Annotated in this window: 50 protein-coding genes (1 of these 50 only partly in view); 31 read left to right on the top strand and 19 right to left on the bottom strand. The window is 68.3% G+C overall.

What is annotated here, in order from left to right; genetic code table 11:
• From WT24_RS14640 to WT24_RS14610, 7 genes are all read left to right on the top strand, one after another.
• Positions 1-383: the 3' portion of a branched-chain amino acid ABC transporter permease gene (locus tag WT24_RS14640; protein WP_060034381.1), read on the top strand. Its footprint begins 553 nt before the window's first position; only the last 383 of its 936 coding nucleotides appear in the window; its start codon lies off the left edge, out of view; it ends in the stop codon at positions 381-383.
• Positions 376-1605 carry a branched-chain amino acid ABC transporter permease gene (locus tag WT24_RS14635; RefSeq protein WP_060034378.1) on the top strand — a complete coding sequence of 410 codons (1230 nt, stop codon included), beginning with the start codon at positions 376-378 and terminating at the stop codon, positions 1603-1605. Before WT24_RS14640 ends, WT24_RS14635 begins: the two co-directional genes overlap by 8 nt.
• Positions 1602-2354 (top strand): ABC transporter ATP-binding protein, encoded by a 753-nt coding sequence (locus WT24_RS14630; RefSeq protein WP_060034375.1) that lies wholly within the window; start codon positions 1602-1604, stop codon positions 2352-2354. The genes WT24_RS14635 and WT24_RS14630 overlap by 4 nt, the downstream gene beginning before the upstream one ends.
• Complete coding sequence (locus WT24_RS14625; protein WP_060034372.1) at positions 2351-3055, top strand: ABC transporter ATP-binding protein; 705 nt, start codon at positions 2351-2353, stop codon at positions 3053-3055. Before WT24_RS14630 ends, WT24_RS14625 begins: the two co-directional genes overlap by 4 nt.
• A 192-nt stretch (positions 3056-3247) precedes the next feature.
• Entirely contained in the window at positions 3248-3994 is a 747-nt protein-coding gene (locus WT24_RS14620) for an SDR family NAD(P)-dependent oxidoreductase (RefSeq protein ID WP_059505631.1), read from the top strand.
• A gap of 261 nt (positions 3995-4255) precedes the next feature.
• Positions 4256-5482, top strand: coding sequence for a beta-ketoacyl synthase N-terminal-like domain-containing protein (locus tag WT24_RS14615; protein WP_060034368.1), 1227 nt, complete (start codon positions 4256-4258; stop codon positions 5480-5482).
• A 53-nt stretch (positions 5483-5535) separates the two neighbouring features.
• A complete protein-coding gene (locus WT24_RS14610) occupies positions 5536-5943 on the top strand; it encodes a YbgC/FadM family acyl-CoA thioesterase (protein WP_059505634.1) in 408 nt (135 codons plus the stop codon).
• Positions 5944-6006: 63 nt separating this feature from the next.
• On the opposite strand, the gene WT24_RS14605 is transcribed toward WT24_RS14610, so the two are convergent.
• From WT24_RS14605 to iolC, 5 genes are all read right to left on the bottom strand, one after another.
• Complete coding sequence (locus tag WT24_RS14605; protein WP_060034362.1) at positions 6007-6501, bottom strand: heme-degrading domain-containing protein; 495 nt, start codon at positions 6499-6501, stop codon at positions 6007-6009.
• Positions 6502-6604: 103 nt separating this feature from the next.
• Entirely contained in the window at positions 6605-7423 is an 819-nt protein-coding gene (gene iolB, locus WT24_RS14600; protein ID WP_059505638.1) for a 5-deoxy-glucuronate isomerase, read from the bottom strand.
• A 56-nt stretch (positions 7424-7479) separates the two neighbouring features.
• A complete protein-coding gene (gene iolE, locus WT24_RS14595; protein WP_060034360.1) occupies positions 7480-8409 on the bottom strand; it encodes a myo-inosose-2 dehydratase in 930 nt (309 codons plus the stop codon).
• 66 nt (positions 8410-8475) lie between these two features.
• On the bottom strand, positions 8476-10359 hold the full coding sequence (gene iolD / locus WT24_RS14590; RefSeq protein ID WP_060034358.1) for a 3D-(3,5/4)-trihydroxycyclohexane-1,2-dione acylhydrolase (decyclizing): 1884 nt from the start codon (positions 10357-10359) through the stop codon (positions 8476-8478).
• A gap of 46 nt (positions 10360-10405) precedes the next feature.
• Complete coding sequence (gene iolC, locus WT24_RS14585; protein ID WP_060034354.1) at positions 10406-12364, bottom strand: 5-dehydro-2-deoxygluconokinase; 1959 nt, start codon at positions 12362-12364, stop codon at positions 10406-10408.
• 315 nt (positions 12365-12679) lie between these two features.
• Here iolC and WT24_RS14580 point away from each other — a divergent pair, with 315 nt between their 5' ends.
• From WT24_RS14580 to WT24_RS14545, 8 genes are all read left to right on the top strand, one after another.
• The gene (locus tag WT24_RS14580) at positions 12680-13606 is read left to right on the top strand and encodes a sugar ABC transporter substrate-binding protein (RefSeq protein ID WP_060034352.1); all 927 of its coding nucleotides are present in this window, start codon (positions 12680-12682) and stop codon (positions 13604-13606) included.
• A gap of 68 nt (positions 13607-13674) precedes the next feature.
• The gene (locus WT24_RS14575) at positions 13675-15249 is read left to right on the top strand and encodes a sugar ABC transporter ATP-binding protein (RefSeq protein ID WP_060034349.1); all 1575 of its coding nucleotides are present in this window, start codon (positions 13675-13677) and stop codon (positions 15247-15249) included.
• Between the two features lie 27 nt (positions 15250-15276).
• Entirely contained in the window at positions 15277-16302 is a 1026-nt protein-coding gene (locus WT24_RS14570) for an ABC transporter permease (RefSeq protein WP_034207066.1), read from the top strand.
• 44 nt (positions 16303-16346) lie between these two features.
• Positions 16347-17261, top strand: a complete 915-nt coding sequence (locus WT24_RS14565) for a sugar phosphate isomerase/epimerase family protein (RefSeq protein ID WP_060034346.1) — start codon at positions 16347-16349, stop codon at positions 17259-17261.
• 74 nt (positions 17262-17335) lie between these two features.
• Complete coding sequence (locus WT24_RS14560) at positions 17336-18349, top strand: Gfo/Idh/MocA family protein (RefSeq protein ID WP_059505647.1); 1014 nt, start codon at positions 17336-17338, stop codon at positions 18347-18349.
• A gap of 73 nt (positions 18350-18422) precedes the next feature.
• Positions 18423-19349 carry a TIM barrel protein gene (locus WT24_RS14555; protein ID WP_060034343.1) on the top strand — a complete coding sequence of 309 codons (927 nt, stop codon included), beginning with the start codon at positions 18423-18425 and terminating at the stop codon, positions 19347-19349.
• 65 nt (positions 19350-19414) lie between these two features.
• Positions 19415-20587, top strand: a complete 1173-nt coding sequence (locus tag WT24_RS14550; RefSeq protein ID WP_060034340.1) for a Gfo/Idh/MocA family protein — start codon at positions 19415-19417, stop codon at positions 20585-20587.
• Positions 20588-20871: 284 nt separating this feature from the next.
• Positions 20872-21756: a MurR/RpiR family transcriptional regulator gene (locus WT24_RS14545; RefSeq protein WP_059505653.1), complete on the top strand. Its 885-nt coding sequence runs from the start codon at positions 20872-20874 to the stop codon at positions 21754-21756.
• Positions 21757-21813: 57 nt separating this feature from the next.
• Here the strand turns inward: WT24_RS14545 and WT24_RS14540 are convergent, their stop codons facing one another.
• Complete coding sequence (locus WT24_RS14540; protein ID WP_060034338.1) at positions 21814-23334, bottom strand: CoA-acylating methylmalonate-semialdehyde dehydrogenase; 1521 nt, start codon at positions 23332-23334, stop codon at positions 21814-21816.
• A gap of 108 nt (positions 23335-23442) precedes the next feature.
• On the opposite strand from WT24_RS14540, the gene WT24_RS14535 reads away from it, so the two are divergent.
• The 7 genes from WT24_RS14535 to WT24_RS14505 all read left to right on the top strand — a co-directional run bounded on the left by WT24_RS14535 (position 23443) and on the right by WT24_RS14505 (position 30851).
• The gene (locus WT24_RS14535; protein WP_059505658.1) at positions 23443-24378 is read left to right on the top strand and encodes a LysR family transcriptional regulator; all 936 of its coding nucleotides are present in this window, start codon (positions 23443-23445) and stop codon (positions 24376-24378) included.
• A gap of 100 nt (positions 24379-24478) precedes the next feature.
• Positions 24479-24706, top strand: a complete 228-nt coding sequence (locus WT24_RS14530; RefSeq protein ID WP_059505660.1) for a sulfurtransferase TusA family protein — start codon at positions 24479-24481, stop codon at positions 24704-24706.
• Between the two features lie 319 nt (positions 24707-25025).
• Positions 25026-25460 carry a hypothetical protein gene (locus tag WT24_RS14525; protein ID WP_059505661.1) on the top strand — a complete coding sequence of 145 codons (435 nt, stop codon included), beginning with the start codon at positions 25026-25028 and terminating at the stop codon, positions 25458-25460.
• Between the two features lie 266 nt (positions 25461-25726).
• Positions 25727-26431, top strand: coding sequence for a response regulator transcription factor (locus tag WT24_RS14520; RefSeq protein WP_006490421.1), 705 nt, complete (start codon positions 25727-25729; stop codon positions 26429-26431).
• Positions 26428-27801: a FecR domain-containing protein gene (locus WT24_RS14515; RefSeq protein WP_060034336.1), complete on the top strand. Its 1374-nt coding sequence runs from the start codon at positions 26428-26430 to the stop codon at positions 27799-27801. The genes WT24_RS14520 and WT24_RS14515 overlap by 4 nt, the downstream gene beginning before the upstream one ends.
• Positions 27802-27811: 10 nt before the next feature.
• On the top strand, positions 27812-30199 hold the full coding sequence (locus WT24_RS14510) for a CHASE2 domain-containing protein (RefSeq protein ID WP_059792580.1): 2388 nt from the start codon (positions 27812-27814) through the stop codon (positions 30197-30199).
• Positions 30200-30236: 37 nt separating this feature from the next.
• The gene (locus WT24_RS14505) at positions 30237-30851 is read left to right on the top strand and encodes a DUF4136 domain-containing protein (RefSeq protein ID WP_060034333.1); all 615 of its coding nucleotides are present in this window, start codon (positions 30237-30239) and stop codon (positions 30849-30851) included.
• 51 nt (positions 30852-30902) lie between these two features.
• On the opposite strand, the gene galU is transcribed toward WT24_RS14505, so the two are convergent.
• Together galU and WT24_RS14495 are read right to left on the bottom strand one after the other, a co-directional pair.
• Positions 30903-31787, bottom strand: coding sequence for a UTP--glucose-1-phosphate uridylyltransferase GalU (gene galU, locus WT24_RS14500; RefSeq protein ID WP_059505665.1), 885 nt, complete (start codon positions 31785-31787; stop codon positions 30903-30905).
• Positions 31788-31874: 87 nt separating this feature from the next.
• A complete protein-coding gene (locus WT24_RS14495; RefSeq protein WP_060034330.1) occupies positions 31875-34742 on the bottom strand; it encodes a valine--tRNA ligase in 2868 nt (955 codons plus the stop codon).
• Between the two features lie 225 nt (positions 34743-34967).
• On the opposite strand from WT24_RS14495, the gene WT24_RS14490 reads away from it, so the two are divergent.
• Positions 34968-37331 (top strand): UvrD-helicase domain-containing protein, encoded by a 2364-nt coding sequence (locus tag WT24_RS14490; RefSeq protein WP_059505700.1) that lies wholly within the window; start codon positions 34968-34970, stop codon positions 37329-37331.
• Positions 37331-38125 (top strand): 5'-methylthioadenosine/adenosylhomocysteine nucleosidase, encoded by a 795-nt coding sequence (locus WT24_RS14485; protein WP_373557235.1) that lies wholly within the window; start codon positions 37331-37333, stop codon positions 38123-38125. The genes WT24_RS14490 and WT24_RS14485 overlap by 1 nt, the downstream gene beginning before the upstream one ends.
• Before the next feature lie 69 nt (positions 38126-38194).
• Here the strand turns inward: WT24_RS14485 and WT24_RS14480 are convergent, their stop codons facing one another.
• Entirely contained in the window at positions 38195-39433 is a 1239-nt protein-coding gene (locus WT24_RS14480) for an MFS transporter (RefSeq protein ID WP_059792585.1), read from the bottom strand.
• 401 nt (positions 39434-39834) lie between these two features.
• Here WT24_RS14480 and WT24_RS14475 point away from each other — a divergent pair, with 401 nt between their 5' ends.
• Positions 39835-41508 carry a methyl-accepting chemotaxis protein gene (locus WT24_RS14475; RefSeq protein WP_060034325.1) on the top strand — a complete coding sequence of 558 codons (1674 nt, stop codon included), beginning with the start codon at positions 39835-39837 and terminating at the stop codon, positions 41506-41508.
• Positions 41509-41529: 21 nt separating this feature from the next.
• Here WT24_RS14475 and WT24_RS14470 read toward each other — a convergent pair whose 3' ends face one another.
• The 4 genes from WT24_RS14470 to WT24_RS14455 are packed head-to-tail and all read right to left on the bottom strand — an operon-like array spanning position 41530 to position 46415.
• The gene (locus WT24_RS14470; RefSeq protein ID WP_059505673.1) at positions 41530-42405 is read right to left on the bottom strand and encodes an HlyD family secretion protein; all 876 of its coding nucleotides are present in this window, start codon (positions 42403-42405) and stop codon (positions 41530-41532) included.
• Between the two features lie 12 nt (positions 42406-42417).
• On the bottom strand, positions 42418-42621 hold the full coding sequence (locus tag WT24_RS14465; protein ID WP_034207084.1) for a DUF1656 domain-containing protein: 204 nt from the start codon (positions 42619-42621) through the stop codon (positions 42418-42420).
• Positions 42618-44822, bottom strand: a complete 2205-nt coding sequence (locus WT24_RS14460) for an FUSC family protein (protein WP_060034322.1) — start codon at positions 44820-44822, stop codon at positions 42618-42620. Before WT24_RS14460 ends, WT24_RS14465 begins: the two co-directional genes overlap by 4 nt.
• Positions 44823-44837: 15 nt before the next feature.
• A complete protein-coding gene (locus tag WT24_RS14455; protein WP_082742183.1) occupies positions 44838-46415 on the bottom strand; it encodes an efflux transporter outer membrane subunit in 1578 nt (525 codons plus the stop codon).
• Positions 46416-46572: 157 nt separating this feature from the next.
• Here WT24_RS14455 and WT24_RS14450 point away from each other — a divergent pair, with 157 nt between their 5' ends.
• Together WT24_RS14450 and WT24_RS34890 are read left to right on the top strand one after the other, a co-directional pair.
• A complete protein-coding gene (locus WT24_RS14450; RefSeq protein ID WP_060034316.1) occupies positions 46573-47514 on the top strand; it encodes a LysR family transcriptional regulator in 942 nt (313 codons plus the stop codon).
• 117 nt (positions 47515-47631) lie between these two features.
• Positions 47632-47784, top strand: coding sequence for a hypothetical protein (locus tag WT24_RS34890; RefSeq protein WP_174429583.1), 153 nt, complete (start codon positions 47632-47634; stop codon positions 47782-47784).
• 57 nt (positions 47785-47841) lie between these two features.
• Here WT24_RS34890 and WT24_RS14445 read toward each other — a convergent pair whose 3' ends face one another.
• The 4 genes from WT24_RS14445 to wrbA are packed head-to-tail and all read right to left on the bottom strand — an operon-like array spanning position 47842 to position 51147.
• On the bottom strand, positions 47842-48672 hold the full coding sequence (locus WT24_RS14445) for a metallophosphoesterase (RefSeq protein ID WP_060034313.1): 831 nt from the start codon (positions 48670-48672) through the stop codon (positions 47842-47844).
• Between the two features lie 25 nt (positions 48673-48697).
• A complete protein-coding gene (locus WT24_RS14440; protein WP_060034310.1) occupies positions 48698-50119 on the bottom strand; it encodes an FAD-binding oxidoreductase in 1422 nt (473 codons plus the stop codon).
• 18 nt (positions 50120-50137) lie between these two features.
• Positions 50138-50530, bottom strand: a complete 393-nt coding sequence (locus WT24_RS14435; RefSeq protein WP_059792597.1) for a DUF2069 domain-containing protein — start codon at positions 50528-50530, stop codon at positions 50138-50140.
• Complete coding sequence (gene wrbA / locus WT24_RS14430; RefSeq protein ID WP_059505686.1) at positions 50527-51147, bottom strand: NAD(P)H:quinone oxidoreductase; 621 nt, start codon at positions 51145-51147, stop codon at positions 50527-50529. Before wrbA ends, WT24_RS14435 begins: the two co-directional genes overlap by 4 nt.
• 142 nt (positions 51148-51289) lie before the next feature.
• Between wrbA and WT24_RS14425 the strand changes: the two genes are divergently transcribed.
• Positions 51290-52618 carry a YihY family inner membrane protein gene (locus WT24_RS14425; protein WP_060034308.1) on the top strand — a complete coding sequence of 443 codons (1329 nt, stop codon included), beginning with the start codon at positions 51290-51292 and terminating at the stop codon, positions 52616-52618.
• A 16-nt stretch (positions 52619-52634) separates the two neighbouring features.
• Here WT24_RS14425 and WT24_RS14420 read toward each other — a convergent pair whose 3' ends face one another.
• Positions 52635-52952 carry an Mpo1-like protein gene (locus WT24_RS14420; RefSeq protein ID WP_059505690.1) on the bottom strand — a complete coding sequence of 106 codons (318 nt, stop codon included), beginning with the start codon at positions 52950-52952 and terminating at the stop codon, positions 52635-52637.
• Between the two features lie 157 nt (positions 52953-53109).
• Here WT24_RS14420 and WT24_RS14415 point away from each other — a divergent pair, with 157 nt between their 5' ends.
• The 3 genes from WT24_RS14415 to aroC all read left to right on the top strand — a co-directional run bounded on the left by WT24_RS14415 (position 53110) and on the right by aroC (position 56985).
• A complete protein-coding gene (locus WT24_RS14415; RefSeq protein ID WP_034207093.1) occupies positions 53110-53565 on the top strand; it encodes a CBS domain-containing protein in 456 nt (151 codons plus the stop codon).
• A 142-nt stretch (positions 53566-53707) separates the two neighbouring features.
• Positions 53708-55642 (top strand): MFS transporter, encoded by a 1935-nt coding sequence (locus tag WT24_RS14410; protein WP_059505692.1) that lies wholly within the window; start codon positions 53708-53710, stop codon positions 55640-55642.
• A gap of 242 nt (positions 55643-55884) precedes the next feature.
• Positions 55885-56985, top strand: a complete 1101-nt coding sequence (gene aroC / locus WT24_RS14405; RefSeq protein WP_059505694.1) for a chorismate synthase — start codon at positions 55885-55887, stop codon at positions 56983-56985.
• A 149-nt stretch (positions 56986-57134) separates the two neighbouring features.
• On the opposite strand, the gene WT24_RS35780 is transcribed toward aroC, so the two are convergent.
• On the bottom strand, positions 57135-57204 hold a 70-nt coding region (locus WT24_RS35780; protein ID WP_146121210.1), incomplete at its 5' end, for a 4Fe-4S dicluster domain-containing protein.

Here is a 57204-nt window from a genome sequence, read left to right as displayed (position 1 = left end):
TGCCGCGTGTGATGACGGCGCTGTTCGGTGCGGGCACCGCGCTCGCGGCGCTGGCCGGCGTGATCGGCGCGCCGCTCGCGGTGATCGAGCCCGCGCTCGCCGAGACGGTCGGGTCGGTCGTGTTCGCGGTCGTCGTGATCGGCGGCCTGGGCTCGCTCGGCGGCGCGTTCGTCGCGTCGCTCGCGGTCGGCTTCGCGCAGACCTTCGCGGCCGCGAGCGACACGTCGCTGCGTGACCTCGCGCAATGGACGGGCATCGCGCTGCCCGACAGCGTGGCCACCGTGTCGATCGCGCAACTGGCGCCGTTGGTGCCGTACCTGCTGCTCGTCGCGGTCCTGGTCGCGCGGCCGCGCGGGCTGTTCGGCGAGCGTGCCGATGCCTAGCCGCGCACTGGCCGGATGCGTGCGCTGGACGCTGTTCGCCGCGTGCGTCGCGCTGCCCGCATGGCTGTGGCCGCATGGCGCGGTGCTCGGCTATCTCGCGCAGACGGCCGCGCTCGTCGTGCTCGCGCTGTCGTACAACCTGCAGCTCGGCACGACCGGGCTGCTGTCGTTCGGGCATGCGGCATTCGCAGGCCTCGGCGCGTTCGCGGCAGCCCACTGGTTCAACCATATCGGCGGTCCGCTGCCGCTGTTGCCGCTCGTCGGCGGCGTGGCCGGCGCGGGCTTCGGGTTCGTCGCCGGGCTGCTGGCGACGCGTCGTTCCGGCACCGCGTTCGCGATGATCACGCTCGGCCTCGGCGAATGCGTCGCGGCCGCCGCGTGGAGCGTGCCCGCGTGGTTCGGCGGTCTCGGCGGCGTGCCGATCGATCGCGCGAGCGGTGCGCCGTGGGGCAACGCGCATTTCGGCGCGCCGGCGCACGCGTATGCGTTGATCGCCGCGTGGTGCGTCGTGTCGGCGTGGGCGATGCATGCGTTGACGCGCACGCCGCTCGCGCGGCTCGCGAACGCAGTGCGCGACAACCCGGCGCGCGTCGCCGCGCTCGGCACCGATCCGCGCCGTGTACGGCTCGCGATGGTCACCTGCGCATCGTTCTTCGCCGGCATCGCCGGCACGCTGACGCTGATCGACGTCGAGATCGCGACGCCCGACAGCGTGTCGATGGCGCGCTCGGCGACCGTGCTGATCGCCGCGGTGATCGGCGGCACCGGCGCATTCTTCGGGCCGGCGGCCGGCGCGGCCGTGCTGACCGCGCTGAGTATCGTCGTCGCGGGTGTGTCGCGCGCGTGGGCGCTGTATCTCGGCGTGCTGTTCGTCGCGATCGTCGTGGCCGCGCCCGGCGGGATCGCGGGCATTGTGCGGGCGCTCGCGCATGCGCTGCGGCGCGGCGCGCCGGCCGTCGAGCGGTGGCGCGTGCTGTGCGCCGTCGGTGCGTGCGCGTTCTGGGGCGTCGCGATCGTCTGCGCGGCCGAGCTCGGCTATGCATGGCGCTTCGCGCAGGACGACGGCACGGGCCTCGCGTTCGGTGCATGGGGCATCGACGCCGATACGCCGGCCGGCTGGGCCGTCGCGTGCTCGGCGGCCGGCATCGGCACGCTGCTGTGGCGCTGGCGCGCGCGGCTCGCGCATGACACGGCGGTGGCCACGCAGGAGGACGCGCGATGAACGGCAACGCGATCGCGCTTCACGGCGTCGTGCAGCGCTTCGGCGCGCAGACCGTGCTCGACGGGGTCGACTTGAGCATCGCGGCCGGCGAGCGCCATGCGCTGATCGGGCCGAACGGCGCGGGCAAATCGACGCTGTTCGGCGTGATCGCCGGGGCGACGCGGCCGACGCGCGGGCGCGTCGTGCTGCACGGCGTCGAGCTGCGCGGGCGCGGGCCGGTCGTCGCGAGCCGCCTCGGCATCGGCCGCAGTTTTCAGCAGACGAGCGCGTTCGCGCGCCTGACGGTGTTCGACAATCTGCGCTGCGCGGCGCTGCATGCGCCGGCCGAACGGCGGCGCTGGTGGAACCGGCTGCGCGAATCGGCGTCGATCGATCGCGCGGCGGCACGCGTGCTGCACGACATCGGCCTCGACGCGCGGCGCGACACGCCGGCCGCCGAGTTGAGCTATGCGGAGCAGCGCGCGCTCGATCTCGGGATCGCGCTCGCGAGCGGCGCGCGTACGCTGCTGCTCGACGAGCCGACGGCCGGCATGAGCCGCGCGCAGGCGGCGCGGATGATCGCGCTGATCCGCGCGACGACGCAGGGCCGCACCGTGCTGATGATCGAGCACGACATGGACGCGGTGTTCGGTTTCGCCGAACGCATCACCGTGCTCGTGCGCGGCACGGTGGTCGCGACCGGCGCGCCCGACGCGATCCGCGCCGATTCGCGTGTGCGGGCCGCCTACCTGGGCGAGGGCGCGGCATGAGCGCCGTGCTCGATATTCGCGGGCTGCGTGCGTGGTACGGGTTGCAACCCGTGCTCGACGGCGTCGATCTCGCGCTCGCGCCGGGCGAGACGCTCGCGCTGCTCGGCCGCAACGGCTCGGGGCGCTCGACGCTCGCGAAGGCCGTGATGGGGCTCGTGCGCACGGCCGGCTCGGTGCGCATCGCCGGCGCCGAATGCGCGGGTGCGCGGACGTTCGAGATCGCGCGGCGCGGCGTCGCTTACGTGGCCGAAAGCCGCGACGTGTTTCCGCTGCTGACCGTGCGCGATAACCTGCGGCTCGGTTTGCGCGGCGCGAGCGGCGCAACCGAACGCGCGGCGCTCGACCGCCTGTTCGAGCGTTTTCCGCTGCTGGCAGCGCGCGCGAGCGTGAAAGCCGGGAGGCTGTCGGGCGGCGAGCAGCAGGTGCTCGCGCTGGTGCGCGCACTCGCCGGCCGGCCGCGCGTGCTGATCGTCGACGAACCGGCCGAAGGGCTCGCGCCGCTCGCGGTCGACGAAGTCGGTGCGTGCCTCGCCGCGCTGCAGGCCGACGGCGTGTCGATCGTGCTGATCGAGCAGCGGTTGCAGCTTGCGCCGCGGCTCGCGCGGCGCGCGGCGGTAATGGGGCGCGGACGGATCGTCTACGACGGCGGGCTCGACGGGCTGGGCGGCGAGGTTGCCCACGCGTGGCTGAGCGCCGGCTGACGGCATCCAGTCGATTGTTCGGCAAACTCCGCCAGTCAATTCGCTTTGGGCCGCTTTATCGCTGCGGTGCCGCACCGTACATTGCCTGTCAGGCCGGTCGTCGTCGCAACGCATCGATGCATCGACGCATCGATGCGTCGTCTCGGCAACCGGCGCCATCCATCGAACGTCTTCTGACTGAGGAATGAAATCATGAGCAAGCTGGCAGGCAAGGTAGCGATCGTCACGGGCGCATCGAAGGGCATCGGCGCGGCAATCGCGAAGGCACTGGCGGGCGAAGGTGCATCGGTCGTCGTCAACTACGCGAGCAGCAAGGCAGGCGCGGATGCGGTCGTGAGTGCGATCGCGGAAGCGGGCGGCCGCGCGGTCGCGGTCGGCGGCGACGTGTCGAAGGCCGCCGACGCGCAACGCATCGTCGATACCGCCATCGAAACGTATGGTCGTCTCGACGTGCTCGTCAACAACTCCGGCGTGTACGAATTCGCGCCGATCGAAGCGATCACCGAAGAACACTACCGCCGGCAGTTCGACACGAACGTGTTCGGCGTGCTGCTGACCACGCAGGCGGCGGTCAAGCATCTCGGCGAAGGCGCGAGCATCATCAACATCAGCTCGGTGGTGACCAGCATCACGCCGCCCGCCAGCGCCGTGTACAGCGGCACGAAGGGCGCGGTCGACGCGATCACCGGCGTGCTCGCGCTCGAACTCGGCCCGCGCAAGATCCGCGTGAACGCGATCAACCCGGGGATGATCGTGACCGAAGGCACGCACAGCGCGGGCATCATCGGTTCCGATCTCGAAGCGCAGGTGCTCGGCCAGACGCCGCTCGGCCGCCTCGGCGAGCCGAACGACATCGCGTCGGTCGCCGTGTTCCTCGCATCGGACGATGCACGCTGGATGACCGGCGAGCATCTCGTCGTGAGCGGCGGGTTGAACTGAGTCGACATTAGGGGGCCGTGCGCGCGGCAACGTGCCCCCGCGACTGCAGCGTCGCAGGCCCTGCTGCCCGCACCTCCGCTGCGCGGATTCGGTCGGGTTTGCGAAAACGCGAATTTCGATATTTAATTCCTCTGAACTGATCCGGCGGATTCGAATCCGGACGCAGACGGCACACATTGCTGGCCGGCCGGGTGCACATCGGCGGCGCGACCGTCGGCATGCTGCCGACGCCGACATGGTTCGTCTTTGGGGAAGCGGGGCATGAGACGTGCGGTCATCACGGGGATCGGCATTGCGTCCAGCATCGGCAGCGATGTCCCGACCGTGCGCGAAGCGTTGCGCACGGGTCGCAGCGGTGTCGTGTTTTCCGAATCGTTCAGGGACGCGGGATTGCGCAGCCACGTCTGGGCACCTGTCGAGGTGCCCGCTGCCGACCGCGTCGATCGCCGGCATCTCCGATGGATGACCCCTGCCGCGCTGCAGGCGTTCGCATGCATGCAACAGGCGATCGACGACGCGCGGCTGCCTCCGCGTCTGGTATCGAACGAGCGCACCGGCGTGATCGTCGGCAACGCGTGCGGGATGTCGCTCGGATACGTCCATGCGGTCGATGCCATGCGTACGCGCGGAGTGCGCGGCGTCGGCGCGTACGACATCGTGCATTCGATGCCGTCCGTGCATGCCGCGTGCCTTGCCGTCGCGTTCGGCGTACGCGGCGTGAGCTATGCGATCTGTGGCGCGTGCGCCGCATCCGCACAGTGCATAGGCCATGCCGTCGAATTGATCCGGGCGGGCACGCAGGACATCGTGTTCGCCGGCGGCGCTGAAGAACTGGGCTGGGAAATCGCATGCCAGTACGATGCGATCGGCGCACTGTCCACCCGCTTCAACGATACGCCGATGCGTGCGTCGCGCACCTATGATGCGGCTCGCGACGGCTTCGTGATCTCGGGCGGCGCAGGGATCGTCGTGGTCGAGGAAATGAATCATGCCATCGAGCGCGGCGCGCGCGTGCATGCGGAAGTGATCGGCTACGGCACGACGACCGACGGCATCGACATGGTCCTGCCGTCCGGCGAAGGCGCCGAGCGCAGCATGAGGCTCGCGTTGCTCGGTATCGATTTGCCGATCGACTATCTGAACACGCACGGCACGTCTACGCCCGTCGGCGACATCCGCGAACTCCGCGCGATTCGGAATGTGTTCGGCGAGGCCGCGCCGCCGTTGTCGTCGACCAAGTCGACGACCGGCCACGCGCAGGGTGCGGCCGGCGTGCACGAATTTATCTATGCACTGCTCATGATGAGCGGGGGATTCATTGCACCGAGCATGAACATCGAGCAGCTCGATGACGGCGCACGTGGCTTCGACATCGTCACTGCGACCACGCAGCGGAAACTGACGACCGTGATGACGAACAGTTTCGGTTTCGGCGGCGTCAATGCGACCCTCGTCATGACGAACGCCTACTGTGCGCAGACGCAATAGCGCGCTGCCGCATGCCTTTTTCCGAACTGCCGATTTCTCCTGGAGGTCTCGACATGGACGCTGCTCCCTGCCATCGCAGTCATCATCTTTCGCTGCGCGTGCCGTTCGCGGATGTCGATCTCGGCGGCGTCGTCTATCACGCGAACTACCTGCGCTGGTTCGATCAGGCCAGGATGGAATGGTATCGCGCCAACGGCATCGATCTCGCGCACATGATGGCCGAGCTGCGAACCGGACTTATCGTCTGCCGTATCGAGACGGAGTTCCTGTCGCCGGCACATCACGACGAACCGTTGACGATCCGCACGACACTCGCCGAGTTCACTCGCGTACGTCTCGCGTTCCAGCAGGAGGTCTATCGCGACGATACGCTGCTGGCAAAGGGGCGAACAGGGCTCGCCGGCGTGAATCTCGACACGCTGCGGCCCGTTCGGGTTCCGTTTGCGTTTCGCGTCGAATGAAAGAGGGATGCCGAGGGGCTGCGCGATCCGCTGCCCATCGGCCCCGCGAGCGGGGGCGACGCGCTACGCGCTCATCGCCAGCGCATTCGCGCCGACGTGCCACCGCAAGCATTCGACGACGAGCGCGTGATCGCGTTCGGAGCCGAGGCCCGCGATCGCCATTGCGCCGACGATGCCGGCGCCGGCGATCCGCAACGGCACGCCGCCGCCGTCGAGCGCGTAGTCGTCGTCCGACAGGCCCTGCGACCGCAGCGACCAGCCGGCACGCCGAAAGCGCGCGCCGACCGCGAGCGAACTCTGGCCGAAACGCAGGACCGTGTTTTGCCGTCGGCGGATCGCATCGCCGTCGTGCGCGCCGCTACCGTCGAGCGCGCAGTAGAACAGCAGCGCCTGCTCGCCGACGATGCCGACCGCAATCGGCAGCCCGCGTCGCGACGCGAGGTTGACCGCGATTTCTCCCACGCGGCGCGCGACGGCTGCATCGAAGTGCGGCAGCGCCGGAGTCGACGCATCGTCGTCGAAGGCGTGGGGTTCGAGGCGAAAGGGGGACGTCACCATGGCGGGCTCCGTGGCGTTGCCGGCTCGATACGCGGGCCGGGCGTCGCATCGTCACGGGCCGCGTGGGCCCGTCTTCCGTTCAGTGCTTCGGCGCTTCGGCACGTCAGCGTTTCGGCGCCGCGTCGAGCATCCACTCGTGCGCGGGGTCGTTCTTGAACGCCCACGCGCGGCTCGGCCCGGCCATCACGTTCAGGTAGTACAGGTTGTAGCCGTGAGGAGCCACGACCGGGTGGTAGCCGCGCGGCACCATCACGACGTCGTGGTTCTCGACCGCGCACGCCTCGTCGAGGCTGCGGTCGTCGGTGTACACGCGCTGGAACGCGAAACCCTGCGGCGGATCGATCCGGTGATAGTAGGTTTCCTCGAGCGAGGTTTCGTCGGGCGCCGCGTCGCGGTCGTGCTTGTGCGGCGGATAGCTGCTCGAATGGCTGGCCGGCGTGACGACTTCGACGACGAGGAGGCGCTCGGCGGCCGGGTTGTCGCCCATCAGGATGTCGCATACGTAGCGCGTGTTGGTGCCTTGCCCGCGCACCGAGCGGCGCATCCGTTCGCCGTCGAGGCGCCGCACGGGCTTGTCGCCGCTCGCGTACGGCGCGGTGCACAGCGCGACTTCCGCATCGCGCGTCGCGACCAGCGTGACGCGCTTGCCGCCCGGCACGTACAGCGCGTCAGGCGATACGTCTTCGAATACGCTGTCGCGCTTGCCGAGCGCGTCGTAGGTTTCGCCGTCGACGTCCGCGCGCACCGTGCCGGTCAGCACGACGACGCACAGTTCGCGCGTGCCCGTGTCGAGCGTCTCGGCGTCGCCGGCCTTCAGGCGCAGCGCGCGAAAGCCGACGTGCTTCCAGCCGGCCGATTCGGGCGTGACGTTGCAGATTTCGCGGTCGGCGGATGCCTTGACCAGCAGGGGAGAAATCGTCATGAAGTGGGTCTCCGCAATAGGGTAGGGCTCGAGCGCTCAGACGGTTGCGCGCGGGTTCACGCGCTCAACCGGTCGACGATCGCGCGCAGCGACTCGTAGCCCTTCTTCGCATATGCATAGCTCGGCGCGACGGCCGGATCCTGCTCGGCCTCGACGACGAGCCAGCCTTCGTAGCCGGCGTCCTTCAGCGTGCGCAGCGTCGCGTCGTAGTCGAGCGCGCCGTCGCCCGGCACCGTGAAGGTGCCGTTGATCACGCCGTTCAGGAAGCTCCAGCCGTCGTTGCGCGCCTGGTTGACGACCCGCGGGCGCACGTCCTTGCAATGCACGTGCGCCACGCGCGATACGTGTTTCCTCAGCAGCGCGACCGGGTCGGCCGCGCCGCCGAAATACGCGTGGCCGGTGTCGAACAGCAGGAACACCTTCGCGGGGTCGGTCAGCGCCATCAGCCGGTCGACGTCGTCCGGCGATTCGACGTACGCGCCCATGTGGTGATGGTAGGCGAGCCGGATCCCGTAGGTGTCGAGCAGATGCGCGCCGAACGCGTCGAGGCGCGCCGCGTAGCGCCGCCACGCTTCGTCGTCGACGAAACGCGGGCGCTTCGCGACCGGCGTGTCGATGCTGCCCTGGATCGTGCCCGCGCATTCGCCGTACACGACGACCGTCACGTCGTTGAATTGCAGCTTCGTCATGTGCGCGCGGCAGCGCTCGATTTCCGCCGCGACGGCATCGGCGTCGGTCATGCCCGGCGCGACTTCCGCGAGGAAGCCCGAATACCAGCCCGACACGCACACGAGCCCGAATTCGGCGAGCTTCGCCTTCAGTTCGGGGCCCGTCCTCGGAAACTTGTTGCCGAGCTCGAAGCCCGCATAGCCGATTTCGGCGCCTTCCTTCAGCGCCGTCTCGAGCGGCGTCTCGCCGCCGAGCGACGGCAGGTCGTCGTTCATCCACGACAGGGGATTGATGCCGATGCGGACGTTCCAGCTCATGTCTTGCTTCCTCGATTCGATTCGGATGATGGGGGGCGGGGCATGTTCGTGGCGCAGCGTGCGCGATCAGCGCCGCTGCCGGGTTTTCGCGTCGAGATACGCCTGGTGCGCGCGTTCGACACCGGCGCGTGCGGAGACCTGCGGCACCGCGACTTCCCACCACGCGCCGCCGTCGTCGGTGGTGCGACGGTGCGTGGTGTCGATCACGAGCACCTGGCTCTTCGTCGCCGCCCGCGCGCGTTTCATTTCGCGGCGCAACTCGCCGACGTCGCGCACGTGCACGGCGTCCGCACCCATCGCGCGCGCATGCATCGCGAAGTCGATCGTCGAGCGTTCGCCGCCTTCGGGCACGCAGTCGTCGAGCATGTTGTTGAAGCTGGCGCCGCCGCAGTTGAGCTGCAACCGCTCGATGCAGCCGTAGCCGCGGTTGTCGAGGATCACGACGATCAGCTTGCGGCCGAGCATCACGGAGGTCGCGAGTTCCGCGTTGAGCATCATGTACGAGCCGTCGCCGACGATCACGATCACTTCGCGCTCGGGTCGTGCAAGCTTCGCGCCGAGGCCGCCCGCGACCTCGTAGCCCATGCACGAATACGCATAGTCCATGTGGTAGTTGCCCGGCACGCCGCTGCGCCACAGCTTGTGCAGTTCGGCCGGCAGCGTGCCGGCCGCGCAGACGACGAGGTCGTCGCGCGCGCTGTCGCGCCCCGCGTCGGCCGCGGAATCGCGCACCGCGCCGATCACTTCCGCGTCGTACGGCAGCGTGTCGGTCGGAATCCGGGTGGTCAGCGCCGTCACGCGCGCGTTCCATGCGGCGGCCTGGTCGCGGTTCGCGGCCGTCCACGCCGCGTCGGCGCGCCAGCCGGCCAGCGCGGCCGACAGCTGGCCGAGGCCCGTACGCGCGTCGGCAACCAGTTGCCGGCCGCGTTTCTTGCCCGCGTCGAACGGCTGCACGTTCAGGCTCAACAACGTTGCGTCGCCGTAAAGCGCGTGCGAGCCGGTCGTGAAATCCTGCAGCCGCGTGCCGACCGCGAACACGACGTCGGCCTGCGCGGCCGCGCGATTGGCGGCGGGGGAGCCCGTCACGCCGATCGATCCGAGGTTCAGCGGGTGGTCCCACGCAAGGCTGCCCTTGCCGGCCTGCGATTCGGCCACCGGCACGCCATGCGTGTCGGCGAACGTGCGCAGCGCGTCCCACGCCTGGCTGTACAGCACGCCGCCGCCGGCGACGATCAGCGGCTTCTTCGCGGCCTTCAGCACGTCGAGCGCATCGGCGAGTTCGAGCGGGTCGGCCGGCGGCCGGCGCATCCGGATCACCGGCGGCGCGAAGAAATCCTCGGGCCAGTCGTACGCGAAGGTCTGTACGTCCTGCGGCAGCGCGAGGCACACGGGGCCGCACTGCGCGGGATCGGTCATCACCTGGATCGCGCGCGGCAGCGCGACGAGCAGTTGCTCGGGCGACGCGATGCGGTCGAAGTAGCGCGTCACCGGCCGGAAGCAGTCGTTCGCGCTGACGTCGCCCTGTTCGAAATCCTCGACCTGCTGCAGTACCGGGTCGGGCAGCCGCGACACGAACACGTCGCCGGGCAGCAGCAGCAGCGGCAAGCGGCCGACGTGCGCGAGCGCGGCGGACGTGAGCATGTTGGTCGCGCCGGGGCCGATGCTCGACGTCGCGGCCATCATCCGCTGGCGGAAATTCGCTTTCGCGAACGCGACGGCCGCGTTGGCCATCCCTTGCTCGTTGTGCGCGCGAAACGTCGGCAGCCGGTCCTTCTCGGCATGCAGCGCTTCGCCGAGCCCGGCCACGTTGCCGTGGCCGAAGATCGCGAACACGCCGCCGCAGTACGGCAGGATCTCGGTGCGGCCGTCGGGCTGGACGACTTCGGCGCGCAGGGCGGCCAGGTAGCGCACGAGCGCCTGGCTGACGGTCAGTCTTACGGTGGTGGTCATCGTCGGTCGATAGAGAGAAGTCGGGTGGTCGTCGCGAACACGGGCATCAGGCTGCGGCGGCGGCGCGCGCGGCGGCCCGGCGGCCCAGCCACGCGTCGACCAGTTGCGCGAAGTTGCCGGCCACTTCGTCGATCAGCGCCTGATCGTCGATCCGGCCCGCGAACCAGTTCAGCGATGCATCGGCCCACAGCGTGCGCCCGACCATGAAGCCCTTGACGATCGGGTTGGTCGCCGAGCGGAAGCTGTCGACGAGGTATTGCAGCGGCTGGTTCAGCCCGAGGATCACCGCGCCGCGGCAGTACGGGTCGCGCTCGGCGATCAGCGCGGCGAGCCGTGCCCAGCCGTCGGCGCTCAGCGGCGTGAGCTTCCACCATTCGGGCTTCACGCCGAGGTTGTAGAAGCGCGCGACCGTGCGCAGCACCGCGTCGTCCTCGGTGCCGGCCGGCGTGACCGCGCGCGGCGGAATCATTTCCAGCAGCAGCTCGTTGCCGCTCGCGCGCGTGGCTTCCCACAGTTCGAGCACGCGCTGCTCCTGCTCGACGCGCAGATCGACGGGGTCGTCGGGGTGATAGTGAACGAGGCACTTCACGACCTGTTCGGTCGGCCAGTGCGTGAGCGACGAGCCGACCGAACGCGTCTCGTCGAACCGCAGCGGCCGCGAGCCCGGCAGCTCGACCGGCCGGCCGACCCACCAGCCGCGCCCGGTGGCCGATGCGAGTGCGTCGCCGCCGTACGCGCCGCCGTCGATCAGCACGCCGACGTGGCCGGCGATGCCGCGATCGCGTTCGACCTGTTCGACCGCGCGCACGAGCAGGCGCTTCAACGTGCTGATCCGCGCCTCGTCCGCGCCGGCCTGCACCGCGAACTCGTAGAACTGGCTGCGATGGTCGAACGCCATCACGCACAGGTCGTTCCATTCGCGGCGCGGCACCGTCACGCGATGCAGGTGCGCGAGCGTACGGTCGGCATCGACCGCCGGATTGCGGCTGCCGCCGAACCAGTGCGCGAGCTCGGCCGGCGTCGGCATCGCGGCCGAGCACGCGTGGCGCGACACGACGATCGCGCCGCATGCGTTCGCGATGCGCGTCGATTCGGCCCAGTCGCGCCCGCGCAGCAGCCCCGACAGCAGGCCCGACAGGAACGCGTCGCCCGCGCCGAGCACGTTGAGCACCTCGACGCGTTCGCCGACGAAGGTCGGCGCGGCGTCGATGCGCGCGGGAACGTCGCCTTCGATCACGCAGCAGCCGAGCGCGCCGCGCTTGACGACCAGCGTCGCGTTCGTGATCGCGCGCACCGCCTGCAACGACGCGATCAGGTCGTGCGGCACGCCGCCCGCGATCAGGAATTCCTCTTCGGTGCCGACCAGCAGATCGAATTCGTCGAGCACCTGCTGCAGTTGCCGCGTTACCTGCGCGTCGGGTACGTAACGGTTCTCGCCGGCGCCGCGCGCGGTCAGCCCCCACAGCACCGGCCGGTAGTCGATGTCGAGGATGCGCACCGCGCCGTGGCGGCGCGCGTAACCGAGCGCGGTCAGCGATGCCTCGCGCGTGCCCGGCGTCGACAGATGCGTGCCGGTGATCGCCAGCGCGCGGCAACCGGCGATGAAGTTCTCGCTGATCTCGTCGGCGCGCACGGCCATGTCCGCGCAGTTCTCGCGCACGAACAGCAGCGGGAACGTATCGCGATCCTTCAGCCCGAGCAGCACGAGCGCGGTGAGGCGCTCGCGATCGGTCTGCAGCTGGCTCGTGTCGCAGCCTTCGCGCTCGAGCGTCTCGCGCAGGAAGCGGCCCATCTGCTCGTCGCCGACGCGCGAAATCATCGCGGTCTTCAGCCCGAGCCGCGCGACGCCGAACGCGACGTTGCCCGACGAGCCGCCGAGATACATCTGGAAGCTGCGCGCGTCTTCGAGGCGGCTGCCGTACTGCTGCGCGTAGAGATCCACGGCCACACGGCCGAGGCAGGCGAGATCGATGGGGCGGTCACTCGGAAAGTTCAGCAGGCTCATATCACGTGTCACGCTCGCGGCCGGCGTTCGGCGCTGCCGGCGGATTAGGGGACCGATCCGGCGGCGGCTGTCCGCGGCATGTGCCGCACGACGCGAGGCTACCTGCCGCCGGGATTCGGGCTACGGACGCAGTCTAGACTTTTTGGAAATCCAGTTCCCTAGGTGAAATCACGTAGAAATAAATTTCCAAATTCTCGAGGAAGTGATCTACAGTTTCATCCGGATGCTTCAGTCCCGATCGGACAGATCGGACTCGGCCCGGCGGCGCGCAATGCGCCGTCTTCCGCCCCCCGGAGATGAGGAGACAGATTGATCATGAAGACCAAGCTGATGGCCGTCGCGGCCGCCGCGATCCTGGCTGTGCCGCTCGCGCATGCGGAGAAGATCGGCGTGACGATGGCATCGTTCGACGACACGTTCCTGACCATCCTGCGCAACAGCATTGCCGATTCGGCGAAGAAGGACGGCGCGACGGTGCAGATCGAGGACGGCGGCAATGACGTCGGCAAGCAGTTGAGCCAGGTCCAGAACATGATCGCGCAGAAAGTCGACGCGATCATCGTGAACGCGGTCGATACCGACGCGACGCCGAAGATCACGAAGATGGTGACCGCGGCGAAGATCCCGCTCGTCTACGTGAACCGCAAGCCGGTCGATTTCGACAAGCTGCCGGCCGGCGTCGCCGTCGTCGCCTCCGACGAAAAGCAGTCGGGCACGCTGCAGGCGCGCCAGGTGTGCAAGCTGCTCGGCGGCAAGGGCGACATCCTCGTGCTGATGGGCGAGCTGTCCAACGAATCGGCGCGCGCCCGCACCAAGGACATCGAGGACGTGATCGCGACGAAGGATTGCGCGGGCATGAAGATCGTCGACAAGCGCGAAGGCAAGTGGAGCCGCACGCAGGGCCAGGACATCACGATGAACTGGCTGAGCTCCGGGACCAAGTTCGACGCGATCGTGTCGAACAACGACGAAATGGCGATCGGCGCGATCAACGCGCTGAAGGCTGCGCGCAAGCTGACGCCGAAAACGGTCGTCGCAGGCATCGACGCGACACCGGACGGCCTCGCGGCGATGAAGGCCGGCGAGTTGAAGGTGTCCGTGTACCAGAACGCGACCGGGCAGGGCGCGCAGGCCGTCGCCACCGCGCTGAAGCTCGCGAAGAAGCAGCCCGTCGATCGCTACGTGAACGTGCCTTTCGAGCTCGTGACGCCGGAGAACATGAACCAGTACGCGAAGCACTGACCGGTTTTTCCGCTGAACTGCGCGGGCCCGGCACGGCCGGGTTCGCGCGCGACTTTCGAGGAACGTCCATGTTTACAGCCAGGATCGCGCGCTCGATGGCCAGCGAAAGCGCGCCTGCCGCCTCGTCCGCCGCGCCCGGCTCGTCCGGTGCGGCCATGGTCGACTGCGTGCTCGAGGTGCGCGGCGTCGGCAAGTCCTTTCCCGGCGTCGTCGCGCTCGACGGCGTGCAGTTCCGCGTGCGGCGCGGCACCGTTCATGCGCTGATGGGCGAGAACGGCGCAGGCAAGTCCACGCTGATGAAGATCATCGCCGGCGTCTACACGCCCGACCAGGGCGAAATCCTGATCAACGGCGAGCCGGTCGTGCTGAACGGCCCGCTCGATGCGCTCGACCGCGGCATCGCGATGATCCATCAGGAGCTCAACCTGATGCCGTACATGACGGTCGCGGAGAACATCTGGATCCGCCGCGAACCGAAGAACCGCTTCGGCCTGATCGATCACGCCGAGTTGCGCCGCCGCACGGCCGCGCTGTTCGAGCGGCTGTCGATCGACATCGACCCGGAAACCGACGTGCGCACGCTGACGGTCGCGAGCCGCCAGATGGTCGAGATCGCGAAGGCCGTGTCGTTCGACTCGGACGTGCTGATCATGGACGAGCCGACCTCCGCGCTGACCGAGAAGGAAGTCACGCACCTGTTCCGGATCATTCGCCAGCTGCGCGAGCAGGGCAAGGGCATCGTCTACATCACGCACAAGATGAACGAGCTGTTCGAGATCGCCGACGAGTTCTCGGTGTTCCGCGACGGCAAGTACATCGGCACGCATGCGTCGAGCGACGTCACGCGCGACGACATCATCCGCATGATGGTCGGGCGCGAGATTACGCAGATGTTCCCGAAGGAAGAGGTGCCGATCGGCGACGTCGTGCTGTCGGTGAAGGATCTCTGCGTCGACGGCGTGTTCCGCGACGTGAGCTTCGAGCTGCGCGCGGGCGAGATCCTCGGCGTCGCGGGCCTCGTCGGCTCGGGGCGCTCGAACGTCGCGGAGGCGCTGTTCGGCGTCGTGCCGGCCACGTCGGGCGAGATCCGCATCGACGGCAAGCCGGTGCGGATCGCGACGCCCGCGCAGGCGATGAAGCACGGGATGGCGTTCCTCACCGAGGACCGCAAGGACTCCGGCTGCTTCCTGAATCTCGACCTGCTCGCGAACATGGAAGCGGCGGTGCTCAGCCGCCGCTACGTGAAGTTCAATTTCGTGCAGCAGGCGCAGTTGAAGCGCGACTGCGAGGAAATGAGCCGGATGCTGCGCGTGAAGTCGCCCGGGCTGCACGAGGAAATCCAGAACCTGTCGGGCGGCAACCAGCAGAAGGTGCTGATCGGTCGCTGGCTGCTCACGCAGCCGCGCATCCTGATCCTCGACGAACCGACGCGCGGCATCGACGTCGGCGCGAAGGCCGAGATCCACCGGCTCGTCAGCGCGCTTGCCGCCAAGGGCGTCGCGGTGCTGATGATCTCGTCGGAAATGCCGGAAGTGCTGGGGATGAGCGATCGCGTGATGGTGATGCACGAAGGGCGCATGACCGGCATCGTCGATCGCAAGGACGCCGACCAGGTCCGCATCATGGATCTCGCGTCGCGCTGAGCCGAAACAAGATTGGAGACAACTGAAATGGGCAACCTGAACCCGGTCGCGGATGCGCAGACCATGACACTCAAGTCGCGGCATACGAAGTGGCCGCCCGAACTGAGCATCTTCCTCGTGCTGGTCGGCATCAGCCTGTTCTTCGAGATCCTCGGCTGGATCGTCGTCGGCCAGAGCTTCCTGTTCAATGCCGAGCGGCTCGAAATCATCGTGCTGCAGATGGCCGTGATCGGCATCATCGCGGTCGGCGTGAACCTCGTGATCATCACCAGCGGGATCGATCTCTCGTCGGGGTCGGTGGTCGCGGCAGCCGCCGTCGTGTCGGCGAGCCTCGCGCAGGTGTCCGACTTCCCGCGCGCGGTGTTTCCGCACCTGACCGACTTGCCGGTGATCTGGCCGGTGCTCGCCGGCGTGTGCGTCGGGCTGCTGGTCGGCCTGCTGAACGGTACGCTGATCGCGATGACGGGCATCCCGCCGTTCATCGCGACGCTCGGCACGATGGTCGCCGCGCGCGGCTTCGCGAAGTGGTTCACCAACGGGATGCCGGTGTCGATGCTGACCGACTCGTTCGCGGCGATCGGCGCGGGCGCCAATCCGGTGATCGTCTTTCTCGTGATCGCCGCGATCTTCCACGTCGTACTGCGCTACACGCGCTTCGGCAAGTACACGTATGCGATCGGCGCGAACCGCCACGCGGCCGTCGTATCGGGCATCAACGTCACGCGACACCTGATCTTCGTCTATGCGATCGCGGGCCTCCTGAGCGGGATCGCCGGCACCGTGACGGCCGCGCGCGCGATTTCCGGCCAGTCGGGCATGGGCGTGATGTACGAGCTCGATGCGATCGCGGCCGTCGTGATCGGCGGCACGTCGCTGTCGGGCGGCCTCGGGCGCGTGACGGGCACCGTGATCGGCGTGCTGATCCTCGGCGTGATGACGTCGGGCTTCACGTTCATCCGCATCGACGCGTATTACCAGGAGATGGTGAAGGGCGCGATCATCGTCGCGGCCGTGATCGCCGACCAGTACCGCAACAAGAAGTCGCGTCGCTGACCGATTCCGACGCGGCCGACACCACGCAACTTTCCAGGAAGAAGATGAAGATCGCTCTGGATCCCTACATGATTCGCCACCTGCCGCTCGACCGGCTGCCGCACGCGGTCGCCGAGCTCGGCTACGACCAGATCGAGCTGTCGCCGCGCAGCGACTTTCTCGACTGGTGGGTGATGCCGCGCGCGACGCGCGAGCGCATGGCCGCGTTCCGCCAGGCGATGCGCGCGAGCGGCGTCGGTCTCGCGTCGCTGCAGCCGATGTACCGCTGGGCGAGCCCGTTCGAGGACGAGCGGCAATGGGCCGTGCGCTGCTGGCAGAAGGCGATCGAGGTCGCAGTGGAGATGGAGTGCCCGCTGATGGTGTCCGAATTCGGGCGCGGCGCGTCGCCGGAGCGCTCGGTCGGCGAGCGGCCGGGCGCGAACCCGAAGGAGCTGTGCGAAGCCGCGTGGTTCCGTTCGATGGACACGCTGCTGCCGATCCTCGAGCGCGAACGCATCGTGCTGTCGGTCGAGCCGCATCCGGAAGACTGGATCGAGCAGCTGCAGCCGGCGATCGACATCGTCACGAACATCGGCTCGCCGTCGCTGAAGCTGTCGTACATCGCGCCGCACACGTTCTACTACGGCGACGACATGGCCGCGATGATCGCGGCCGCCGCGCCGATTCTCGCGCACGTGCGCGTGGCCGACACCTTCGACCACCGCAAGAGCAGCCAATTGCGCTACATCGTGAACCCGCCGGGCTCGAATCAGATCCGCGTGCACCAGCATCTCGACATCGGGCAGGGCGAGATCGACTGGGACATGTTTTTCGGCGCGCTCGGCAGCGCCGGCTTCGACGGTGTGATGTCGTCGTGCGTGTTCGCGTGGGAGGACCGCGCGGAAGCGTCGTCGCGCTACATGCGCGACACGATCCAGCGCTACGTCGATCGCCATTTCGAGCGGGCGGCTGCGCGCTGAGCCGTTTGGGAACCATTGTTGACCGGCGCGGCACGGGCCGCGCCGCTGATGAACGAACGACTGGAGATATTCGGATGACGTTGCAAATCGGTGTGATCGGCTGCGGCGCGATCGGCCAGGACCATATCCGCAGGCTTACGCGTACGCTGTCCGGCGCACGCGTGGTAGCCGTCAACGACATCGACCCGCAGCAGGCGCGCGATGCGGTGACGAAGTACGGGCTCGACGCGGAAATCTACGGCGACGGTCACGACGTGGTCGCGGCCGTCGACGTGCAGGCCGTGCTCGTCACGTCGTGGGGGCCGACGCACGAAGCGTTCGTGCTCGACGCGATCGCGCACGGCAAGCCGGTGTTCTGCGAGAAGCCGCTGGCGGTCACCGCCGACGGCTGCATGCGCATCGTCGAGGCCGAGATCGCGCACGGCAAGCGGCTCGTGCAGGTCGGCTTCATGCGTCCGTACGACGAAGGCTATCGTGCGCTCAAGCGCGTGATCGACAGCGGCGAAATCGGCGCGCCGCTGATGCTGCATTGCGCGCACCGCAACCAGTCGGTCGGCGAGCGCTATACGACTGACATGGCGATCACCGACACGCTGATCCACGAGCTCGACGTGCTGCGCTGGCTGCTCGGCGAGGACTACACGAGCGCGCAGGTCGTCTACCCGAAGAAGACGCGCCATGCGAGCGCGCATCTCGCCGATCCGCAGATCGTGCTGCTCGAAACCGCGAGCGGCGTGCGTATCGACGTCGAGATCTTCGTGAACTGCCAGTACGGCTACGACATCCAGTGCGAGGTGGTCGGCGAGAACGGCATCGCGAAGCTGCCCGATCCGCCCGCGGTCGGGCTCAAGCATGCGGCACGGCAGTCGGTCGAGATCATGACCGACTGGAAGGAGCGCTTCATCGCGTCGTACGACGTCGAGCTGCAGGCGTTCGTCGACGGCGTGCGGCAGGGCGCGCTGACCGGCCCGTCCGCGTGGGACGGCTATGCGGCGGCGGTCGCGGCCGATGCGTGCGTGCGCGCGCAGAAGAGCGGGGCGGTCGAGCCGATCGCGATGGCCGAACGCCCGGCGTTCTATCGCGGCTGAACAGGCCGGACACGTTGACATCGGGCCGCGTGACCACGCGGCCACGCAACGCTTTCCTGATGGACTGACCGACATGACGATGAAGATTGGCTGCGCGCCGTGCTGCTGGGGCGTCGACGACGTGAAGAATCCGCACCTGCCGCCGTGGCGGCACGTGCTCGCCGAAGCCGCACAGGCCGGCTATTCGGGCATCGAGCTCGGCCCGTACGGCTATATCCCGCTCGAGCTCGACGTGGTGAGCGCGGAGCTCGAGCGTCAACGCTTGAGCATCACCGCCGGCACGATCTTCGACGACCTGGTGTCGCCGGAGAACCTGCCGAACCTGCTGCGCCAGACGCGCGACATCTGCGCGCTGATCACGCGCTTGCCGAAGCTGCCGACGCAGCCGGGCCAGCGCCATGCGGCGCCGTACCTGGTCGTGATGGACTGGGGCCACGAGGAGCGCGACTATGCGGCCGGTCACGGCGATCGCGCGCCGCGGCTGTCCGACGAGCGCTGGGCGCGGATGGTGGACCATATCCGGCAGATCGCGACGCTCGCGCGCGACGAGTTCGGCGTGCGCGCGGTGATCCATCCGCATGCGGGCGGCTACATCGAATTCGCGGACGAGATCGACCGGATCGTCGCCGACATTCCGGCCGAGACGGCGGGCCTGTGTCTCGACACCGGCCACCTGCATTATTCGAGCATGGACCCGCAAACGTGGCTGCGCCGCCATGCGGCGCGGCTCGACTACGTGCATTTCAAGGATATCGACGCGGCCGTGTACGACGCGGTGATGGGCGAGCACATCGCATTCTTCGCGGCCTGCGCGCGCGGCGTGATGTGTCCGATCGGCACCGGCGTGCTCGACTACCGCGCGATTCGCCACGCGCTCGACGAGATCGGCTACGCCGGCTACATCACGATCGAGCAGGAGCGCGACCCGCGCAATGCCGGCACGAGCCTGCGCGACGTTGCCGCGAGCCGCGCGTTTCTCGCATCGGCCGGGTTCGCGTGATCGGCCGTCGGCCCGACCCTTTGCACACACTCTGAACACTGAACACGGACAGGAACACGACAATCATGATCGACGGACAGATTCTGCTCGGACATTCGATTCGCTGGGGCATGGTCGGCGGCGGGCTCGGCAGCCAGATCGGCTACAGTCACCGGTCGGCCGCGTTGCGCGACGGCAGCTTCCAGCTCGTTGCCGGCGCGTTCGACATTGATGCCGAGCGCGGGCGGCAGTTCGGCGTGAAGCTCGGCGTCGCGGCGGACCGCTGCTATCCCGACTACCGGACGATGTTCGACGCCGAGGCGAAGCGTGCCGACGGCATCCGCGCGGTGTCGATCGCGACGCCGAACAACACGCACTTCGAGATCTGCCGCGCGGCGCTGAACGCGGGGCTGCACGTCGTGTGCGAGAAGCCGCTGTGCTTCACGACCGAGGAGGCCGAGGCGCTGCAGCGTCTGTCGGTCGAGAAGAACCGCATCGTCGGCGTCGCGTACGGCTATTCGGGACACCAGATGATCGAGCAGGCGCGCGAAATGATCGCGCGCGGCGATCTCGGCGAAATTCGCATCGTGCAGATGCAGTTCGCGCACGGCTTTCACAGCGACGGCGTCGAAGCCGCGAGCGCCGCCGCGCGCTGGCGCGTCGACCCGAAATTCGCGGGGCCGAGCTACGTGCTCGGCGATATCGGCACGCATCCGCTGTACATCTCCGAAGTGATGGCGCCGGACCTGAAGATCAAACGGCTGATGTGTTCGCGGCAGAGCTTCGTGAAGAGCCGCGCGCCGCTCGAGGACAACGCGTTCACGATCATGGAATACGACACGGGTGCGATCGGCTACGTGTGGTCGAGCGCGGTGAACGCCGGCTCGATGCACGGGCAGAAGGTGCGCGTGATCGGCTCGAAGGCGAGCGTCGAATGGTGGGACGAACATCCGAACCAGTTGCGCTACGAGATCCAGGGGCAGCCCGCGCAGGTGCTCGATCGCGGGATGCCGTACCTGCACCCGAACGCGACGCGCGAAGACCGCATCGGCGCCGGGCATCCGGAAGGGCTGTTCGAAGCGTGGTCGAACCTGTACGCGCGCTTCGCGCTCGCGATGGATGCGGCCGATCGCGGCGACGTGCAGACGTTGAAGCAGATCTGCTTTCCGGACGTCCATGCGGGCGTCGAAGGCGTGCGGTGGGTCGAGAACTGCGTGCGGTCCGCCGATGCGGGCGGCGTGTGGGTCGACTATCGTTGAGCGAGGGGGCGGGCCGGCTGCGCCGCGGATCGTCGCGCTCGGTCGCGACGGCCGGCTTGGTAGACACCCTGATCTTTACGACGCCGCGAGCGCGTTGGACAATCGCTCCCAGTCTTGCCGTGGAGCGTATGCAAGCGATGATCGAGCGCGTGGGAGCGAGCAGGCGGCGCGGGCCGCGCCGCAAACGTGATTAAATTCGCCCTTCATGCATGTATCCAGTCGAGCCCCGGGCCGCGTCCGCCAGCATCGCGCGCGCATCGGGGCCGTCAACTTCGCGCTATCCGATGAGTTCATCCGAGAAACCTCCCGCCACCGTCGAGCAGTTCCTGCAGCATTTGACGCAGGAGTACGACGGTCTCAGCAATCGCCTGAAGGTGATTGCGCGTCACGTGGAAACGCATCGGGACCAGCTTGGGCTGGAAGGCATCCAGTCGCTCGCGGAGGCTTGCGGCGTCCAGCCGTCGGCCGTCGTGCGCTTCGCGAAGCACTTCGGCTTCTCCGGGTTCTCCGAGATGCAGCGGCTGTTCCGCGAGGGGCTCGCGCAGCAGATCGCGCCGGGGCGCGCGTACAGCTTGCGGCTGCGCGACGTGATCGAAGCCGGCTCGTCGAGCCTGCAGCCCGAACAGATCGCCGACGAATTCATCAAGGGCAGCATTGCCGGGATGCAGCAGTTGCGGCAGACGCTCGATTCGCAGGCGCTCGCGCAGGCCGTGGATTTGCTCGCCGATACGCAGGCGATCTGGATCGCAGGATCGCGGCGCGCGTTTCCGATCGCCGCGTACCTCGACTATGCGCTGCAGCACACCGACAAGCGGATCGGCCTGTTCAGCGCGCTCGGCAGCATGCATCTCGGCCAGATCCGGTCGGTGCGCGCGGGCGACGTGATGATCGCGATCTCGTTCATGCCGTATGCGGACGAGACCGTGCAGGTCGCGCAGCAGGCCGCGCAGCGCGGCGCGCGGCTGATCGCGATCACCGACAGCCGGATGAGCCCGCTCGCGCGGGAGGCGGAAGTGACGCTGATGGTGCAGGAGAGCGCGACGTTCGGCTTTCGTGCGCTGACCGCCACGATGGGCCTCGCGCAGAGCCTGTTCGTCGCGCTCGCGTACCGGCTCGAGTTGTCCTATATGCCGACCGCCGACGGCGCGCACGGCACGAAAGCCGGTTGATGCCGACTGCCGGTGCGCCGCCCGCCGGACGGATCGGCGGATGGCGCACCGGCCGGCTTACTTCGCGGTCGGCATCGCGAATTCGGCGCCCTTGCCGATGCTCGACGACCAGCGCTGCATCACCGACTTCTGGCGCGTGTAGAAGCGCACGCCTTCCTCGCCGTACGCATGCATGTCGCCGAACAGGCTCTTCTTCCAGCCGCCGAAGCCGTGCCATGCCATCGGCACCGGGATCGGCACGTTGATCCCGACCATGCCGACCTGGATGCGCCGCGCGAATTCGCGCGCGATGCCGCCGTCGCTCGTGAAGCACGACACGCCGTTGCCGAACTCGTGCGCGTTGATCAGGTCGACCGCTTCGCCGAAATCCTTCACGCGCACGCAGCCGAGCACCGGCCCGAAGATCTCTTCCTTGTAGATCCGCATGTCGGGGCTCACGTGATCGAACAGCGTGCCGCCGGTGAAGAAGCCGGCTTCGCGGCCCGGCACGCGCAGACCGCGGCCGTCGACCACCAGTTGCGCGCCTTCGTTTACGCCTTGCTCGATATAGCCTTCGATGCGCTTGAGCGCTTCGCCGGTGACGATCGGCCCCATCTCGACTTCCGGCGACATCCCGTCGCCGATCACCAGCTTGCGTGCGCGTTCGGCGAGCGCCGGCACGATCTTGTCGGCCACGTCGCCGACCAGCACCGCGATGCTGATCGCCATGCAGCGCTCGCCGGCGGAACCGTATGCGGCGCCGATCAGCGCGTCGACGGCCTGCTCGATGTCCGCATCGGGCATCACGACGAGGTGGTTCTTCGCGCCGCCGAGCGCCTGTACGCGCTTGCCCGACTGCACCGCGCGCTGCTGCACGTAGGCTGCGATCGGCGTCGAGCCGACGAAGCTGACGGCCTGTACGTCCGGGTGGTCGAGGAGGGCATCGACCGCGCCCTTGTCGCCCTGGACGACGTTGAACACGCCGGCGGGCAGGCCAGCCTGCGTGAGCAGGTCGGCGATGAACAGCGCGGCCGACGGGTCGCGCTCGCTCGGCTTCAGCACGAACGTGTTGCCCGTCGCGATCGCCACCGGGAACATCCAGCACGGCACCATGCACGGGAAGTTGAACGGCGTGATGCCCGCGACGACGCCGAGCGGCTGGCGCATCGTCCAGTTGTCGATGCCGGTGCTGACCTGGTCGGTGAAGTCGCCCTTCAGCAGTTGCGGCACGCCGCACGCGAATTCGATGATGTCGATGCCGCGCGCGACTTCGCCCTGCGCGTCCGAGAACACCTTGCCGTGTTCGGCCGTGATGATCGCCGCCAGCGTGTCGCGGTGCTCGTTCATCAGTTGCAGGAAGCGGTGCAGCACGCGCGCACGGCGGATCGGCGGCGTCGCGGCCCAGGCCGGGAACGCGGCGTGGGCGGAGGCGACGGCCTGCCGCACTTCGCCGTCGTCGGCCAGCGCCACGCGGCGCACCGCGCGACCGAGCGCCGGATTGAGGACGTCCTGGAAACGGCCGCTGCGGCCGGCGACGGGCGCGCCGTCGACATAGTGGCCGACGTCTGCGTCGGACGTGTACGCGGGAACCGGATTCATCGTGTCTCCTGAGGATGAGGGGGAACAGCACCTAGTCTAGGGAAACCGGCACGGCCGGAGAAGGCCGCGAAACTTGATTCACTGTTCAGAATTCTGAATAATCAATGGATGAATCAGCAAAATGTCCAGGCGCTCTGGCCGCACATCCATTCGCTGACGGTGCTGGCCGCGGCGGGCAGTTTCACGGCCGCCGCGCAGCGGCTCGGCATCAGCAAGGCCGCGATGAGCCAGCGCATCGCCGATCTCGAAAAGGCGGCCGGCGTGCCGCTCGTGCGGCGCACCACGCGCAGCGTGCGGCTCACCGATGCGGGCCAGACGCTCGTCGACAGCACGCGCGACGCGTTCGAGTCGATCGGCCAGCATTTCGCACGGGTGAAGGATCTCGCCGGCGAGCCGCGCGGGCTGCTCCGCCTGACGGTGCCGGTCGCGCTCGGGCGCCAGCAGATCGTGCCGCATTTGCCCGATTTTCTGCGCCAGCATCCGGGCGTACAGATCGAGCTCGACCTGTCCGACCGCCTGCACTCGCTGACGCAGGAGGGCTTCGATCTCGCGATCCGCCATACGACCACCGCGCCGCAGACCCATGTCGCATGGAAGCTGTGCGACACGCGTTCGCTGCTGGTCGCGAGCCGCGACTATCTCGACGCGCGCGGCGCGCCGCGCCACCCGAGCGAACTCGTCGATCACAGCTGCCTGTGCTACCTGCGCGAGCACGAGCCGGCCGCGTGGAGCTTCGAGCCGGACGGCCGCCGGCGCCAGCGCGTGAGCGTGCCGGTGCGCGGCAGTTTCGCGGCGAACAACAGCGAGGCGATGCGCGAAGCCGCGCTCGGCGGGCTCGGCATCGCGCTGCTGCCCGATTTCAGCGCGCGGCGCGACCTCGACGCCGGCCGGCTCGTCACGCTGCTCGACGGCTGGCGGCCGTCGGGCGCGTTCGGCGACCACATTTTCGCGATCCGCCCGTACAGCCCGGTCGTGCCGAGCGCGGTGCGCGCGCTCGTGCGGCACCTGCGCGAGCGGCTCGCGGGCGGTTTCTCCGGCGCGTGAGCCGGGCCGCGGGCGGGCCGGGCAGGCGCGGCGGCGCTGCGGTAAAATCGCGGCTTCCATCCGCGCCGTGTGCGGCGCGTCATTCGAAGGTCGACAGCCGATGCAGATTCACAAGGAAGTGGACGCGCGCGGGCTCAATTGCCCGTTGCCGATCCTGCGTGCCAAGAAAGCGCTTGCCGATATGGAAAGCGGGCAGATCCTCAAGGTGCTCGCGACCGATCCGGGCTCGCAGCGCGATTTCGCCGCGTTCGCGAAGCAGACGGGCAACGAGATCGTCGAGTCGACGACCCAGGACAAGATCTTCGTGTTCCTGATGCGCCGCCGCTGAAGGCGCGCATCGCACGTTCCGCCGCGCCATGCTCCCGGCCGGCCGCGTCTGGCCGGCCCGGGCCGACAACGGGCTCATTTGCATTGGAAACGCGCCAAAAGCGCAACACCGGAGCCGGCGCGGGCCCTCGCTCAGGCTCCTGGTCCATTGGAAAGCGCTTGCCGCGCCTGTCTGACAATTCTTAAACCTCGTTGCGTGACCGGCTGCGTATACTGACGCGGCCGGTCGTCCGCTCCCAGCGGAGGCGCCGGCCACGGTACGTCGCACGGCGGGCTCGGGGGCCATGCCTGACGCTACCGTCGTACAACGGGGAGAGGACATGTCCTTCAGACCAGGGACCCTTCGAAGTCCGTCCGGAGCGGAAAGCATTGCGCCCGTGCGCACCTCGGAATTGAACCGGATCGAGCTCGATCCGCAACAGGACCGCCACGCGCGTGCCGCGCTGGAAGCCTATGCGGATTCGGCAGCGGCCGAGATGCCGTGGCTGGCCGAGTGGCTCGACGAACGGCTGCGCGATGCCGCGCGGGACGACGGCGCGGGCCCGACCTACTGCGGTGCGACGATCGAACGCGTGTTCGATCTGGCGCAGGCATGGGCGGCAGGCCAGCCCGACTATGCGGCCGGCGCATGGGAGCGCGTGCGCGACCAGTTGCAGCGGATGCTTGCGCAACGGCCGCTGTCGGAGCGGCCCTCGCCGGGCGTGCCGACAGACGATTTTGCCGAGCCGGTGGCCGGCATCGCGGGCGCCAAATAGGCGTCCGGTTGCGCAGCAGAAAGGATTATTCGAAGAAAGGGCGATAGTCCGCGCAATTTCTTGGCGAATTTCATACTACTATGATGAAATCGCCGGTTCGTCCGTGCCCCGTTTTTGAGATATTTGGCCGGGGTCGCCAATTTGCGCAGGAGGCGCGAGCGGCGAACGACGGCTCGCCGGCCGGTATCCGGCGCCGCGCGCAGGCTGCGCGGCCGGGGCAGGTGCGGGAGCCGAATGGACGGATCGATTTCGATTTGCGGGGTGCTATGAGAATTGCTGTACTGGATGACGATCCGGCCCAGACGGATTTCGTCAGTCAAACGCTGACGGCCGTCGGCCACACGTGCTATGCGTTCAAGGAAGGCAAGGCCCTGAAGAAGCGCCTGCAGCGCGAGACGTTCGACCTGCTGGTGCTCGACTGGAACGTGCCCGACATGTCCGGCGAGGAGGTGCTCAAGTGGGTGCGCGCCAACCAGACCGAGCACAGCCTGCCGATCATCTTCATGACGAGCCGCGACGACGAGGCGGGGATCACGCAGATCCTCAACGCTGGCGCCGACGATTACGTGGTCAAGCCCGTGTCGGGCCCGATCCTGCGCGCGCGCATCGGCTCGCTGCTGCGCCGCGCGTATCCGGTCAACGCCGAGGCGACCGTCCGCGAATTCGATCAGTTCCGTTTCGACGTGAACCTGAAGCAGGCGTACGTCGGCGATAAGGCCGTGAGCCTCACGCAAAAGGAATTCGAGCTCGCGCTGCTGCTGTTCCAGCATCTCGACCGGCCGCTGTCGCGCGCGCACATTCTCGACCTCGTGTGGAAGCAGGCGACCGACATTCCGTCGCGCACGATGGATACGCACATTTCGATGCTGCGCACGAAGCTCGGCCTGCGGCCCGAAAACGGCTACCGTCTCGCGCCGATCTACGGGTACGGCTACCGGCTCGAACGGGTCGGCCAGGGGGAACCGGAGTGACCGCGCGAATCACGCAGCGCACGGCCAGCCTGTGCACGGCGGCACTGCGCGCGGCCTGCGCGGTCGCGTTCGCGTTCGCCGCGCAGCAGGCCGCGGCGCAGCCGCCCGCCGCCGCGGGCAAGACGGTCGTCTATCGCACGCAGGCGGGCGACACGCTGTACGACGTCGCCGCGCGTTACCTGCAAGGCGCGGACGACTGGCAACTGCTCCAGCAGATCAACGGCGTGCCGGCGCCGAAGCGCCTGCAGCCCGGCGTCGCGCTGAAGCTGCCGGTCGCGCGGCTGCGCAAGGAAAAGCTCACCGCACGCGTGATCGCGGTGCAGGGCACGGCCGAGCGCGCGTCGGGCGCCACGTCCGGCACCCCGTTCGCGCCGCTCGCGAACGATGCGACGCTCGCCGAAGGCGACCGCGTGCGCACCGGCCCGAACGGCTTCGTGACGATCGAGCTGACCGACGGCACGCACATGAGCCTGCCGCCCGACAGCCAGCTCGACCTGAAGTCGCTGCGTCGAACGGTGCTGACCGGCACGCTCGATCGCGAGTTCGAACTCACGCGCGGCTCGGTCGACAGCGAAGTCACCCACCTGAAGAAACGCGACGATCGCTTCCAGATCCGCTCGCCGTCGGTCGTCGCCGGCGTGCGCGGCACGCGCTTTCGCGTGAACTACGACGCGGCCGGCACCGCGTCGACGCGCGTCGAAGTGCTCGACGGCACCGTCGGCGTCGCGGGCGCCCGGCAGCCGGCCGGCGCGACGCTCGTGCATGCGAACTTCGGCAGCGTCGCGACATCGTCCGGCGCGGTCGGCGCACCGGTCGAACTGCTGGGCGCGCCCACGCTCGCGCATCCCGACAAGGTGCAGGACGAGCCCGACGTCGCATTCGACGTCACGCCGCTCGCGCAGGCGCATGCGTATCGCGTGCAGCTCGCGCACGACGCGGGGCTGCTCGACCTGTTCCGCGAAACGCGCACCGATTCGCCGCGCGCGGTATTCCGCGACGTGCCGAACGGGAATTACTTCGTGCGGATCGCCGCGATCGATGCGAACGGCCTCGAGGGGCAGCCGCGCACCTATGCGTTCGAGCGCCGCGTGATGGGGCTCGACGCGAGCGCGTCGCAGGGCGCGGGCGGTTACGAGTTCCGCTGGTCGCCGAACGGGTCGGGCAAGAATGCCCGTTACCGGTTCGTGCTGTCGCGTTCGAAGGACCTGAGCGCGCCGGTCGTCGACCAGGTCGGCCTGCACGCGCGCCAGATCACCGTCGCGCACCTGCCGGCGGGCGAGTATTTCTGGGCCGTGACCGTCGAGGAGTTCGAAGGCGGCAAGTTCTACGAGAAGACCAGTCCGGTCAGCGCGTTCACGTTGTCGCGCTGACCCGCGGCGCATGAAACTCGACTCCGTTTCCCCGCGGCGGCGCCTCGGCCGCCGCTTCCTGATCGAATGGATCGCGATCGGCTGCCTCGGGATCGCGGTGATCCTTGCGTGCGCGCTCGGCCGCCTGTCGTCGAGCGTCGACGGGTTGATCTACGACCGGCTGCTGATGCTGCGCAGCCTGCCGCTGTCGCCCGACGTGGTGGTGGTCGACATCGACAACCAGAGCGTGTCCGCGCTCGGCCGCTGGCCGTGGCCGCGCGACGTGCATGCGCGGCTGCTCGACACGCTCGCGCGCGCGCAGCCGGCCGCCGTCGTCTACGACGTGCTGTTTACCGAACCGTCGCCCGAGGATCGCACGTTCGCGAACGCGATGAGCCGCGTGCCGACTTTCCTGCCGGTGCTGCTGAGTCCCGAGCAGGCGGACGGCACGCGGTCGGTCGATCCGCCGGTCGCCGCGCTCGCCGCGCGCGCGACGGGGCTCGGCCATATCAATCTCGAAGTCGATCGCGACGGCATCGTGCGCAGCGTCGCGCTGTTCGAAAGCGACGGCCGCGTGCGCTGGCCGCAACTGATGGTGCCCGTGTACCGCGCGATCCAGGCCGGCCGGCTGCACCCGGTCGGCGGCGTGCCCGGTGCGAACGCGCACGACCTGTCGCGCGATGCGGCGGGCGACGGCCGCTACCTGATTCCGTTCAGCCGCAACACGCCCGCGTATCCGACGCTGTCGTTCGACGACGTGCTCGAAGGGCGCGTGAAGCCCGACGCGCTGCGCGGCAAGATCGTCGTCGTCGGCGTGACGGCATCGGGGCTGTACGATCGCTTCGCGACGCCGGTGTCCGGCGAGTTCGGCCCGCTGGCCGGCGTGTATATCCATGCGAACGTGCTCGACATGCTGGCGACCGGCAGCGCGATCTCGCCCGCGTCGCGCGCGGGATTGTTCGTCGCGTCGCTGCTGCCGCTCGCCGTGTTGCTGGGCGGCTTCCTGATGCTGTCGCCGTGGCGCGCGCTGCTGCTGACGCTGAGCCTTGCCGCGCTCGCCGTGGTCGCGAGCATGGCGCTGCTGTTCGAGGCGCGCATCTGGCTGACGCCGGCGCCCGCGATCTTCGGGCTAATCGCCGTCTACCCGATCTGGAACTGGCGGCGGCTGGAAATGACGATGTCGTACCTGCGCCGCGAGCTGCAGCGGCTCGCCGACGAGCCGCACCTGTTGCCCGAGGCGCCGCGCACGCGCAGCGTCGGCGGCGACGTGCTGGAGCGGCAGATGGCGCTGATGGCGCAGGCCGCGCAGCGCGTGCAGGACATGAAGCGCTTCGTTTGGGACAGCCTCGACAGCATGCCCGAGCCGATCTTCGTGACCGACCTCGCCGGCACCGTGCTGATCGCGAACCACGCGGCAAAACGCTACGGGTCGCGGCTCGCGCTGCCGTTGCCGGAAGGGCGGCCGCTGCGCACCGCGCTCGGCGAGCTGACGTTCATGAAGACCGTCGACGGCAACGCCGAGCACGACGCGGCGATCCGCGAGCGCTGGCCGGCCGCGCTCGACCCGACGCTCGAGGCCGAGCACGACGCGATGGCGCGCGGCATCGAAGTGCGCGATCGCGACGGGCTCGACCATCTGCTACGCTACGCGGCATGTACGAACGCGCAAGGGCGCGTGACGGGCTGGATCGCCGGCCTCGTCGACGTGACCGACCTGCATGCGGCCGAACGGCATCGCGAGGAGGCGCTGCACCTCCTGTCGCACGACATGCGTTCGCCGCAGTCGTCGATCCTTGCGCTCGTCGAGATCGAGCGCGATCGCGTCGAGAGCGACGCGATGCGCAGCCTGCTCGCGCGGATCGAGCGCTATGCGCACCGCGCGCTGTCACTTGCCGACGAGTTCGTGCAACTGGCGCGCGCCGAGTCGCAGGCGTACCAGCTCGAGGTGACGAGCCTCGTCGACGTGCTGATCGATGCGAGCGACGAGGTGTGGCCGCAGGCGCAGGCGAAGCACATTCGCATCGAGTCCGACGTGGGCGCCGACATGTGCTGGGTGCGCGCGGATCGCTCGCTGATTACGCGCGCATTCGTGAATCTGTTGAACAATGCGGTCAAATACAGTCCATCCGACACGGTGATCACGTGTACGCTGACGGTCGAGCACGCATCGAAGCGGATGTTCTGTACGATTCGCGATCAGGGGTACGGCATTGCGCCGGAAGATCAGCGGCATCTGTTCGAGCGTTTCAAGCGATTCCATGCCGGCGAGCGGCCCGACATCCCGGGTTCCGGGCTCGGCATGGCTTTCGTGAAGACGGTCGTCACGCGCCATGGGGGCAGCGTGTCGGTCGACAGCGAAGTGGGTGTCGGCACCGCGGTGACGGTGTCGCTGCCTGCGATCGACGAGCCGTCCGCCTGACAGGGCCGGGCGCGGCGGCAGGCATTTGGGGAAAGTCATGAGAAAGCAATGGGCGGCGACCGCGCTGGCGGCGTCGCTGTTGACGGGGTGCGCCGGCGTGACGAGCGGCGTGAGTGCGGTCGGGCAGCCGAATGCATTTGCATCCGGCGCGCACGGCTACGATTTCGTACGGACGGCCGCGCAGCGGGACGACGCCGAGTACCGGCAGATCGAGTCGCTCGTACGCGACGAACTCGCGCGCCGCGGCTTCGATGCGCAGCCGCTCAAGGACGCGCGTTACCGGCTGTCGATCGCGTATGCGACGCAGCCGGCGGCGGTCGCGACGAGCGCCGACCGGTGCGGCGCGGCCAGCAGCGCATGCGTGACGGTCGACGGGCCGGCGCCGTTCGCGCTGCCGTTCGCCGGCAAGGTATACCGCCACGTGCTGACGCTGCGTTTCGTCGATGCGCAATCGGGCGCCGACGTCTATCGCGTGTCGGCGTCGCTGCGCGATCGCGATCCGGGCACGCAGCAGGCCGCACCCGCGCTCGTCAAGAGCGCGCTGGCGAAGCTGCCGTTCGGCGACGGCGGCGGCTGGCTCGTCAAGACGAAAAAAGACGACGCGGGCGGGATGCCGGGCGTCGTCTCGGTGAAGCCGGCCGACGCGCGCTGAGCGGTGGCCGGAAGGTGAGGGCGAGCCCGCCGGGGCACGCCCTTGCCGCATTCAGACGGCGGGTTGGGCGCCGTCGCGCGTGCGCAGGTACGCATCGAATTCCGCACCGACTTCCGGGTGGCGCAGCGCGAATTCGACCGTCGCCTTCAGGTAGCCGAGCTTGCTGCCGCAGTCGTAGCGCGTGCCCTGGTACTTGTAGGCCAGCACCTGTTCGTCGGCGAGCAGTGCCTGGATCGCGTCGGTGAGCTGCAGTTCGCCGCCCGCGCCGGGCTTCAGCGCGCGCAGGTGCTCGAAGATCCGCGGCTTCAGGATGTAGCGGCCGACCACGCCGAGGTTCGACGGCGCGACTTCCGGCGCCGGCTTCTCGACGATCGCCGACATCTTGACGATCGACTCTTCCCATTCCTTGCCGTCGACGATCCCGTACGACTTCGTCTCCGACGGCGGGATCTCTTCGACGCCGATCACCGAGCTGTGATAGTGGTCGAACACGTCGACCATCTGCTTCATTACCGGCGGATTGCCGTCGAGCAGGTCGTCGGCGAGGATCACCGCGAACGGATTGTCGGCGACCAGCTTTTCCGCGCACAGCACCGCGTGGCCGAGGCCGAGCGCTTCCGGCTGGCGCACGTAGAAACAGTCGACATGGCTCGGCTTGATGCTGCGCACGAGTTCGAGCAGCTTTTCCTTGCCGCGTGCCTCGAGTTCGGCCTCGACTTCGTACGACTTGTCGAAGTGATCCTCGATCGCGCGCTTGCTGCGCCCGGTCACGAAGATCATCTCGGTGATGCCCGCGGCGATCGCTTCCTCGACCGCGTACTGGATCAGCGGCTTGTCGACGACGGGCAGCATTTCCTTCGGGCTCGCCTTCGTTGCCGGCAGGAACCGCGTGCCGAGGCCGGCAACGGGGAATACCGCCTTGGTGACTTTCAACATGATCGAACCTTTATTCCTGTAATCGACTTGTCAGACGGTCTATGTTCACGTTCGCATTATAGTGAACGCAAACGACCTTACCGTTTGTTACGCAGGCAACCGATCGAACTGCGCGCGCAGTTTTTCGAGCGTGCTCTGGAATTCCGCGACGCGTTTCTGCTCCTGTTCGACCACGGCCGGCGGCGCTTTCGCGACGAAAGCTTCGTTGCCGAGCTTCGCGTTGCATTTCGCGATCTCGCCCGTCAGGCGCGCGATTTCCTTCGACAGGCGCTCGCGTTCGGCCGCGACGTCGATTTCCACCTTCAGCACCAATTTGTTCGGGCCGACGATCGCGATCGGCGCGCCGTGCGCTTGCTGGTCGAGCGCCGCTTCGTCGGCGAGGATCTGCACTTCCGACAGGCGCGCAAGCGCCTGCACGTACGGCGCGAACGAGCGCAGGCGCTCGGCGTCGCCGGCGGCCAGCAGCGGCACCTTGGTGGCCGGCGACAGGTTCATCTCGCCGCGCAGGTTGCGGCATGCGTCGACGATCGCCTTCAGGTCGGCCGCCCACTGCTCGGACGTCTCGTCGATCTTCTGCAGGTTCGCGACCGGATACGCCTGCGTCATCAGCGACGCCTCGCCGTCGGCCTTGCCTTGCGGATAGCGGCCGGCGAGCGGCGCGACCTTCTGCCAGAGCGCTTCGGTGATGAACGGGATGACCGGGTGCGCGAGGCGCAGCACCGTTTCCAGCACGCGCAGCAGCGTGCGGCGCGTCGCGCGCTGCTGTTCCGGCGTGCCGTTCTGGATCTGGACCTTCGCGAGTTCGAGATACCAGTCGCAGTACTCGTCCCACACGAATTTGTAGATGCTCGTCGCGATGTTGTCGAAGCGGTAATCGGCGAAGCCCTTCGCGATGTCGGCCTCGGTGCGCTGCAGCAGCGACACGATCCAGCGGTCGGCCGCCGAGAAGTCGAGATAGCCGCCGGGGCCGCAGTCGCCCGCGCCGCACACGTCCGGCTTGTCGTTGCCGCAGTCGTGGCCTTCGCAGTTCATCAGCACGAAGCGCGTCGCGTTCCACAGCTTGTTGCAGAAGTTGCGATAGCCTTCGCAGCGCGCGAGGTCGAAGTTCACGTTGCGGCCGAGCGTCGCCATCGACGCCATCGTGAAGCGCAGTGCGTCGGTGCCGAACGCGGGGATGCCGTCCGGGAATTCCTTGCGCGTCTTCTTCTCGATGGTCGCGGCCTGCTTCGGGTTCATCAGGCCCGTCGTGCGCTTCGCGACCAGCGCTTCGAGGTCGATGCCGTCGACGATGTCGATCGGGTCGAGCGTGTTGCCCTTGCTCTTCGACATCTTCTGGCCTTCCGCGTCGCGCACGAGGCCGTGCACGTAGACGGTATGGAACGGCACCTTGCCCGTGAAGTGCGTGGTCATCATCACCATCCGGGCGACCCAGAAGAAGATGATGTCGAAGCCGGTGACGAGCACCGACGACGGCAGGAAGTGCTGCAGTTCGGGCGTTTCGTTCGGCCAGCCGAGCGACGAGAACGGCACGAGCGCCGACGAGAACCACGTGTCGAGCACGTCTTCGTCGCGCTTGAGCGCGCCCGTGTAACCCTTCGCGGCAGCCTGCGCGCGTGCGTCTTCCTCGTTGCGCGCGACGAACACCTCGCCGTTTTCGCCGTACCACGCCGGAATCTGGTGGCCCCACCACAGCTGGCGCGAGATGCACCAGTCCTGGATGTTCTCGAGCCACTGGTAGTAGGTGGTCGTCCAGTTCTCCGGCACGAACTTGATCCGGCCGTCGCGCACCACGTCGAGCGACGTTTCGGTGATCGATTTGCCCGGATTGAACGTGCCTTCCGGCGCCGGCTTCGTCATCGCGACGAACCACTGGTCGGTCAGCATCGGCTCGATCACGACGCCCGTGCGGTCGCCGCGCGGCACCATCAGCTTGTGCGGCTTCACCGAGTCGAGGAAGCCCTGCGCGTCGAGGTCGGCGACGATTGCCTTGCGCGCGTCGAAGCGGTCGAGGCCGCGATACTGCTCGGGGCCGTTGTCGTTGATCTTCGCATCGAGCGTCAGGATCTCGATCGGCGCGAGCTTGTGGCGCAGGCCGACCTGGTAGTCGTTGAAATCGTGCGCCGGCGTGACCTTCACGACGCCGGTGCCGAACTCGCGATCGACGTAGTCGTCGGCGATCACCGGGATCTCGCGGCCCGTCAGCGGCAGCGTGACGAGCTTGCCGATCAGGTGCGCGTAGCGCTCGTCTTCCGGGTGCACCATCACGGCGACGTCGCCGAGCATCGTCTCGGGGCGCGTGGTGGCGACCGTGAGCGAGCCCGACCCGTCGACGAGCGGGTAGCGGATGTGCCACAGGTGGCCGTTTTCCTCTTCGCTCGCGACTTCGAGATCCGACACCGCGGTGAGCAGCACCGGATCCCAGTTGACGAGGCGCTTGCCGCGGTAGATCAGGCCCTGTTCGTAGAGCGTGACGAACACGTCGCGCACGGCGGCCGACATCTTGTCGTCCATCGTGAAATATTCGCGCGACCAGTCGGTCGACGCGCCGAGGCGGCGGACCTGGCCGGTGATCGTCGAACCGGATTTCTGCTTCCATTCCCACACGCGCTCGACGAACTTCTCGCGGCCGAGGTCGTGGCGCGACACGCCCTGCGCGTCGAGCTGGCGTTCGACGACGATCTGGGTGGCGATGCCCGCGTGGTCGGTGCCGGGCACCCACAGCGTGTTCTCGCCGAGCATCCGGTGATAGCGCGCGAGGCCATCCATGATCGTCTGGTTGAACGCGTGGCCCATGTGCAGCGTGCCCGTCACGTTCGGCGGCGGCAACTGGATCGCGAAATCGGGGCGGGACGGATCGAATGCCGGGGCGGCATAGCCGCGTTTTTCCCACTCCGGCCCCCATTGGGACTCGATGGTATGGGGCTCGAAGCTCTTCGCAAGCGTGTTGTCGCTCATGTTGGAAATCTGCCGAAAAATGCGTGAATTGGATGCCGAATCTGATAATTATAAATGGATGCCCATCGGCCAGCCATCGCGCAGCCGGTGCAGGCCCGTCGGGGCGCGGCCGCGACGTGCCTGCGATGCGCGCGCGACGTGCGGCCGAACGGATCGGAAACGGTATCGCGCGGCCGACTTATAATGGCGGGTCCGCATTTTTTCTCGCCCGTCAGCTGCCGCTCCATGCCCGATCTGCTCGCCAATCTGAACCCCGAACAACTCGCCGCCGTCACGTTGCCGAACGAACCGGCGCTGATCCTCGCAGGGGCGGGCAGCGGCAAGACCCGCGTGCTGATCACGCGCATCGCATGGCTGATCCAGCAGGGCTATGCATCGCCGCCCACCGTGCTCGCCGTCACCTTCACGAACAAGGCCGCGCGCGAGATGATGGCGCGCCTGTCGGCGATGATGCCGATCGACACGCGCGGGATGTGGATCGGCACGTTCCACGGCCTGTGCAACCGGATGCTGCGCACGCACTGGCGCGATGCCGGCCTGCCGCAGACCTTCCAGATCCTCGACACGGCCGACCAGCTGTCCGCGATCAAGCGGCTGATGAAGGCGGCGAACGTCGACGACGAAAAGTACCCGCCGAAAAACGTCCAGTACTTCATCAACAACGCGAAGGAGCAGGGGCTGCGCCCGGACAAGGTCGACGCGACCGACAACTTCAACCGCAAGTTCGTCGAGCTGTACCAGGCGTACGACCAGCAGTGCCAGCGCGAAGGCGTCGTCGATTTCCCCGAGCTGCTGCTGCGTTGCTACGAGCTGCTCGCGTACAACGCGCCGTTGCGCGCGCACTATCAGGCGCGCTTCCGGCACATCCTCGTCGACGAGTTCCAGGACACCAACAAGCTGCAGTACGCGTGGCTCAAGATGCTCGCCGGCGGTGAGAACGCGATCTTCGCGGTCGGCGACGACGATCAATCGATCTACGCATTCCGCGGCGCGAACGTCGGCAACATGCGCGACTTCGAAGATGAATTCCGCGTGCGCAACCTGATCAAGCTCGAGCAGAACTACCGGTCGCACGGCAACATCCTCGACGCGGCGAACCAGCTGATCTCGAACAACGCGCACCGCCTCGGCAAGAACCTGCGCACCGATGCGGGCCACGGCGAGCCCGTGCGCGTGTACGAAGCCAGCACCGATTCGCAGGAGGCCGGCTGGATCGTCGAGGAGATCCGTTCGCTGATCAACACCGGGATGGCGCGCAGCGAAGTGGCCGTCCTGTACCGCAGCAACGCGCAGTCGCGCTCGATCGAGCACACGTTGATGTCGTCGGGCATTCCGTATCGCGTGTACGGCGGCCTGCGCTTTTTCGAGCGGCAGGAAGTGAAGCACGCGCTCGCCTACCTGCGCCTGATCGACAACCCGAACGACGACACGGCATTCGCGCGCGTCGTCAATTTTCCGACCCGCGGGATCGGCGCGCGCTCGGTCGAGCAACTGGCCGACGCCGCGCGCCTGTACGGCTGCTCGATGGCCGCCGCGATTCCGTACGTGACCGGCAAGGCCGGCACGAGCCTCGGCGGGTTCGCGAACCTGATCGCGAAGATGCGCGCCGACACGCAGCACATGAACCTGCCCGACACCGTCGAGCATATCGTGCGCGCGAGCGGCCTCGCCGATTTCTACCAGGGCGAGCGCGAAGGCCAGGATCGCCTCGAAAACCTGCAGGAACTCGTGAACGCGGCCACCGCGTTCATCGCCGAGGAAGGCTACGGACTCGACACGCCGGCCCGCTCGATTCCGCTGCGCGCGGGCGCGATCGCGGCGCCCGAGCTGAGCGCCGCGACGGACGATCCGGCGCTCGACGTGCTCGATCCGACTTCGCCCGCCGACCCCGCGCAGAACCCCGACACGATGACGCCGCTCGCGGGCTTCCTGTCGCACGCGTCGCTGGAGGCCGGCGACAACCAGGCGCAGGCCGGCCAGGACGCCGTGCAACTGATGACGGTGCACGCGGCGAAGGGGCTCGAGTTCTCGGCCGTGTTCATCACGGGGCTCGAGGAGGGGCTGTTCCCGCACGAGAACAGCGTGCTCGAATCGGACGGCCTCGAGGAAGAGCGCCGGCTGATGTACGTCGCGATCACGCGCGCGAAGGAGCGGCTCTACCTGTCGTTCGCGCAAAGCCGGATGCTGCACGGCCAGACCCGCTACAACGTGCGCTCGCGCTTCTTCGACGAACTGCCGGAGCACGTGCTGAAGTGGTTGACGCCGAAGGTCGAGGCCGGGTCGCGTTGGGGCGGCCGTTCGGACAATGCCGGTTACGGGCGCGACTGGTTCGCGCGGCCGGGCGGCGGCAGCCGCGAGCAGTTCGTCGATGCGGCCGTGTCCGCGCCGCTGCCGGCGTTCGCGGACAAGCAGCGCGCGGCCGATACCGGCTTCCGGGTCGGCCAGCAGGTGTTCCATACGAAATTCGGCGAAGGCACGGTGACCGCGCTCGAAGGCAACGGCACCGATGCGAAGGCGCAGGTGAAGTTCAAGCGCCACGGCGAGAAATGGCTCGCGCTCGCGGTCGCGAAACTGCAGGCGGTGGAATGATGGACGTCGACATGGCCGTTACGCCTGCCGCCCGGCCGCTCGGCATTCTGGCCGCGCTGCCCGAGGAACTCGGCGACCTGATCGCCGCGATGCGCGCCGACGGCGCGATGAAGACGGTCACGCTCGGCCGCCGCGATTATCACGTCGGCACCGTGCACGGTGCGGCCTGCGTCGTCACGCTCGCGCGGGTCGGCAAGGTCGCGGCCGCCGCGACGGTCAGCGCGCTGATCCACGTGTTCGGCGTGTCGGGCGTCGTGTTCACCGGCGTCGCGGGCGGCGTGTCGCGCACGGTGCGGGTCGGCGACGTCGTCGTGGCCGATGCGCTGCTGCAGCACGATCTCGATGCGTCGCCGCTGTTTCCGCGCTACGAGGTGCCGCTGCTCGGCATCACGCGCTTCGCGACCGACCCGGCGCTGACGGCCCGCTTGCGGGCTGCGTGCGCGCTGTTCGTCGAAGAAGAGGGCGCGCAGTTCGCCGAGCGCTTCGGGCTGGCCGGCGCGACGCTACACGGCGGGTTGATCATCAGCGGCGACCGCTTCGTGTCGAGCGAGCGCGAGGTCGTCGCGCTGCGCGACGCGCTGCCGGACGCGCTCGCGGTCGAAATGGAAGGCGCGGCGATCGCGCAGGTATGCGCGGAACACGACGTGCCGTTCGCACTCGTGCGCACGATCTCCGACACGGCCGACGATCACGCGACGCAGTCGTTCTCGCATTTCCTGTCGGCGATCGCGAGCAGCTATTCGTCCGGCATCCTCGAGCGTTTCCTGACGCTCCATGCGACGACGGCGGCCTGAAGCCGCCGTCGAATCCCCCGTTAGTACCATTCGACCGGCCGCGGCGCGCACGCCGCGGCCGGTCGTTCGTCACGCCTTCTTGCGCCGGCCGCTTTCGAGGTTCGGCAGGAACACCGTCAGCACGCCGATCAGCGGCAGGAACGAGCACACCTTGTAGACGAACGGGATGCTCGTCGCGTCCGCGAGCTGGCCGAGCACGGCCGCGCCGACGCCGCCCAGGCCGAATGCGAAGCCGAAGAACAGGCCCGCGACCATCCCGACCTTGCCGGGCATCAGCTCCGTCGCATAGACGAGGATCGCGGCGAACGCCGACGCCAGCACGACGCCGATGATCACGGTCAGCACGCTCGTCCAGAACAGGTTCGCGTACGGCAGCAGCATCGTGAACGGCGCGACGCCGAGGATCGACACCCAGATCACGTACTTGCGGCCGATCCGGTCGCCGACGGGCCCGCCGATCAGCGTGCCGGCCGCCACCGCCGCGAGGAACACGAACAGGTGGATCTGCGCGGCCTGCACCGACAGGTGGAACTTGTCGATCAGGTAGAACGTGAAATAGCTGTTGATGCTGGCGAGGTAGAAGTACTTCGAGAACACCAGCAGCACCAGCACGCCGATCGCGCCCATCACGCGGCCGCGCGACAGCGTCGGGTGGCCGGCCGAGGCGGCCTTCTTCTTCATCGACGGATGCTTCTTGTACCAGTGGCCGATCTGCGTGAGCACGATCATCGCGACGAGCGCGGCCGCCGAGAACCACGCGATGCTGTGCTGGCCGTGCGGAATGATCACGAGCGCGGCGAGCAGTGGCCCGAGCGCCGAGCCTGCATTGCCGCCCACCTGGAACACCGATTGAGCGAGCCCGTGCTGGCCGCCCGATGCCATCCGCGCGACCCGCGACGATTCGGGGTGGAACACCGACGAGCCGCAGCCGACGAGCGCGGCGGCCACCAGCAGCATCGGGAAATTCGACGCCGCCGACATCAGCAGCAAGCCTGCGAGCGTGAAGCCCATGCCGACCGGCAGCGAATACGGCTTCGGACGCTTGTCGGTATAGAGGCCGACGAGCGGTTGCAGCAGCGACGCGGTGATCTGGTAGGTGAGCGTGATCAGGCCGATCTGCGCGAACGACAGCGCGAACTGGCTCTTGAGCATCGGATAGATCGCGAGGATCAACGACTGGATCATGTCGTTGAGCATGTGCGAGAAGCTGATCGCGCCGAGCACCGGATAGACGGTGCGGGCGACGGGCGGTGCGGACGGCTGGGCGGCGGCTGCGCCGGCGGAGCCGGAGTCGAGGCTGGTTTCCATGAGAGCTGAACGAGTTGAGGTGGCTGGCGCGCTCTGTTGGGGATCGGCGCGTTCTGGATCGTTGCTGCGTCAAAGAAGTGTAATGTGGCGTATCGAGAATGTCAGGACAAGTTTTGTCGTGAATCGGACATTCATGTGACGGATCGGCCGGTGCGTACTTTTTTGAACGGGTATAACGCTGGCGGCGTGTCGGCCCGTCAGCGGCAGCGCGCCCGGGGCCGGGTGGTGTTTTACCGGACTCAAGAAACGGCGGCTGCGGCCGTAGAACGACCCAATGACAACAGGCGCGCCGCCCGGCGCCGGCTACCCGCCGGGCAGGGGCAGGACGCGCGGCATGGCCAGCCGTCGCGGGAACGCCGGGACCGACCTTTCCGGCAGCGTGATCAATACGGGGTAGATCGATGAAAGCAGCATCTTTGCATCCACAGCCTGGTGCCGCCGCCGCCGCACCCGACGTTGCCGCCGGTCGCGCCGCTCGGCGCGCGCACGCGGCGCGTCGCGCGCGCCGGCCGTGGACCGTCAAGGCGACGTTGCGCGCCGCATTCGCGATCCTGCTGGCCGGCACGCTCGCGATCGGCATGTTTTCGCTGTGGCAGATCAGCCGCCTGAACGCGTCGATCGCGTCGGTCTACGCGCAGGGGCACGTCGCGAGCCGTGCGGCTGAGGAAGTCCGCGCCGAAGTGCTGCGGGCGAGCCGCGCGCAGAAGATGCTGCTGACCGCGACCACCGCGAAGGAGCGCGACGAACTCGGCGCCGAGGTGAGCGCGGGGCTCGCGTCGATCGGCCAGGCGCTCGGCACGCTGCAGCGCTATGCGGATCCGGCCGATGCCGGCGATTCGGCGCGGCTGCACGCATTCTCGACGGCGGTCGGCACGTGGAGCGCGCATCTGCGCGATTTCGTCACGCTCGTGCGTGCGCAGCCGCTCGACCTGTCGCAGATGAACTGGCAGGTCGGCACGCAGGACGTGTCGCTGCTAGTCGAAACCGGCAAGCTCGAAAAACTCGTCGCCGAACTCGTGAAGACGCGCGGCGAAAAGTCGAAGGCGACGCTCGATGCGTCCGCCACCATTTTTTTGTCGTCGTTCGCGATGATCGCGGCGATGACGGCTGCGCTGATCGTGCTGGCCGTCGCGATCGCCGAGCGCGTCGTGCGGCGCCTTGCGTCGCAGCTCGGCGGCGAGCCCGCATACGCGAAGGAGATTGCCGCGGACATCGCGCGCGGCGATCTGACGCGGCCGATCGCGCTCGGCCGCCACGACCGCGACAGCATGGTGCGCGCGCTGGCCGAGATGCAGACGGGGCTCGCGGCCACCGTGGGCGAGATCGCGGTGAGCGCCGAGGCGATCGCGGCCGCGTCCGGCGAAATCTCGACCGGCAACCTCGACCTGTCGCGGCGCACCGAACAGCAGGCCGTCGCGCTCGAGCGCACCGCGGCCAGCATGGAGCAGCTCACGTCGACCGTGCGGCAGAACGCCGAGAACGCGCGGCAGGCGAGCACGCTCGCGGCCAATGCGTCGGCGGTCGCGGAGACGGGCGGCGAGGTCGTCGGGCGCGTGGTCGCCACGATGAGCGAGATCGACGACAGCGCGAAGAACATTCGCGACATCATCGGTACGATCGAGGGGATCGCATTCCAGACCAACATTCTCGCGTTGAACGCGGCGGTCGAAGCCGCGCGTGCCGGCGAGCAGGGGCGCGGCTTCTCGGTGGTCGCGGGCGAGGTGCGGCTGCTCGCGCAGCGCTCGGCGACGGCGGCCAAGGAGATTCGGGAACTGATCGGCGCGTCGGTCGAGCGCGTGGCGAACGGCGCGGCGCTCGCGCACGACGCGGGCCGCACGATGGGCGACGTGGTACGCGCGGTCAAGCGCGTGACCGACATCATCGGCGAGATCTCGGCGGCGTCGGACGAGCAGAGCGCGGGGATCGAAGAGATCGGCCGCGCGGTCACGCAGATGGACGCCGGTACGCAGCAGAACGCGGCGCTCGTCGAACAGGCGGCCGCTGCCGCGAACGCGCTCGACGAGCAGGCGCAGGCATTGAAGGCGCTGGTCGGGCGTTTCCGTATCGCGGTGTGAGCGCGCGGCCCGCCCGGGCGATTACGACTTCTTCCGCTTGTCCGGATCGATGATGACCGTGCAGGTCGTGCCCGCCGACAGCACCACGTCGGCCGGCACTTCGTCGATCCTGATGCGCACCGGCACGCGCTGCGCGAGGCGCACCCAGTTGAAGGTCGGGTTCACGTCCGCGACGAGGTCGCGGCTTTGCGGGTTGTCGCGGTCGTAGATGCCGCGCGAGATGCTCTCGACGTGGCCCTTCATCACGCCGCCGCTCATCAGCCGCATCTCGGCCGGCGCGCCGATCTTCACGCGCGGCAGCTTGGTTTCCTCGAAGTAGCCGTAGACCCAGAACGAGTGGCTGTCGACGATCGCGAGCTTCGCCTGGCCGGCCACCGCATAGTTGCCCTTGAACGTCTGCAGGTTCGTGATGTAGCCGTCGACCGGCGCGACGACGCGCGTGCGTTCGAGGTTGAGCTTCGCGGCGTCGAGCGCGGCGACGGCCTGCTGATACTGTGCCTCGGCGCTCGACGCGCTGTGTGCCGCGTTCTCGCGGTTTTCCTTCGACACGACGAGCGCATCGAGATCCGCGCGGCGTGCCGCGTCGTCGCGGCGCATCTGCAGTTCCGCGCGACGGGCGGCCACCGCCGCCTGCGCCTGCTCGACCGCGATCCGGTAATGCGACGGGTCGATCTGCATGATCAGGTCGCCTTTCTTCACGAGCTGGTTGTCATGCACCGGCAGTTCGACGATCGCGCCCGACACGTCCGGCGCGACGTTGACGATCTCGGCGCGCACGCGCCCGTCGCGCGTCCACGGATCGTCCATGTAGTGCACCCACAGCGAGCGCCCGATCAGGATCGCGACGAGAAGGATGACGGCGGTCGCGACGAAGCCGAAGAGTTTTCTGAGAATCATGATGGTTCGGAATCAACGGTAAACGGCAAGACTCAGTCCGCCGCAAATGCAGACGAGAAGGCAGGCCCGGAACAGCGACGGGTGCCAGACGAGACGGTAGAGGCCCGTATAGGCGAGCAGGCGATCGACGGCCCAGGTCGCGATCGCGCCGAGCGCGAACATCAGCACCACCGTGGGCATGTAGGCATCGAGAATGGCGATTTCACGCGGCATCATGACGAGGCTCCGGGTTGAGGACGCACGGGGCGGTTGCGGTTGAGCGGCTCGAGCGGCGATTCCGGGTCGAGCAGCGCGGTCCGCACGAAATGCAGATGGCTCAGGATGCGCTGCAGCCGGTGGCGCTCTTCACGCGACGGCTCGAACGCATCGAGCGTTTGCCGGGTCGCGTCGATCGCCGCGTTGGTCGCGGCGAGCGTCGCATCGAAACGCGCGGCGCTCGGCTTCGAGAACAGCGCCGACAGCGCGGTGCGCATCGTCTCGATCGCGCGCCGCCACGGCATCGCGGGCGCATAGCGCGGCTCGGACGGCAGCGTCGCGAGCTCGTGACGCAGGTCGATCGTCGCGTTGCCGGTTTCGAGCACCGCGAACATCCAGCGCAGTGCGTCGCGCTGCACGTCGGGCTGGTCGGCCGACAGCGTGTGCGCCTGGTACATCAGGTCGCGCGCACCGCTCTCGAAGCGCGTGCGCAAGCCCGCGAGCCGTGCGTGGCCGGCTGCGACGGCCTGGTGGCGCAGGTCCGCGAACAGCCGCTTCTTGAGCCACGGCGCGGTCGGCGGGAACAGCACCGCGAACGCGATCGCCGACACCAGCATCGACAGCACGAGCGCGAGCGAATCGTTCATGAACCCGGTCGGATCGTAGTGCGTGATGTTGTCCGGGCCGGCGAGGAAGCTGAAGAAGATCAGGTAGCCCATCCCGTAGCCGGCGAGCTTCGGCTTCAGCGTCATGAAGATGCCGATCGCGAGCAGCGGCGCGAGCGCGACGCACAGCAGCGGAAAACCGTCGATGTGCGGATAGATGCCGAACGTCAGCAGGAAGCCCGTGCAGACGGCGAGCGCCGTGCCCATGCCCATCTGCGCGGACATCGCGGTCGGGCGCGGCGTCGACGACGCGAGCGCGCAGGTGGCCGCCGCCGTCAGCGTCATCGTCACGCCGCTCGGCCACGCGGTCTCGATCCAGAACCAGCCGAGCACGAGAATCACGGTCGCGGTGCGAATCGCCGCGATCACCATCGCGGTCGCATTGGTGCGCGGCTCGTAGCGCTCGATCCAGCGTTCGCGCTCGTGCGTCGCGGTCGACAGCGACGCATAGGTGGCCGCGTACTCGTGCAGGTCGGTGATGAAGCGGTACAGCAGTTCGGCGGCCGTGTCGAAGTCGAGCAGCGGAAAGTCCGGCTGCGTTTCGAGTGCGGCGCGCGTCGCGCGGATGCGGCGCGGCAGCGCGTCGCGCCACGCAAGCAGTTGCGCGGCCGCGTGGCCCGCATCGGCCGACGTGCGCACCGGTTCGCCGGCGGGCGTCAGCAGCAGCGGTGCGATCTCGCGGAAGTACGGCTCGATCACGTCGATCGCGGCCTGCGCGCCGGCCGCATGCAGCCGGTTCATCAACTGGTGCAGCGCATGGAACCGGCTCGACGCGCTCATGAATTCGCTGTTCAGCCGCGCGAGGCGGCCGCTGCGCATCCGCGTGTCCGGATCCTCGAACACGGCCATGCTGCGCGCGGCCTCGAAACCGACCACGTCGGCGACGAAGCGCGTATGGATGGTTTCGATATGCGCGCGGTCGAGTTGGCCCGACAGCGCCGCCGCGACGTAGTCGACGAAGCTGCCGAAGCGCTTGCGCACCGTCGTGCGCATCTGCTCGCCGGTGGTCTGCGGAAACACGAGCGCGCTGACCACGCCGGCCGACACGATCCCGACCATGATTTCGGCCACCCGCGTCATCGCGCTCATGAACGCGCCGTCCGGGTGCTGCGACGCGGGCAGCCCGATCAGCGCGGTCGTGTAACCGGCCAGCAGGAAGCCGTAGCTGCGGAAATTGCGGTTGCGCGCGGCGCCGGCCGTGCACAGGGCGACCCACAGCGCGACCGCCAGCAGGAACAGTTGCGGCTGCTGCGGGAACAGCCCGACGAAGGTGAGCGTCGCGATCAGCCCGAAGATCGTGCCGGCGACGCGGTAGAAACTTTTGGCGAGCACCGCGCCGCTTTGCGGCTGCATCACGATGAACACCGTCGTCATCGCCGTTTTCGGCGCGGGCAGGTCGAGCCGCATCGACACGCCGGTCGCGATGAACGCGGCGAGCAGCGCCTTGAACAGGTAGAGCCACGCGGCGCCGTCGGTGCGGGCCCAGTCGCCGAACGCGGCATACCAGGCCGCGAGCGGACCGCCGGCGGGCGTGGAAGCGGGAGAGGAGGCTGACATGGCGGGCGCTCCGCGTTACCGTGCGGCCGGCACGGCGGACGTCCGGGGCGTCCCGGCAGCGGCGACTTCCGCGGGCCGGGCAACGGCCGCTGCGGGCTTCGCGCCCGACGGGTCGGCGCCGTCGGCGGGTCGGTCGTCCGCCGGAACGTCCTTGCCCGTCTCGATCCCGCCGCCGAGCGCGGCCATCAACTGCGCGTGCGCGGCGAGGCGTTCCGCGTCGATGCGGGCGGCCGTTTCCTGCGCGCGCAGCAGTTGCTGTTGCGCGACCAGCACGTTCACGTAATCGGTCAGCCCGCGGCGGAAGCCTTCGCGCGACAGTCGATAGCTGCGATCGTTGGCCGCCACCGACCGCGCGGCGTCCTTCTTCTGTGTCTCGAGCGAGCGGATCCGCACGACCTGGTCGGCGATGTCCTTGAGCGCGCCGACGATCGTCTGGTTGTAGCGCTCGACCGCCTGGTCGTAGCCGGCATTCGCGGCGCCGAGCTGCGCGCGCAGCCGGCCGCCTTCGAAGATCGGCAGCGACAGCGCGGGGCCGGCCGTCCAGCCGCCGTTCATCGCGCGCAGGAAGTCGGTGAACGGCGCGGTCACGCCGAAGCCGCCGACCGTCGCGAGCAGGTCGATGTTCGGGTAGAACGACGCTTTCGCGACGTCGATGCCGCGCGCCTGCGCGTCGACCGTCCAGCGCGCCGCGACGACGTCGGGGCGGCGGCCGAGCAGGTCGGCCGGCAGCGCCGACGGCAGGCCCGCCGGCGCATCGAGCGCAAGCTGCGGCCGCTTGATGGCGTCGCCGGCGCCCGGGCCCTTGCCGGCGAGGGCGGCGAGCTGGTGGCGCGCGAGCTGGATCGCTTCTTCGTAGCTGTCGATCTGGCGCTCGTAGTCGGGCAGCGTCGATTCCGCCTGGCTCACGTCGAGCTGCGTGCCGAGGCCGGCCTGCAGCCGCTTGCGTGCGAGATCGGCGAGCGCGCGCTGGCGTTCGAAGGTTTCGTGCGCGAGATCGAGCAGCGCGTAGTTCATCGACATGCCGACATACGCGCGCACGACGTTGACCTCGAGTTCGAGCTTCGCCGCCCGTGCGTCGGCGGCGCTCGCGTGCGCGGTGTCGAGCGCGCGCTCGGTCGCGTTCTTGTCCTTGCCCCACAGATCGAGGTGGTACGACAGGCCGAGCGTGCCGGTGTTGTTCCAGGTGTCGGCGTTCGCGAGCGGGCCCGGGCCGTAGTACACGTTGTCCGGCCAGTGCTCGCGCATCAGCGACAGATTGCCGTTGATCTGCGGCAGTTCGGCCGAACGCGCGACGCGCGCCATCGCCTGGGCTTCGCGCACGCGGGCCTCGGCGGCCGCGAGGGTCGGGTTGCCGGCCTGGGCTGCGGCGATCCACGCATCGAGCTGCGGATCGCGGTACGCGCGCCACCAGTCTGCGGCGGGCCAGCCCGCGTCGCGGTCGGCCGCGCGGATCGCCGCGCCGGCATCGAGCGCGTTCGCCTCGATACGGGTGGACTGGGTTTTGTTGTCGCCCATGCTCGCGCAACCGGCCATTATTAATGAGACTGCAAGAACCGCCAGTGCGAGCGTCCCTTTTGTCGCCGGAGACTGCACGATTTTCTCCCTTTCGGATATAGATGAGTCGGAAGCGATTATATTTTTCAGCGATTCCTGAATATACGGACAACGGTGCAAGTCATTTTTACGAATCTTGAGATAATATTTGTTGGGCCCTGTGCAACAATCCCTCCGGATTCACAGGGGTAACAGGATGGATACGCTACAAAACATGCGGGTATTCGTCCGCGTGGTCGACGCGGGCAGCTTTACCGCGGCCGCCCAGCAGATGAATTCGACCACCGCCTACGCGTCGCGCGCGGTCTCGGATCTCGAGGCACACCTGCGCACGCGTCTGCTGAACCGCACGACGCGCCGGATCGCGCTGACCGAAGCCGGCGAGCGCTATCTGCAACGCTGCGAACAGATCCTCGCGTACGTCGACCAGGCCGAAGCCGAGGCGGGAGACGCGCATGCGCGCCCGTCCGGCAAGCTGAAGGTCCATTGCTTCACGAGCCTCGGCCAGCACTACCTGGTGCCGGCCATCGCGCGCTACCGCGAGCGCTACCCGGACGTGCACGTCGAGCTGACGCTCGCGCAGCGCATGCCCGACCTGCTCGACGAGGGGTACGACGTCGCGATCGTGGTCGGCCGCGATCTGCCCGATTCGGGGCTCGTGTCGCAGCGGCTCGGCGAGAGCTATAGCGTCGTGTGTGCATCGCCGGGCTACGTCGAGTCGCATGGCGTGCCGCAGCGGCCGGCCGATCTCGCGCAGCACGTGTGCCTCGGGATGGTCGCGCCGGGCTTTCACTTCGACGAATGGGCGCTGGCGGGGCCGAACGGCGACGAGGTCGTGCCGATCACGGCGCCGCCGTTCCGCGTGAACGTCGCCGAGGCGCTCGCGGTGGCCGTGCGGGAGGGGATGGGCATCGGCGGGTTGCCGGTCTATTCGGCGATCGGCTGGCTGCGCAGCGGGCACATCGTGCGCGTGATGCCCGAGTACCGGTCGCACGTGATGAACATTTACGCGCTGTATCCGTCGCGCCAGTACCTCGACGCGAAAATCCGGACCTGGGTCGATTTCCTGCGCGAAGAATTGCCGCTCACGCTCGAAGCCGACGAAGCCGCGCTCGAACAGTACACGCGTGCGACATGAGCGCGCAGTCGACCGCAATCTGACGAGATTTGTCCTTCACGCAACATTTTTTTACGAACGTGTGTCAGACAGTTTGATACTGTTGGAATTAACGAGATACACCACACCGGAGTAGCGATGGATACGCACCTGATGATCGGCCTTGGCGTCCTGCTGGGCGCGGCTGCCGCCGCGGCGGCGACCCGCGACCTGCTGCGTGCGATGAAGGCGAAGGCGCAGATGAAGCCCGTGCCGGTCCGCGTGCGCGATCCGCGCCGCCCCGGCCGCTGATCCTGCCGTCGCGCCTCAGGTCGGGAAGGCCGCGCCACGCGACCGCCCGGCCGGCGCTCAGCCGAGTTCGACGACCTTGTCCCACGCGAACGCGGGGTTTTCCCATTCGCCGGTGCGCCGGTGAAGGTAGCCGCGCGGATTGCACACCACGCGCGTGCCGCCGTCCGCAACGTAGTCGAATGACGTATGCGTGTGGCCGTGCAGCCACAGATCCACCGGCGGCCGCACCAGTTCCGCCATGTCCGTGACGAACCCCGCCGACGCCAGATCTTCCGCATAGCGTTCCGCCAGCGAGCGGCGGTGCGGCGCATGATGGGTGACGACGATCGTTCTGCCCGCAAACGGCGCCGCCAGCTGCGCTTCCAGCCATGCACGGCCTCGCCGGTGCAGCGCGATCGCGTCGGCCGGCGCGAAATCCCGTTCGGGCGCCTCTGCCGTCGTATGCACCGTCGCGTCGTGCGGCCAGGTCACCTGGATCAATCCCTTGAAATCGAGCATCACGCGCAGGCCGGCCTCGGTCGCGCGCGCGACGCTGGCTTCGTCCCGGCCGAACAGCGAAAAATCGGTCCAGAGCGTCGTGCCCAGCACGCGGAAGCGTTGGGCGGGATCGACGTAGACGCCGTTGTTCAGGTAATGCACGTTGTCGAGCGCGTGCGCCGCGTCGCGCATGGCCGCCTCCAGCGCGCCGAATTCCCCGTCGTAGTACTCGTGGTTGCCCGGCACGTAGATCACCGGCACCGCAGGGTCGAACGTCTCGGCGGCCCAGCGCAGGCCTTCCGCGTGATTGTGAATGTCGCCGGCCAGCACGACGAGATCGGCGTCGGCATGCGGGATCGCGTCGGGCAGGTTGCTTTCGAGATGCAGGTCGGACAGGACGCGGATTTTCACGGGATTCGCTCCGGAGCAGGCGGCTTCAGCGCAGGACCTTGCCGGGATTCATCAGGCCGCGCGGGTCGAGCGCAGTCTTCAGCGTGCGCATCAGCGTCGTTTCGACCGGCGACTTGTAGCGCTGCGCGTCGTCGATCTTCAACTGGCCGATGCCGTGCTCCGCGCTGATCGTGCCGTGGTGGCGGTGCACGTTGTCGTAGACGATCCGGTTGATCGGCGCCTGGAACGCGGCGAGGAACGCCTTCGCATCGCCGCCTTCGGGCATCTGCACGTTGTAGTGCAGGTTGCCGTCGCCGAGGTGGCCGAACGTGACCATGCGCGCGCCCGGCGCGGCCTGCTGGATCGCCGCGTCGGTCTCGTCGATGAAGCGGGCGATCGACGAGATCGGCACCGCGATGTCGTGCTTGATGTTGAGCCCTTCGTCGGCCTGCGCGAGCGGGATGTGCTCGCGCAGGTCCCAGAACGCACGCGACTGCGCGAGGTTCTCCGCGACCACCGCGTCGACCACGAGCCCGGCCTCGAACGCTTCTTCCATCAGCTTCTCGAACAGCGCGCGCGCATGCGCTTCGCTTTCGTTGTCGGACAGCTCCAGCAGCACCGTTTGCGCATGGGTCTGCGCGAACGGGTAGCGCAGTTGCGGATAGTGCTTGCCGACCAGCTGCATGCAGAAATCCGACATCAGCTCGAAGCCGGTCAACAGCGGCCCGGCCGCCCGCTGCGCCAGCGCGAGGAAATCGAGCGCCGCGTGCGGCGATTCGAGCGCGGCCAGCGCCGTCACCTGTGCCGCCGGCAGCGGATGCAGCTTCATCACCGCCGCCGTGATGATGCCGAGCGTGCCTTCGGCGCCGATGAACAGGTCGCGCAGGTCGTAGCCCGTGTTGTCCTTGCGCAGTCCGCGCAGCCCGTCCCAGATCTCGCCCTGCGGCGTCACGACCTCGAGGCCGAGGCACAGCTCGCGCGCGTTGCCGTAGCGCAGCACCGCGGTGCCGCCCGCATTGGTCGACAGGTTGCCGCCGATCGTGCAACTGCCTTCCGCCGCGAGGCTCAGCGCGAACAGCCGGCCGCCTTCGCGGGCGCGCGCCTGCACGTCGGCGAGGATCGCGCCGGCTTCGACGGTGATCGTGTTGTTGTGCGGATCGAGTGCGCGCACGCGGTTCAGGCGCGCGACGCTCAGCACGGCCTGGTTGCCGCTCGCATCGGGCGTCGCGCCGCCGGCGAGGCCCGTATTGCCGCCTTGCGGCACGAGCGCGACGCCGTGCGCGTTGGCGAGCTTCACGAGCGTGGCGACTTCAGCCGTGTTCGCGGGTTTCAGTACCGCGCATGCCGCGCCCTTGTAGCGGCGGCGCCAGTCGGTCAGGAACGGATCGGTATCGTGCGGATCGGTCAGCACGTGCTCGGCGCCGATCGCGTCGCGGCACGCGGAAACGAAAGCTTCGGAGGACATCATCACCTTGTCGCGTAAGGGTCAGGACGTGGCGCGCGGTTTTTTCGCCGCGCGCTTGAACGGCGCGACGTAAGCCAGCGCCGCCACGAAGAAGCCGACGGCAAGCGCGGTCTCGCACCAGCCGAGCGTCGCGGACAGCCCGCGATCGGACATGCCGCGCACGATACCTTCTGCAAGATAGACGAGGATCAGCATGCTCGCCCACTGCATCGTATAGATGTTACGCCGCCAGACGCCGGGCAGCGCGAGCGCCAGCGGCACGGCCTTGAGCATCAGCGCGGAGCCGCCGGGGCGCAACGGCGCGAGCCACAACTCCCACGCGAGCGACAGCGCGATCAGCGCGACGAGACACGCAGCGGCGGCCCGCGCATGGCGCGGCCGGGCCGCGACGGCGGGGCGGGCGGGGGCGCTCATGCCGCCTCGGCGGCCTGGGCGCCGGCGAGGGCCGCGGCGGCGCGCGCGAGCCGTACGCCGAGCGCGGCCGCGAGCGCCTTCTCGTCCGCCGACAGCCCGCCGGACGCCGCGCGGTCGTGTTGCGCGACGTGCGACGCGCCGTACGGCGTGCCGCCCGTACGTGTCGTGCTGAGGGCGGATTCGGTGTACGGAATCCCGACGATCATCATCCCGTGATGCAGCAGCGGTAGCATCATCGACAGCAGCGTCGATTCCTGGCCGCCGTGCAGGCTGCCCGTCGACGTGAACACGCTCGCGGGCTTGCCGGTCAGGGCGCCCGACAGCCATTGCGGCGTCGTGCCGTCGAGGAAATACTTGAGCGGCGCGGCCATGTTGCCGAAGCGGGTCGGCGAGCCGAGCGCGAGGCCCGCGCATTCCTCGAGGTCGCGCAGTTCCGCGTAGGGCGGGCCGTCGGCCGGGATGTCGGGGGCGGTGGCTTCGCAGACGGCCGACACGGGCGGCACGGTGCGGATGCGGGCCTGCATGCCCGGCACGCTGTCGATGCCGTTCGCGATCGCGAGCGCGAGATCGCGCGTGGCGCCGTGACGGCTGTAATAGAGGACGAGGATGTCTTTCATGGGCGACGGGGCCGCATGCGGCCGCGCGCGTGCCCGGTGCAGTCGGCCCCTGCTGGAATCGAGCGGCTATTATAGGGGCTGAAGCCGTCGCGCAGCGCGGCGGCGCGCCGTGACGCGCGCAGCATCAAGAAGGAGAAGCCGTTTGCCGAAGTTGAGCGTCGATCTCGTCACCATCAAGCGCCTCGCGCAGTTCGCGGCCCGGCGCAGCGCCGAGGATCGCATCCCGCAAGTGGCGGGCAGCCTGACCTTCACGACGATGCTGTCGCTCGTGCCGCTGCTGACGGTCGCGTTCGCGTTGTTCACCGCGTTCCCGATGTTCGCGTCGTTCCAGATTTCGCTGCAGGGGTTCCTCGCGGATCACCTGATGCCCGCGCAGTTCAACATCCAGATCTTCAAGTACCTGAACCAGTTCGCGTCGAAGGCCAAGGGGCTGACGACAGCCGGCCTGATCGTGCTCGTCGTCACGTCGGTGATGACCATGATGACGATCGAATCGGCGTTCAACCTGATCTGGCGCGTGCGCAAGCCCAGGCCGTTCGCGCAGCGCGTGCTCGCATACTGGGCGCTGATCACACTCGGGCCGTTGCTGTTCGGCGTGAGCCTGTCGATCTCGTCGTACCTGTTCACGCAGTCGCTCGCGTTCACCGGCGCGGGGCCGTCCACGTCGATCGTCGAGTGGCTGCTCGCGCTTGCGTCGCTGCCGTTGACGGTGCTCGCGTTCACGCTGCTGTACGTGTACCTGCCGAACTGCGCGGTCGCATGGCGCGACGCGGTGATCGGCGGCCTGTTCGCGGCCATCGCGTTCGAACTCGCGAAGCGCGGCTTCGGCTACTACGTCCGGCGCATTCCGACCTATACGGCCGTCTATGGCGCGTTCGCGGCGCTGCCGGTGTTCCTGCTGTGGGTGTATTTGAGCTGGTTCATCGCGCTGCTCGGCGCGATGGTCGCGTCGGCGCTGCCGGCGATTCGTGTCGGCCAGTTCCACCGCATCCACTATCCGGGCAGCGACCTGCTCGACGCGCTCGAGTTGCTCGCGCGGTTGGCCGACGTGCGCGCGGCCGGCAAGCGTGGCTACACGGCGATCCGGCTCGCGACGATGCTGCGCTGCGACATGGAAACCGCGCAGCGGCTGCTGACGACGATGGAGGAGCGGGAATGGGTGGCGCGGCTCGACGGCGACGGCGAGGCCACGCCGCGCTACATCCTGCTCGCGACCCCGGAACAGTTGACGCTCGCGCAGTTGTTCGACGTGCTGGTGATCGATCGCACGGAGCTGACCTACCAGCTCCAGCGCCGCCGCAGCCACGTCGACGGCGCGGCGCTGCTCGCGGTGCTGTCGAGCGACCGGTTCGACGTGACGCTCGCATCGCTGATCGCCGCGCACCGGCTCGCGGGCGCGGAGCCGGCCGGGGGCGCCGGTTCGGCGCCGGGCGTGGCCGACCCGCACGCGCGGCCGCCGCGGCCTGCCTGACGGCGGGGCTCGGCGGTTACAGCGGGATCTTGCCGGTGCAGATGTCCTTGAACATCACCCAGTCGCCCATCAGGCTGTAGATCGGGTGACGGAACGTGGCCGGGCGGTTCTTCTCGAAGAAGAAGTGTCCGACCCACGCGAACCCGTAGCCGCAGACGATCGCTGCCGGCAGCCACAGCCAGTTGCCGGTCGCGACCGCCATCGCGACGCAGCCGATCACGCCGAGCGAGCCGATGAAGTGCAGCCGCCGCGACGTCAGGTTCTGGTGCTCGTTCAGGTAATACGGGTAGAAGTCAGCGAAGCTGGCGAATTGCTCCGTATGCGTATGCGCCATGGCCGTCTCCTCGGGCCGCCGTTCATGAGCCCATTGTGCGGCCGGCTGCCCGCGTCCGCAAGCGGCGGCGGCCCGCCGCGCCGGCCCGTGCTTTCCTTTTGACAGGCTTTCCGATAGGATCGAAAGAGATTTTGCATTCAAGCATGAGGGGACTACGATGCGCGTCAGCGATATTCTGAAAGTGAAGGGCAACACGCTGTTTACGGTGACGCCCGATAAGCCGCTGCGCGAAGCGGTCGATACGATGGCCGAACACGACATCGGTTCGCTCGTCGTGATGGAGTACGGCGATCTCGTCGGGATGCTGACGTTTCGCGAGATCATCCTGCGCCTGCGCGAAAACGGCGGCGCGATCGGCGACGTGCAGGTGCGCAAGGTGATGGACGAGCCGCTCACGTGCACGCCGGAAACGGACGTCAACGAAGTGCGCCGGATGATGCTCGAGCGTCACGCACGCTACATGCCGGTGCTCGACAAGAAGGTGCTGATGGGCGTCATTTCGTTCTACGACGTCGCGAAGACGGTCGTCGAGGCGCAGAGCTTCGAGAACCGGATGCTGAAGGCGTACATCCGCGACTGGCCGGAATCGGAAGCCGAAGCGCACAAGCCGTGAATCCCGCCGCGCCCGGCACCTCGATGCATGGGCGCCGCCATCCGGCATGCGGCGGCGCAGGTTTGTCCTGCGCCGCCTTTTTTTCAACGACAACAACACGAGGCCCGCGCAGCTTCGCCCAGACGAGGCGCGCGTATTCCGCATGAGCGATCACACGCAAGCCACCTCCGGGCGGCGCGACGAACGGCGCGCGCACGCATCGCAGTTCGACCTGCTGCGCGAGCGTCGCTTCGCGCCGTTTTTCACGACCCAGTTCCTCGGCGCGCTGAACGACAACGTCTTCAAGATCGGCTTTACGTCGCTCGTCACGTATCACACCGCGCGGTTCTCCGGCGTCGATGCGAAGACGGCCGCATTCCTGATTTCCGCGATCTTCATTTTGCCGTTCGTGCTGTTCTCGGCGACGTCCGGCCAGATCGCCGACAAGTATGACAAGGCGACCCTCACGCGCTTCGTGAAGTCCTTCGAGATCGTGCTGATGGTGGTCGGCGCGGCCGGCTTCGTCACGCACAGCGCGACGCTGCTGTATCTGTGCACGTTCATGATGGGGATGCACTCGACGCTGTTCGGGCCCGTCAAGTATTCGTATCTGCCGCAGCATCTCGGCGAACACGAACTGGTCGGCGGCAACGGTCTCGTCGAGATGGGCACGTTCATCGCGATCCTGATCGGCACGATCATCGGCGGCGCGGCGGCCGGCATCGAAGGCAGCGGCGAGCGCGTGCTCGCGGTGAGCGTCGTGGTCATCGCGCTGGCCGGGCGGCTCGTCGCGCAGCGCGTGCCGTCGACGCCCGCGCCGCAGCCCGACCTCGTGATCAACTGGAACCCGGTCAGCGAGACCTGGCGCAACCTCGGCCTCGCGCGCCAGAACCGCACGGTGTTCCTGAGCCTGCTCGGTATCTCGTGGCTGTGGTTCGTCGGCGCGACGTTCCTCACGTCGTTCTTCAATTTCGCGAAGGACGTGCTGTCCGCGAGCCCCGACGTCGTCACGATCCTGCTCGCGACGTTCTCGGTCGGCATCGGCCTCGGCTCGCTGCTGTGCGAGCGGTTGTCGCAGCGGCGCGTGGAGATCGGCCTCGTGCCGCTCGGCTCGATCGGCATCAGCGTGTTCGCGATCGAGCTGTATTTCGCGAGCCACGCGCTGCCGTCGCCCGGCCATCTGCTGTCGGTCGGCGAATTCCTGGCCGGTGCGCGCCACTGGCGGATCCTGGCCGATCTGTTCCTGCTGGCGATGTTCGGCGGCTTCTACAGCGTGCCGCTGTATGCGCTGATCCAGAGCCGCAGCGCGCCGACGCACCGCGCGCGGATCATCGCCGCGAACAACATCCTGAACGCGCTGTTCATGATCCTGTCGGCCGTCATGGCGATGGGGTTGACCAAGGCCGGCGTCGACATTCCGGGGCTGTTCCTCGTCACCGCGCTGCTGAACGTGATCGTCGCGACGTATATCTACCTGCTCGTGCCCGAGTTCCTGCTGCGCTTCGTCGCGTGGGTGCTCGTGCACACCTTCTACCGGATCCGCCTCGTGCACGCGGAGCGGATCCCGGCGGAAGGCGCCGCGGTACTCGTGTGCAACCACGTCAGCTACGTCGATGCGCTCGTGCTGGCCGCCGCGAGCCCGCGCCCGATTCGTTTCGTGATGGATCACCGGATCTTCAAGACGCGTTTCGCGAGCTGGGTATTCCGGCATGCGAAGGCGATCCCGATCGCGCCGCGTCACGAGGATCCCGCGATGCTCGCGCGCGCGTACGATCTGTGCGAGGCCGCGTTGAAGGACGGCGAACTCGTGTGCATCTTCCCCGAGGGCAAGCTGACGAAGACGGGCGACATCAACACGTTCCACCACGGCATCACCGAGATCCTGAACCGCACGCCGGCGCCGGTGATCCCGATGGCGCTGCGCGGGCTGTGGGGCAGCTATTTCTCGCGGCATACCGATGCGCGGATGCCGCGTCCCATCAAGCGCGGCGCGATGAGCCGGCTGACGCTGGCGGTCGGCGAGCCGATCCCGGCGTCGGTGGCGACGCCCGAGGCGTTGCAGGCGGCGGTGGCGGAGTTGCGCGGCGCGCGGAAGTAGGCGGGCGCCGGGCCGGCAACGCGCGGGCATTCGGCGGCGTCCGGGCTGGGGCGGGCGCCCGGACGCGCTTTCGTGGGCCGCGCATGCACGCAGCCTGTGCGTGGCCGGCGGTCGGGCGGCCCGCGGGGCCGGGACGGCTGGCATAATAGCGGTTTACCTCTTTTCTCGACCGGCAAACGATCGACCTGCCTGCGGCTCCGGCAGCGCATCGGTTTGCCCATTTCTCTTTGGGCGGTTCCATCATGTCCGGCAATACCCTCGGCACGCTTTTCACTGTCACGACCTTCGGCGAATCGCACGGTCCCGCGATCGGCTGCGTGATCGACGGCTGCCCGCCGGGAATGGGGCTGACCGAAGCCGACATCCAGGTCGAGCTCGATCGCCGCAAGCCGGGCACGTCGCGGCACGTGACGCAACGGCAGGAGGCCGACGAGGTCGAGATCCTGTCGGGCGTGTTCGAAGGCGTGACGACCGGCACGCCGATCGCGCTGCTGATCCGCAACACCGACCAGCGCAGCAAGGATTACGGCAACATCGTCGAGACGTTCCGTCCCGGCCACGCCGACTACACCTACTGGCAGAAATACGGCATCCGCGACTACCGCGGCGGCGGCCGCTCGTCCGCGCGCCTGACCGCGCCGATCGTCGGCGCCGGCGCGGTCGCGAAGAAGTGGCTGCGCGAGCGCTTCGGGGTCGAGGTGCGCGGCTACATGAGCGGCCTCGGCGAAATCGACGTGCCGTTCGTCGACTGGTCGCACGTGCACGAGAACCCGTTCTTCTCGCCGAACGCGGCGGTCGTGCCGGAGCTCGAGGCATACATGGACGCGCTGCGCAAGGACGGCGATTCGATCGGCGCGCGCATCGACGTTGTCGCGTCGGGCGTGCCGGTCGGCTGGGGCGAACCGGTGTTCGACCGGCTCGATGCCGATATCGCGAAGGCGATGATGAGCATCAACGCGGTAAAGGGCGTCGAGATCGGCGCGGGCTTCGACAGCGTCGCGCAGCGCGGCTCGGTGCACGGCGACGAACTGACGCCGGCCGGCTTCGTCGGCAACCACGCGGGCGGCGTGCTCGGCGGGATTTCGACGGGGCAGGACATCACCGTGTCGATCGCGATCAAGCCGACGTCGAGCATTCGCACGCCGCGCCGCTCGATCACGAAGAGCGGTGAAGAGGCGACGGTCGAAACCTTCGGTCGCCACGATCCGTGCGTCGGCATTCGTGCGACGCCGATCGCCGAATCGATGCTCGCGCTGGTGCTGATCGACCATGCGCTGCGTCACCGTGCGCAGTGCGGCGACGTCGAGACGCCGACGCCGAAGATCTCGGGCAGCGCGACCTGATACGAGCAGGCGGGGCGCAGCGCGCGCCGTCTCGACCGTCGAACGATGAATGCAAGCGGGGCGCTGCATGATGCAGCGCCCCGTTTCGTTTGCGGCGGTGTGCGGCGACCAAACGAAACGCGCCGCTCGTGGCGGCGCGTTTCGGCAGCTTACATGTTCGGGTAATTCGGCCCGCCGCCGCCTTCGGGCGTGACCCACACGATGTTCTGCGTCGGGTCC

Origin of the sequence: Burkholderia sp. MSMB1078WGS, assembly GCF_001528895.1 — a bacterium.
GTDB lineage: Bacteria > Pseudomonadota > Gammaproteobacteria > Burkholderiales > Burkholderiaceae > Burkholderia.
This window is presented reverse-complemented; position numbering and strand designations above follow the sequence as displayed.

Bases quoted from the DNA above. Each gene is read 5' to 3' on its own strand.
- WT24_RS14560 (WP_059505647.1), top strand. From the start codon at position 17,336: ATGACGTTGCAAATCGGTGTGATCGGCTGCGGCGCGATCGGCCAGGAC.
- WT24_RS14460 (WP_060034322.1), bottom strand. From the start codon at position 44,822: ATGTCAGCCTCCTCTCCCGCTTCCACGCCCGCCGGCGGTCCGCTCGCG.
- WT24_RS14620 (WP_059505631.1), top strand. From the start codon at position 3,248: ATGAGCAAGCTGGCAGGCAAGGTAGCGATCGTCACGGGCGCATCGAAG.
- WT24_RS14415 (WP_034207093.1), top strand. From the start codon at position 53,110: ATGCGCGTCAGCGATATTCTGAAAGTGAAGGGCAACACGCTGTTTACG.
- WT24_RS14575 (WP_060034349.1), top strand. From the start codon at position 13,675: ATGTTTACAGCCAGGATCGCGCGCTCGATGGCCAGCGAAAGCGCGCCT.
- WT24_RS14610 (WP_059505634.1), top strand. From the start codon at position 5,536: ATGGACGCTGCTCCCTGCCATCGCAGTCATCATCTTTCGCTGCGCGTG.
- galU (WP_059505665.1), bottom strand. From the start codon at position 31,787: ATGTTGAAAGTCACCAAGGCGGTATTCCCCGTTGCCGGCCTCGGCACG.
- WT24_RS14555 (WP_060034343.1), top strand. From the start codon at position 18,423: ATGACGATGAAGATTGGCTGCGCGCCGTGCTGCTGGGGCGTCGACGAC.
- iolB (WP_059505638.1), bottom strand. From the start codon at position 7,423: ATGACGATTTCTCCCCTGCTGGTCAAGGCATCCGCCGACCGCGAAATC.
- WT24_RS14495 (WP_060034330.1), bottom strand. From the start codon at position 34,742: ATGAGCGACAACACGCTTGCGAAGAGCTTCGAGCCCCATACCATCGAG.
- WT24_RS14450 (WP_060034316.1), top strand. From the start codon at position 46,573: ATGGATACGCTACAAAACATGCGGGTATTCGTCCGCGTGGTCGACGCG.
- WT24_RS14465 (WP_034207084.1), bottom strand. From the start codon at position 42,621: ATGATGCCGCGTGAAATCGCCATTCTCGATGCCTACATGCCCACGGTG.
- WT24_RS14440 (WP_060034310.1), bottom strand. From the start codon at position 50,119: ATGATGTCCTCCGAAGCTTTCGTTTCCGCGTGCCGCGACGCGATCGGC.
- iolE (WP_060034360.1), bottom strand. From the start codon at position 8,409: ATGAGCTGGAACGTCCGCATCGGCATCAATCCCCTGTCGTGGATGAAC.
- WT24_RS14435 (WP_059792597.1), bottom strand. From the start codon at position 50,530: ATGAGCGCCCCCGCCCGCCCCGCCGTCGCGGCCCGGCCGCGCCATGCG.
- WT24_RS14580 (WP_060034352.1), top strand. From the start codon at position 12,680: ATGAAGACCAAGCTGATGGCCGTCGCGGCCGCCGCGATCCTGGCTGTG.
- WT24_RS14520 (WP_006490421.1), top strand. From the start codon at position 25,727: ATGAGAATTGCTGTACTGGATGACGATCCGGCCCAGACGGATTTCGTC.
- WT24_RS14550 (WP_060034340.1), top strand. From the start codon at position 19,415: ATGATCGACGGACAGATTCTGCTCGGACATTCGATTCGCTGGGGCATG.
- WT24_RS14605 (WP_060034362.1), bottom strand. From the start codon at position 6,501: ATGGTGACGTCCCCCTTTCGCCTCGAACCCCACGCCTTCGACGACGAT.
- WT24_RS14615 (WP_060034368.1), top strand. From the start codon at position 4,256: ATGAGACGTGCGGTCATCACGGGGATCGGCATTGCGTCCAGCATCGGC.
- WT24_RS14410 (WP_059505692.1), top strand. From the start codon at position 53,708: ATGAGCGATCACACGCAAGCCACCTCCGGGCGGCGCGACGAACGGCGC.
- WT24_RS14510 (WP_059792580.1), top strand. From the start codon at position 27,812: ATGAAACTCGACTCCGTTTCCCCGCGGCGGCGCCTCGGCCGCCGCTTC.
- aroC (WP_059505694.1), top strand. From the start codon at position 55,885: ATGTCCGGCAATACCCTCGGCACGCTTTTCACTGTCACGACCTTCGGC.
- WT24_RS14625 (WP_060034372.1), top strand. From the start codon at position 2,351: ATGAGCGCCGTGCTCGATATTCGCGGGCTGCGTGCGTGGTACGGGTTG.
- WT24_RS14480 (WP_059792585.1), bottom strand. From the start codon at position 39,433: ATGGAAACCAGCCTCGACTCCGGCTCCGCCGGCGCAGCCGCCGCCCAG.
- WT24_RS34890 (WP_174429583.1), top strand. From the start codon at position 47,632: ATGGATACGCACCTGATGATCGGCCTTGGCGTCCTGCTGGGCGCGGCT.
- WT24_RS14420 (WP_059505690.1), bottom strand. From the start codon at position 52,952: ATGGCGCATACGCATACGGAGCAATTCGCCAGCTTCGCTGACTTCTAC.
- WT24_RS14475 (WP_060034325.1), top strand. From the start codon at position 39,835: ATGAAAGCAGCATCTTTGCATCCACAGCCTGGTGCCGCCGCCGCCGCA.
- WT24_RS14505 (WP_060034333.1), top strand. From the start codon at position 30,237: ATGAGAAAGCAATGGGCGGCGACCGCGCTGGCGGCGTCGCTGTTGACG.
- WT24_RS14470 (WP_059505673.1), bottom strand. From the start codon at position 42,405: ATGATTCTCAGAAAACTCTTCGGCTTCGTCGCGACCGCCGTCATCCTT.
- iolD (WP_060034358.1), bottom strand. From the start codon at position 10,359: ATGACCACCACCGTAAGACTGACCGTCAGCCAGGCGCTCGTGCGCTAC.
- WT24_RS14525 (WP_059505661.1), top strand. From the start codon at position 25,026: ATGTCCTTCAGACCAGGGACCCTTCGAAGTCCGTCCGGAGCGGAAAGC.
- WT24_RS14635 (WP_060034378.1), top strand. From the start codon at position 376: ATGCCTAGCCGCGCACTGGCCGGATGCGTGCGCTGGACGCTGTTCGCC.
- WT24_RS14545 (WP_059505653.1), top strand. From the start codon at position 20,872: ATGAGTTCATCCGAGAAACCTCCCGCCACCGTCGAGCAGTTCCTGCAG.
- WT24_RS14490 (WP_059505700.1), top strand. From the start codon at position 34,968: ATGCCCGATCTGCTCGCCAATCTGAACCCCGAACAACTCGCCGCCGTC.
- WT24_RS14485 (WP_373557235.1), top strand. From the start codon at position 37,331: ATGGACGTCGACATGGCCGTTACGCCTGCCGCCCGGCCGCTCGGCATT.
- wrbA (WP_059505686.1), bottom strand. From the start codon at position 51,147: ATGAAAGACATCCTCGTCCTCTATTACAGCCGTCACGGCGCCACGCGC.
- WT24_RS14540 (WP_060034338.1), bottom strand. From the start codon at position 23,334: ATGAATCCGGTTCCCGCGTACACGTCCGACGCAGACGTCGGCCACTAT.
- WT24_RS14530 (WP_059505660.1), top strand. From the start codon at position 24,479: ATGCAGATTCACAAGGAAGTGGACGCGCGCGGGCTCAATTGCCCGTTG.
- WT24_RS14535 (WP_059505658.1), top strand. From the start codon at position 23,443: ATGAATCAGCAAAATGTCCAGGCGCTCTGGCCGCACATCCATTCGCTG.
- iolC (WP_060034354.1), bottom strand. From the start codon at position 12,364: ATGAGCCTGCTGAACTTTCCGAGTGACCGCCCCATCGATCTCGCCTGC.
- WT24_RS14630 (WP_060034375.1), top strand. From the start codon at position 1,602: ATGAACGGCAACGCGATCGCGCTTCACGGCGTCGTGCAGCGCTTCGGC.
- WT24_RS14565 (WP_060034346.1), top strand. From the start codon at position 16,347: ATGAAGATCGCTCTGGATCCCTACATGATTCGCCACCTGCCGCTCGAC.
- WT24_RS14570 (WP_034207066.1), top strand. From the start codon at position 15,277: ATGGGCAACCTGAACCCGGTCGCGGATGCGCAGACCATGACACTCAAG.